The sequence below is a fragment of the Blastococcus sp. KM273128 genome (assembly GCF_021698975.1).
Taxonomy (GTDB): Bacteria; Actinomycetota; Actinomycetes; order Mycobacteriales; family Geodermatophilaceae; genus Blastococcus.
The window spans coordinates 111,404-156,680 of sequence record NZ_SSXA01000001.1 but is presented as its reverse complement, the minus strand read 5'-3'; the positions used below and the strand labels follow the sequence as shown (position 1 = coordinate 156,680).

At 75.3% G+C, this 45,277-nt stretch carries 43 protein-coding genes and 1 tRNA gene (1 of these 44 only partly in view); 25 read left to right on the top strand and 19 right to left on the bottom strand.

The window, feature by feature from the left end; genetic code table 11:
* Positions 1-732, top strand: a 732-nt coding sequence (locus E9529_RS00810; RefSeq protein ID WP_236829229.1) for a DUF4349 domain-containing protein, incomplete at its 5' end; no start/stop codon positions are given.
* 7 nt (positions 733-739) lie between these two features.
* Here the strand turns inward: E9529_RS00810 and helR are convergent.
* On the bottom strand, positions 740-2,884 hold the full coding sequence (gene helR, locus E9529_RS00805; protein ID WP_236829228.1) for an RNA polymerase recycling motor ATPase HelR: 2,145 nt from the start codon (positions 2,882-2,884) through the stop codon (positions 740-742).
* A gap of 341 nt (positions 2,885-3,225) precedes the next feature.
* On the opposite strand from helR, the gene E9529_RS00800 reads away from it, so the two are divergent.
* The 3 genes from E9529_RS00800 to E9529_RS00790 all read left to right on the top strand — a co-directional run bounded on the left by E9529_RS00800 (position 3,226) and on the right by E9529_RS00790 (position 8,004).
* Positions 3,226-4,773 (top strand): MFS transporter, encoded by a 1,548-nt coding sequence (locus E9529_RS00800; protein WP_236829227.1) that lies wholly within the window; start codon positions 3,226-3,228, stop codon positions 4,771-4,773.
* Positions 4,774-4,828: 55 nt separating this feature from the next.
* Positions 4,829-6,478 (top strand): helix-turn-helix transcriptional regulator, encoded by a 1,650-nt coding sequence (locus E9529_RS00795; protein ID WP_236829226.1) that lies wholly within the window; start codon positions 4,829-4,831, stop codon positions 6,476-6,478.
* Between the two features lie 119 nt (positions 6,479-6,597).
* Complete coding sequence (locus tag E9529_RS00790; RefSeq protein ID WP_236829225.1) at positions 6,598-8,004, top strand: NAD(P)/FAD-dependent oxidoreductase; 1,407 nt, start codon at positions 6,598-6,600, stop codon at positions 8,002-8,004.
* Between the two features lie 22 nt (positions 8,005-8,026).
* Here the strand turns inward: E9529_RS00790 and E9529_RS00785 are convergent, their stop codons facing one another.
* From E9529_RS00785 to E9529_RS00770, 4 genes are all read right to left on the bottom strand, one after another.
* Positions 8,027-8,392, bottom strand: coding sequence for a hypothetical protein (locus E9529_RS00785; RefSeq protein WP_236829224.1), 366 nt, complete (start codon positions 8,390-8,392; stop codon positions 8,027-8,029).
* A 76-nt stretch (positions 8,393-8,468) separates the two neighbouring features.
* Positions 8,469-9,449, bottom strand: a complete 981-nt coding sequence (locus tag E9529_RS00780; RefSeq protein ID WP_236829223.1) for a sigma-70 family RNA polymerase sigma factor — start codon at positions 9,447-9,449, stop codon at positions 8,469-8,471.
* A 134-nt stretch (positions 9,450-9,583) separates the two neighbouring features.
* Positions 9,584-11,371, bottom strand: coding sequence for a bifunctional UDP-sugar hydrolase/5'-nucleotidase (locus E9529_RS00775; protein WP_236829222.1), 1,788 nt, complete (start codon positions 11,369-11,371; stop codon positions 9,584-9,586).
* Positions 11,372-11,481: 110 nt separating this feature from the next.
* Positions 11,482-13,197, bottom strand: a complete 1,716-nt coding sequence (locus tag E9529_RS00770; protein ID WP_236829221.1) for a hypothetical protein — start codon at positions 13,195-13,197, stop codon at positions 11,482-11,484.
* Between the two features lie 238 nt (positions 13,198-13,435).
* Between E9529_RS00770 and E9529_RS00765 the strand changes: the two genes are divergently transcribed.
* The 3 genes from E9529_RS00765 to E9529_RS00755 all read left to right on the top strand — a co-directional run bounded on the left by E9529_RS00765 (position 13,436) and on the right by E9529_RS00755 (position 16,701).
* Complete coding sequence (locus tag E9529_RS00765; RefSeq protein WP_236829220.1) at positions 13,436-14,743, top strand: sensor domain-containing protein; 1,308 nt, start codon at positions 13,436-13,438, stop codon at positions 14,741-14,743.
* Positions 14,734-15,378 carry a response regulator transcription factor gene (locus E9529_RS00760; protein WP_236829219.1) on the top strand — a complete coding sequence of 215 codons (645 nt, stop codon included), beginning with the start codon at positions 14,734-14,736 and terminating at the stop codon, positions 15,376-15,378. Before E9529_RS00765 ends, E9529_RS00760 begins: the two co-directional genes overlap by 10 nt.
* 81 nt (positions 15,379-15,459) lie before the next feature.
* Positions 15,460-16,701, top strand: a complete 1,242-nt coding sequence (locus E9529_RS00755; protein WP_236829218.1) for a GNAT family N-acetyltransferase — start codon at positions 15,460-15,462, stop codon at positions 16,699-16,701.
* Positions 16,702-16,931: 230 nt separating this feature from the next.
* Here the strand turns inward: E9529_RS00755 and argG are convergent, their stop codons facing one another.
* On the bottom strand, positions 16,932-18,383 hold the full coding sequence (gene argG, locus E9529_RS00750) for an argininosuccinate synthase (protein ID WP_236825199.1): 1,452 nt from the start codon (positions 18,381-18,383) through the stop codon (positions 16,932-16,934).
* Between the two features lie 90 nt (positions 18,384-18,473).
* On the bottom strand, positions 18,474-18,965 hold the full coding sequence (locus E9529_RS00745) for a ribose-5-phosphate isomerase (protein WP_236829217.1): 492 nt from the start codon (positions 18,963-18,965) through the stop codon (positions 18,474-18,476).
* A 27-nt stretch (positions 18,966-18,992) separates the two neighbouring features.
* Between E9529_RS00745 and E9529_RS00740 the strand changes: the two genes are divergently transcribed.
* Both E9529_RS00740 and E9529_RS00735 read left to right on the top strand, forming a co-directional pair.
* Entirely contained in the window at positions 18,993-19,148 is a 156-nt protein-coding gene (locus E9529_RS00740; RefSeq protein ID WP_236829216.1) for a hypothetical protein, read from the top strand.
* Positions 19,145-19,915: an MBL fold metallo-hydrolase gene (locus E9529_RS00735; RefSeq protein WP_236829215.1), complete on the top strand. Its 771-nt coding sequence runs from the start codon at positions 19,145-19,147 to the stop codon at positions 19,913-19,915. Before E9529_RS00740 ends, E9529_RS00735 begins: the two co-directional genes overlap by 4 nt.
* On the opposite strand, the gene E9529_RS00730 is transcribed toward E9529_RS00735, so the two are convergent.
* Positions 19,902-20,663, bottom strand: a complete 762-nt coding sequence (locus E9529_RS00730; RefSeq protein WP_236829214.1) for an SDR family oxidoreductase — start codon at positions 20,661-20,663, stop codon at positions 19,902-19,904. The genes E9529_RS00735 and E9529_RS00730 overlap by 14 nt on opposite strands.
* 181 nt (positions 20,664-20,844) lie before the next feature.
* Between E9529_RS00730 and E9529_RS00725 the strand changes: the two genes are divergently transcribed.
* Positions 20,845-21,051: a hypothetical protein gene (locus E9529_RS00725; protein WP_236829213.1), complete on the top strand. Its 207-nt coding sequence runs from the start codon at positions 20,845-20,847 to the stop codon at positions 21,049-21,051.
* A 9-nt stretch (positions 21,052-21,060) separates the two neighbouring features.
* On the opposite strand, the gene E9529_RS00720 is transcribed toward E9529_RS00725, so the two are convergent.
* Positions 21,061-22,209: a hypothetical protein gene (locus E9529_RS00720; protein WP_236829212.1), complete on the bottom strand. Its 1,149-nt coding sequence runs from the start codon at positions 22,207-22,209 to the stop codon at positions 21,061-21,063.
* A gap of 256 nt (positions 22,210-22,465) precedes the next feature.
* Positions 22,466-23,128: a DsbA family protein gene (locus E9529_RS00715; protein WP_236829211.1), complete on the bottom strand. Its 663-nt coding sequence runs from the start codon at positions 23,126-23,128 to the stop codon at positions 22,466-22,468.
* A gap of 131 nt (positions 23,129-23,259) precedes the next feature.
* On the opposite strand from E9529_RS00715, the gene pepN reads away from it, so the two are divergent.
* On the top strand, positions 23,260-25,809 hold the full coding sequence (gene pepN, locus E9529_RS00710) for an aminopeptidase N (RefSeq protein ID WP_236829210.1): 2,550 nt from the start codon (positions 23,260-23,262) through the stop codon (positions 25,807-25,809).
* A 261-nt stretch (positions 25,810-26,070) separates the two neighbouring features.
* On the opposite strand, the gene E9529_RS00705 is transcribed toward pepN, so the two are convergent.
* Genes E9529_RS00705 through E9529_RS00695 form a run of 3 tightly spaced genes read right to left on the bottom strand, consistent with a single transcriptional unit; the run spans position 26,071 to position 28,453 of the window.
* Complete coding sequence (locus E9529_RS00705; RefSeq protein ID WP_236829209.1) at positions 26,071-26,535, bottom strand: DUF5130 family protein; 465 nt, start codon at positions 26,533-26,535, stop codon at positions 26,071-26,073.
* Positions 26,536-26,587: 52 nt separating this feature from the next.
* The gene (locus tag E9529_RS00700; RefSeq protein ID WP_236829208.1) at positions 26,588-26,989 is read right to left on the bottom strand and encodes a hypothetical protein; all 402 of its coding nucleotides are present in this window, start codon (positions 26,987-26,989) and stop codon (positions 26,588-26,590) included.
* 30 nt (positions 26,990-27,019) lie between these two features.
* Positions 27,020-28,453: an amidase gene (locus E9529_RS00695; RefSeq protein ID WP_236829207.1), complete on the bottom strand. Its 1,434-nt coding sequence runs from the start codon at positions 28,451-28,453 to the stop codon at positions 27,020-27,022.
* Positions 28,454-28,525: 72 nt separating this feature from the next.
* On the opposite strand from E9529_RS00695, the gene kynU reads away from it, so the two are divergent.
* A complete protein-coding gene (kynU, locus tag E9529_RS00690) occupies positions 28,526-29,791 on the top strand; it encodes a kynureninase (RefSeq protein WP_236829206.1) in 1,266 nt (421 codons plus the stop codon).
* On the opposite strand, the gene E9529_RS00685 is transcribed toward kynU, so the two are convergent.
* On the bottom strand, positions 29,784-30,728 hold the full coding sequence (locus E9529_RS00685) for a hypothetical protein (RefSeq protein WP_236829205.1): 945 nt from the start codon (positions 30,726-30,728) through the stop codon (positions 29,784-29,786). The genes kynU and E9529_RS00685 overlap by 8 nt on opposite strands.
* A gap of 21 nt (positions 30,729-30,749) precedes the next feature.
* On the bottom strand, positions 30,750-31,277 hold the full coding sequence (locus E9529_RS00680; protein ID WP_236825210.1) for an HNH endonuclease: 528 nt from the start codon (positions 31,275-31,277) through the stop codon (positions 30,750-30,752).
* A 220-nt stretch (positions 31,278-31,497) separates the two neighbouring features.
* On the opposite strand from E9529_RS00680, the gene E9529_RS00675 reads away from it, so the two are divergent.
* The 8 genes from E9529_RS00675 (at position 31,498) to E9529_RS00640 (ending at position 39,723) form a co-directional block, all read left to right on the top strand.
* Positions 31,498-33,567: a prolyl oligopeptidase family protein gene (locus E9529_RS00675; RefSeq protein ID WP_236829204.1), complete on the top strand. Its 2,070-nt coding sequence runs from the start codon at positions 31,498-31,500 to the stop codon at positions 33,565-33,567.
* A 141-nt stretch (positions 33,568-33,708) separates the two neighbouring features.
* On the top strand, positions 33,709-35,019 hold the full coding sequence (locus E9529_RS00670) for an MFS transporter (RefSeq protein WP_236829203.1): 1,311 nt from the start codon (positions 33,709-33,711) through the stop codon (positions 35,017-35,019).
* Positions 35,016-35,414, top strand: coding sequence for a globin (locus E9529_RS00665; RefSeq protein ID WP_236829202.1), 399 nt, complete (start codon positions 35,016-35,018; stop codon positions 35,412-35,414). Before E9529_RS00670 ends, E9529_RS00665 begins: the two co-directional genes overlap by 4 nt.
* 123 nt (positions 35,415-35,537) lie before the next feature.
* The gene (locus E9529_RS00660; RefSeq protein WP_236829201.1) at positions 35,538-37,124 is read left to right on the top strand and encodes a glycoside hydrolase family 13 protein; all 1,587 of its coding nucleotides are present in this window, start codon (positions 35,538-35,540) and stop codon (positions 37,122-37,124) included.
* Between the two features lie 102 nt (positions 37,125-37,226).
* Positions 37,227-37,790 carry a biotin transporter BioY gene (locus tag E9529_RS00655; protein ID WP_236829200.1) on the top strand — a complete coding sequence of 188 codons (564 nt, stop codon included), beginning with the start codon at positions 37,227-37,229 and terminating at the stop codon, positions 37,788-37,790.
* A complete protein-coding gene (locus E9529_RS00650) occupies positions 37,787-38,521 on the top strand; it encodes an energy-coupling factor ABC transporter ATP-binding protein (RefSeq protein WP_236829199.1) in 735 nt (244 codons plus the stop codon). The genes E9529_RS00655 and E9529_RS00650 overlap by 4 nt, the downstream gene beginning before the upstream one ends.
* Positions 38,518-39,171, top strand: coding sequence for an energy-coupling factor transporter transmembrane protein EcfT (locus E9529_RS00645; RefSeq protein WP_236829198.1), 654 nt, complete (start codon positions 38,518-38,520; stop codon positions 39,169-39,171). Before E9529_RS00650 ends, E9529_RS00645 begins: the two co-directional genes overlap by 4 nt.
* A gap of 15 nt (positions 39,172-39,186) precedes the next feature.
* The gene (locus E9529_RS00640) at positions 39,187-39,723 is read left to right on the top strand and encodes an MOSC domain-containing protein (protein WP_236829197.1); all 537 of its coding nucleotides are present in this window, start codon (positions 39,187-39,189) and stop codon (positions 39,721-39,723) included.
* 56 nt (positions 39,724-39,779) lie between these two features.
* On the opposite strand, the gene E9529_RS00635 is transcribed toward E9529_RS00640, so the two are convergent.
* Positions 39,780-40,208, bottom strand: a complete 429-nt coding sequence (locus tag E9529_RS00635) for a thioesterase family protein (RefSeq protein ID WP_236829196.1) — start codon at positions 40,206-40,208, stop codon at positions 39,780-39,782.
* A gap of 96 nt (positions 40,209-40,304) precedes the next feature.
* On the opposite strand from E9529_RS00635, the gene E9529_RS00630 reads away from it, so the two are divergent.
* A complete protein-coding gene (locus E9529_RS00630; protein ID WP_236829195.1) occupies positions 40,305-40,721 on the top strand; it encodes a protein-tyrosine phosphatase family protein in 417 nt (138 codons plus the stop codon).
* Between the two features lie 152 nt (positions 40,722-40,873).
* Here the strand turns inward: E9529_RS00630 and ettA are convergent, their stop codons facing one another.
* The gene (ettA, locus tag E9529_RS00625) at positions 40,874-42,544 is read right to left on the bottom strand and encodes an energy-dependent translational throttle protein EttA (RefSeq protein ID WP_236829194.1); all 1,671 of its coding nucleotides are present in this window, start codon (positions 42,542-42,544) and stop codon (positions 40,874-40,876) included.
* Positions 42,545-42,644: 100 nt separating this feature from the next.
* Positions 42,645-43,163: a single-stranded DNA-binding protein gene (locus tag E9529_RS00620; RefSeq protein WP_236829193.1), complete on the bottom strand. Its 519-nt coding sequence runs from the start codon at positions 43,161-43,163 to the stop codon at positions 42,645-42,647.
* Between the two features lie 188 nt (positions 43,164-43,351).
* Between E9529_RS00620 and E9529_RS00615 the strand changes: the two genes are divergently transcribed.
* The 4 genes from E9529_RS00615 (at position 43,352) to E9529_RS00600 (ending at position 44,731) form a co-directional block, all read left to right on the top strand.
* A tRNA-Arg gene (locus E9529_RS00615) sits at positions 43,352-43,424 on the top strand.
* Positions 43,425-43,562: 138 nt separating this feature from the next.
* Positions 43,563-43,838 (top strand): hypothetical protein, encoded by a 276-nt coding sequence (locus E9529_RS00610; RefSeq protein WP_236829192.1) that lies wholly within the window; start codon positions 43,563-43,565, stop codon positions 43,836-43,838.
* 64 nt (positions 43,839-43,902) lie between these two features.
* Positions 43,903-44,103, top strand: a complete 201-nt coding sequence (locus tag E9529_RS00605) for a hypothetical protein (RefSeq protein WP_236829191.1) — start codon at positions 43,903-43,905, stop codon at positions 44,101-44,103.
* A gap of 106 nt (positions 44,104-44,209) precedes the next feature.
* Positions 44,210-44,731 carry a DinB family protein gene (locus E9529_RS00600; protein WP_236829190.1) on the top strand — a complete coding sequence of 174 codons (522 nt, stop codon included), beginning with the start codon at positions 44,210-44,212 and terminating at the stop codon, positions 44,729-44,731.
* Between the two features lie 78 nt (positions 44,732-44,809).
* On the opposite strand, the gene E9529_RS00595 is transcribed toward E9529_RS00600, so the two are convergent.
* On the bottom strand, positions 44,810-45,277 hold the 3' portion of the coding sequence (locus tag E9529_RS00595; RefSeq protein WP_308195238.1) for an NUDIX domain-containing protein. It continues 237 nt past the right edge of the window; only the last 468 of its 705 coding nucleotides appear in the window; its start codon lies off the right edge, out of view — the gene reads right to left on this strand; the stop codon is at positions 44,810-44,812.

Genomic DNA, 45,277 nt, shown 5'->3' with positions numbered 1-45,277 from the left:
CTCCCCGGCAGCGAGGAGGCCGCCCCCGACCGGCAGGTGGTCACCACCGCCGGCACCTCCCTCGCCGTCGCCGACCCGGCCGCCGGTGCGCAGCAGGTGAGCGAGCTCGTGGAGGCCGCCGGTGGACGCGTCGACGAGCGCGCGGTGCAGTCCACCTCCGTCGCGGACGGCGTCGAGGGCGTCGTCGCGGATCTCGTCGTGCGGGTGCCGGCGGACGCGCTGACCGGCCTCCTGGCCGACCTCGGGGAGCTCGGCGACGTCGAGGACGTGTCGGTGTCCCGCTCCGACGTGACCGCGACCGTCGTCGACCTGGATGCCCGCATCTCCGCGCTGCAGGCCTCGGTGGCGCGGCTGCTCGCCCTGATGGCGGACGCCGCCACCACCGAGGCGCTGCTGGACGCGGAGCAGGCGCTCTCCCAGCGGCAGCAGGAGCTCGAGTCGCTGCAGTCGCGGCGGGCCGCGCTCGCCGACCAGGTGGAGCTCTCGACGCTGCGGGTGCACCTGGAGCCGTTCGGCGTCGCCCCGGCCGGCGGGCCGGACGGCTTCCTCGACGGGCTGGCCACCGGGTGGCGGTCCCTGGTCGCGGTCGCGGGCGGGGCCGTCGTCGTGCTCGGCGTCGTCCTGCCGTGGCTGGTGCTCACCGCGCTGGTCGCCGTCGCGGTGCTGGTGCCGCTGCGCCGGTCGCGGCGACGGGCCGCCACCCCGCCCCCGGCGGCGGCCACCGAGGCTTGAGCCCACCTCACCGGCTCGTGAGGACGACGAGCCGCTGCGTCGCCCGGGTCATCGCGACGTAGCGGTCCACCGCTCCCCCGACGCCCGCACCGAACGCCTCCGGGTCGACGAGGACGACGAGGTCGAACTCCAGCCCCTTCGCCAGCGCCGGGGCCAGCGACCGCACCCGGGGCCGCTCGGGGAACGAGGGCGCCCCGATCACGCAGACGGTGCCCTCGACGTGCTCCGCCAGCCAGCCGTCCACGACCGCGTCCAGCTCCGACACCGGCCCGTGCCCCACCGGCACCCCGGTGCTGCGGACCGACGTCGGCACGTTGGCGTCCGGCAGCACCGCGCGGATCACCGGCTCGGCCTCTGTCATGACCTCCGCCGGCGTCCGGTAGTTGACGGTCAGCGACATCTGCCGCACCTCGGTGAGCCCGACCCGGTGCAGCCGCTCGGCCCAGGTCTCGGGGAAGCCGCGCCGGGCCTGCGCCCGGTCGCCGACCACGGTGAAGCTCCGCGACGGGCAGCGGCGCAGCAGCACCTGCCACTCGGCGTCGGTGAGCTCCTGGGCCTCGTCGACGACGACGTGCGCGAACGCCCCGGCCAGCGGGTCGGCGTCCACCGCGGGCACGGCGTCCCGGTCGACCAGGGCGTCGCGCAGGTCGCCGTGCCGCAGGCTCGTCATCAGCAGCAGCTCGGAGTCGTCGGCCGCGACCAGCTCGTCGATCACCGCCGACATGCGCTCGCGCTCCCGGGCCACGACCGCCTCCTCGCGCTGCCTGCGCCGCACCGCCCCCGCGTCACCGAGCCGCACCCGGGCCGCGTCCAGCAGCGGCAGGTCGGCCGTCGTCCACGCCCGGGGGTCGCTGCGCTGCAGCCGCGCCACCTCGTCGGGCGCGAGCCCCGGCGCGCACCGCCGCAGGTAGGCCGGCACCGACCACAGGTCCCCGACGACGTCGGCCGGGTCCAGCAGCGGCCAGGCCCGGTCCAGCGCCGCCCGCAGCTGCCGGTCCTGGCGCACCGCGGCGCGGACCAGCTCGGGGTCGACGTCGCCGTCGTGCGCGTCGACCACGATCGCGACCAGCGCGTCCCACACCTGCTCGCGCGCCTCGTCGTGCGGCGTGCCGGCCTCCACCGCGTCGAACGCCTCGGCCCAGTCCTCCGGGGTCAGCCGGACGTCGTCCCACGGCGTGGTGACCGTGGTCCCCCGGGCCGGTGGCTCCTCGTAGAACCGGACGGCCGCCTCGATCGCCGCCACCATCCCCACCGACGACTTCAGCCGGGCCACCTCCGGGTCGGCCTCGTCGAGGGCGCCGGCACCCTCGGGCACCAGGTCGCGCAGCGTGCACGTGCGCACCCCCTCCTCCCCGAGGCCGGGCAGGACGTCGGCGACGTAGGCGAGGTAGGGGTGGTGCGGGCCGACGAACAGCACGCGGCCCCCGCGGTGGCCCAGGCGCGGGTCGGCGTAGAGCAGGTAGGCCGCGCGGTGCAGGGCGACGACGGTCTTGCCCGTGCCCGGGCCGCCGTCCACGACGAGGGCGCCGCGCGAGCCGGCGCGGACGATCGCGTCCTGGTCGGCCTGGATCGTGCCGAGCACGTCGCGCATCCGGGCCGACCGGGTGCCGCCGAGGCTGGCCAGGAAGGCCGACTGGTCGTCGAGGGCGGCGTGCCCCTCCAGGCCGTCGGCGGTGAAGACCTCGTCCCAGTAGTCGGTGATCCGGCCGCGGGTCCAGCGGTAGCGGCGGCGGCTGGCCAGCCCCATCGGTGCGGCGTGGGTGGCGGCGAAGAACGGCTCCGCCGCCGGGGAGCGCCAGTCGACGAGCAGCCGGCGACCCGCGCCGTCGGTGAGCCCGAGCCGCCCCACGTAGACGGGCTCGCCGCCATCGGCCGGGACGACCCGCCCCAGGCACAGGTCCAGGCCGAACCGGCGCAGCGTGCGCAGCCGGGTGGCCAGCCGGTGCACCTCCAGGTCGCGGTCCAGCGCCGCCTGGCCGGCGCCGCCCGGGGCGGCGCGCTCGGCGGCCAGCCGTTCGGCGAGCTCGGCGATCGACCGCGCGAGGCTGTCGGCGATCAGGGTGAAGTGCCGCTCGTCGGCGGCGACCAGCGCGGGGTCGGCCTTGGCGGCGAGGTGGTCGGGGAGGTCGAAGGCACGGGTGGACACGGTCACGGCAGCGGCTCCGATCCGGGGCCTCCGCCGCGCCCGTCCGCGCGCGGTCAGCCGGCCCCGGCGGACGAGTGTGCGAGCCCCCCGGGGTCTTGCCGCAAGCCCCGGGGTGCGCTATACGTTCGAGTGGGCCGAGAAGACGTCGCTGCTGCGCGGCCGGCGCCGCCCGACTCGAACTTTCCGGTCGTCGACGCGGCAGCGACCCGGGCAGTCCTGGTCGCGGCGACCACCGCACGGCCCTCCACCCGCCGTCGGCCGGCCCGCGGAATCCCCCGCTCCCCCAGGCGTTGCACAGCGGCGGGCGACGCGCCGATCCGGACGGCAGCCGGCGGAGGAGGACGCACATGACCGCACCACCTCCGGTCGGCGCGGGCCTGCGGATGGGCACCGCGCAGGGGCGCTGGGTGCTGCTCGCGACGGTGCTCGGCTCGGGCGTGGCCATGCTGGACGCCACGGTCGTCAACGTCGCCCTGGAGCGGATCGGGTCCGACCTCGGTGCCGACTTCGCCGGGCTGCAGTGGACGGTGAACGCCTACACGCTCACCCTCGCCGCGCTCATCCTGCTGGGCGGCTCGCTCAGCGACCGCTACGGGCGCCGGCGGATCTTCGTCATCGGCGTGTGCTGGTTCGCCCTCGCCTCGCTGCTGTGCGGACTGGCCCCGAACACCGGCACGCTCGTGGCCGCCCGCGCGCTGCAGGGCATCGGCGGGGCGCTGCTGACCCCCGGGAGCCTCGCGATCATCTCGGCGTCCTTCTCCGGCCCCGACCGGGCCGCCGCGGTCGGTGCCTGGTCCGGGCTCTCCGGCGTCGCCGCCGCCGTCGGCCCGTTCGTCGGGGGCTGGCTGGTCGAGTGGAGCTGGCGGGCGGTCTTCCTGGTCAACCTGCCGCTGGCGGCCCTGGTCGTCCTGGTCACGCTGCGGCACGTGCCCGAGTCGCGCGACCCGGCCGCCGCGCCGCGGCTGGACTGGGCCGGGACGGCGCTGGTCGCCCTCGGGCTCGGCGCGCTGACCTACGCGCTCACCGCGGCCGGGGAGGATGGCCTGGACGCGGCCATCTGGACCTGGCTCGCGGCGGGGGTCGTGGGGCTGGCCGCGTTCGTGTCGGTCGAGCGTCGCTCGCCCCACCCGCTGGTGCCGCCGTCGCTGTTCGCGGTGCGGCAGTTCACCGCCGCGAACGCCGTCACCCTCTTCGTCTACGCCGCGCTCGGGGCGCTGTTCGTGCTGCTGGTCCTGCAGCTGCAGGTGGTCTCCGGCTTCAGCCCGCTGCTGGCCGGCACCGCGCTGCTGCCGGTCACCGTCCTGATGCTGCTGTTCTCGGCACGGGTGGGGGCGCTGGCCCAGCGGATCGGGCCGCGCCCGCTGCTCGCCGCCGGACCGCTGGTGGCCGCCGCCGGCGTGCTGCTGATGCTCCGCATCGGCCCGGAGGCCTCCTACCTGCTCGACGTCCTACCCGGGGCGCTGCTCTTCGGCGCCGGGCTCACCCTGCTGGTCGCCCCGCTCACGGCCACCGTGCTGGACTCCGCCCCCGACCGGTACGCCGGGGTCGCCTCGGGGGTCAACAACGCCGTCGCCCGGGCGGCCGGGCTGCTCGCGGTCGCGGTGGTCCCGGTCGCCGCGGGGATCGGCGGGACCGACTACACCGACCCCGATGCCTTCGCCGACGGCTTCCGCGCGGCGATGCTCATCCTGGCCGGGCTCCTCGCCGCCGGGGCGCTGCTGGCGATCCTGTACGTGCGCCGCCCGCTCGGGGACGCCGCCCCGGAGGACCGGGTGCCGCCACCCGGTGCCCGGCGGGTCCGCATCGAGGAGTGCCACCAGTGCCCGGTCGCCGGCCCGGCGGTGCTCCCGCGGGACGACGCCCCGGCCCCCGGGGGCCGTCCCGCCGCGTCCTGACCCGTCCGCGCGGCCGGCCCTGGTCGAACGAGCCGCCGGGGTGTAGCCAGGAGGCATGGACCCCCTACGACTGGGGCGCGACGCCGCGGACCGCCGCGCGTGGGAGGACGCCTGCACCCAGCTGGGCGCGGCCGACGACCAGGGCCGGCTCCACGACGCGGAGGACCTGCTGCGGTTCGGGCTCAGCGCCCAGCTGACCCGCAGGGACGCCGTCGCCGAGGACGCGTGGGAGAGGGCGTACGAGGCCTTCCTCCAGCGGGGCGACGCCCTCGCCGCGGCGCGGTGCGCCTTCTGGCTCGGCCTGGTGCTGGTATCCGTGCACGGGGCCGAGGCACGTGGCAGCGGCTGGATCGCCCGGGCGCAGCGGGTCCTGGAGGAGGGCGCACCGCGGGACTGCGCCGAGTGGGGGTACCTGCTGCTCCCCGCCGGCCTGGGCGAGCTGGAGCGCGGGGACCCGGCGGCCGCGCACCGCGCCTTCGCCCGCGCCACGGCGACCGGCCGGCGCTGCGGGGACGTCGACCTGGCGACCCTCGGCTGCCTCGGCCAGGGCCAGGCGCTGATCCGGAGCGGCGCGGCCGCGCGCGGGATGGCGCACCTCGACGAGGCGATGGTGGCCGTGCGTGCCGGGCACGTGTCACCGATCGCGGCGGGGATCGTCTACTGCGCCGTCGTCCTCGCGTGCCACCAGGTCCTCGACCTGCGCCGGGCCCAGGAGTGGACGGCGGACCTGGCCGGCTGGTGCGATGCCCAGCCCGGCCTCGTCCCGTTCCGCGGCCAGTGCCTGGTGCACCGCGCCGAGCTGGCCCAGTGGCGCGGCGACTGGGCGGAGGCGCTCCGGGAGGCCGACCGCGCCTGCCGCTGGCTCTGCGACCCACCCGACCCCGCCGCCGGGATGGCGCACTACAGGCTGGCCGAGCTGCACCGGGTGCGGGGCGACGAGGCTGCCGCCGAGGCCGCCTTCGAGCAGGCCGTCGCCCTGGGTCACGACCCCCACCCCGGGCTGGCGCTGCTGCGCCTGGCCCAGGGGCGCACCGGGGCCGCGGTGGCGGCGATCCGCTGCGCCCTCGACCGGCCCTCCCTCGGCGGTGACGGCGTGGTGGACGAGGTGCGCGCTCCCCGACCGCGGACCGAGCTGCTGGCCGCCGGCGTGGAGATCCTGCTGGACGCCGGCGACGTCGCGGCGGCCGGGACGGCGTCCGTCGAGCTGGGCGGGATCGCCGACGCCGTCGGCACCAGCGCCCTGCGGGCCACCGCCGCGCGCGCCCGGGGCGCGGTCGCGCTCGCCGAGCGCCGGTACGCGCCCGCGCTGGACCACCTGTCGGCGGCGCTGGCCCGCTGGTCGGCGCTGGGGGCTCCCTACGAGGCCGCGCGGACCCGTGTGCTCGTCGGCCGGGCGCTGCGCGGCCTCGGCGACGAGGACACCGCGGCGATGGAGGTGGGCACGGCGCGGGGCGTCTTCCAGGCGGTCGGGGCGGCGCCGGACCTGGAGCGCCTCTGCGCCCGGCCCCGGACCGCCGGGCTGACCGAGCGGGAGGTCGACGTCATCCGCCTCGTGGCTCAGGGGTGCACCAACCGCGAGATCGCCGCCCGGCTGGTCATCAGCGACAAGACCGTGGCCCGGCACCTGCACAACGTCTTCACCAAGCTGGCGCTGCCCAACCGGTCCGCCGCGACGGCCTGGGCCTACGAGCACCACCTGGTGTGACCGGCGTGCACCGGACGGTGCAGTGCCGCGGCGGCAGGATGCACCGTTCGGTCGATGCCGGCCAGCCCCCCGGTTCCTAGCGTGAGCTGACGTCGCAGTCGCTGCCGTTGGAGGAGACCGTGCCCCGTCTCGGAGAACACGCCGTCGTGCTCGGTGCCGGCATCGCCGGGCTCGTGCACGCCGTACCGCTGGCCCGCCGTTTCCAGCGCGTCACGCTGGTCGACCGGGACCTGCTGCCCGACCGCCGGGAGGACCGGCGAGGCGTGCCCCAGGGGCAGCACATCCACCTGCTGGTACCGGGCGGGCTGGCCCGGCTGGAGGACCTGCTCCCGGGGATCGTCGACGACCTGGCGGCCGCCGGTGCCCACGTCATCCGGTCACCCGAGTGGCGGTTCCACATGGGCGGCGGCCGGCTCGACCTGACCGGCACGGACTTCCGCATCACAGGGGCGACCCGGGCGCTGATCGAGGGGGTCGTCCGCGACCGGATCCGTGCCCTCGACGGCGTCGAGGTGCTCGACGGGTGGGCCGCCCGCGAGCTGACGACGGACGCGGCCCGCAGCCGCATCACGGGTGTGCGGCTCCGGTCCGAGGTACCGCCGCACGAGGAGCGGACCCTCGATGCCGACCTGGTGGTCGACGCCACGGGGCGCGGATCACCGTCACCCCGCTGGCTCGCCGGACTGGGGTACCCGCCCCCTGCCGAGGAGCGCCTCAAGGTGGACGTGCACTACACGACGCGCCTGTTCCGCCGCGATCCGGCGGTGCTCGGCGGCGGGCGCAACGTGCTGGTCGACGTGCCTCCCGGCGAACGCAGGGGCGCCGCCGCACTGGCCGTCGAGGACGGGCGCTGGATCGTCACCCTCATCGGCATGCTCGGCGAGCGACCGCCGGCCGACCTGGCCGGGTTCTCCGACTACGCCACCAGCCTCTGGAACGGGGACCTCGCCGAGATCGTCGTCGGCGGGGAGCCGATCGGGGACGCCGCCCGGGCCGCCTTCCCCTCGTTCTCGCGGCACCGGTACGACCAGGTGCAGCGCCTGCCCGAACGGTTCCTGGTCGCCGGTGACGCGGTCTGCTCCTTCGACCCCCGCTTCGGGCAGGGCATGACCGTGGCGATCGTCGAGGCGGTGGAACTGGGGCGGGCGCTGGACGCGGGTGGGGTGGACGGCGTCGGCGCCCGGACGCTCGCGGCGGCGCGGTGGGCCGTGCAGGACGCGTGGGACCTGGCCACGGGCTCCGACCTCGCCCACCCGGACGTGGAGGGTCCCCGGCCGGCGGCGTGGCGGCTCACCACCGCCTACCTGGAGCGCCTGCTGCCGGTGGCGCACCGGGACCCGGTCGTGGCCGCCGCCTTCATCCGCGTCGTCGGGATGCTCGCCCGCCCGTCGGAGCTGATGCACCCGCGGGTGCTCACCCGGGTCCTGCTCGGCTCCCGTCGGCGGGCCGGCAGCGGCGGGACCGGCGTTCCCGCGGGAACGCGCGCACGACCCCGTGGCGACCGGCCCCCCGTCCGGCCGGGGTGAGCGCGCCGCCGCACGGCGGAACCTACCGCGGCCGGCGCGCGGCCTTCCGCACCGCCCAGCCGCCGGCGGCGTCGGCCGCCCGGCGCCACAGCGGCGTGCGCTCCCGCTCCAGCCGCGCCAGCCGGGTCTCCAGCTCGGCCACCCGGGTGGCGTCCGGGGCGAGCACCCGCGGGCGGGCGGCGAGGGCGCCGAGCCCGTCGGTCAGCCCGGCGACCAGCTGCGCGACGTCCTCGGGCGCCAGCCGCGCCGTGCCGACGCACGTCTCCCCGCGCCAGAGGCTGAGGTTGAGCAGCCCCGCCTCGACGTGCGTCGAGACCCGGACCGCCCGGCCCTCGCCGCGCGCGTCCCACGCCCACCGCCCGTGCACGGGCATCACCAGTGCCGTCATCCGCACAGGCTGGCGTGGTGCGCCGGCCCGGTCAAGCGGGTGCGAACCGCGCCCACCCCGCCCCGGAGCGCTGGGATCACAGCTCCGTCGGCAGCCCCAGGGCGGCGAACAGCTCGCAGTCGAGGTTCAGGAAGCTGGAGATGTGGGCGATCCGGCCGTCCTCGATCTCCAGCACGTGCAGCCCCCACGGCACGTGACCACCCCCCTCGGCGGGCCGGTACTGGGCGAACGCCGGCGTCCCGTTGGCGGACGTCTCGATCACCCGCGATCCCCGGCACCCGGCGCCGGGGCCGAGCATCCAGGTGCCGATGTCCTCCCGCCCGCGCAGCCACATCTCGAATGGCGGCATGTGCTGGGTCGCGTCCTCGTGCAGCAGCTGCACGAAGGCGTCGATGTCGTAGCGCTCGAAGGCGTCGAGGTAGCGGGCCAGCAGGGCGCGGGCGTCGTCGTCGAGGGTGCGCGGCGCGGGGCGGCCGCCGGCGTCGGCGAGCGTGGCCCGGGCCCGCTGCAGGGCGCTGTTGACGGAGGCGACGGTGGTGTCGAGCAGCTCGGCGACCTCGTCGGCCTTCCAGCGCAGCACCTCGCGCAGGATCAGCACCGCCCGCTGCTTGGGCGGCAGGTGCTGCAGGGCGGCGACGAACGCCAGCCGCACCGACTCCTTGGCCACCGCCTGGTCGGCCGGGTCGCCGTCCTCGGGCAGGACCTGGCGGTCGAGCACCGGCTCGATCCACGCCGTCGCCGGCCGGCGCCCGCTCAGCGACGCCGGGACCGGCGGGTACGGGGAGCCGGCGAGGTCCATCGGCAGCGCGCGGCGCTGCCGGCCGGCGAGCTGGTCCAGGCAGACGTTCGTCGCGATGCGGTAGAGCCACGACCGCAGCGCCGACCTGCCCTCGAAGTCCGACAGGCCGCGCCAGGCACGCACCAGGGTCTCCTGCACCGCGTCCTCGGCGTCGAAGATCGAGCCCAGCATGCGGTAGCAGTAGCCGGTGAGCTCGCGGCGGTGCTCGAGCAGCCGCGGGTCGAGCTGTTCCGCGGGACCGATGACGGCACTGGTCACAGGAGTCCACCCCTCGAGATCGATGTGGCGGTCAGCACACCACAGGCCACCGACAGAACGGGAGCCCCCGGGGCGTCGCGGCTCCGGGGGCTCCAGCTCGTTCCCACCCGGCCGGGTGGGTCGGTGTCAGCGCGTCACGGGAGCAGCGGCTGGTCGCCGCGCACCAGCTGCCAGTTCTCCACGAAGAACTCCGCCGGGTCGATCACGCCGTCCGCCTGGGCCCGCTCGATGAGCAGCTGGCGGATCTCCAGCTGCTCGTTGTAGACCACCGGCGCGGTGCTGATGTGCGGGAAACCGCCACCACCGCTGCGCCGGTAGTTGTTCACGGCCACGACGAACCGGTCGTCGTCGGCGACCGGCTGCCCCTCGTAGGAGAGCCCGACGATGCGCGAGCCCACCGGCTGGGACACGTCGATCCCGTACTCGACACCGGAGAGGATGTCGAAGTTGTAGTCCGGTGTCCCGGTCGGCGCCTCGGTGGTCGGGGCGTTGGTGATCGCCTCGACGTCGACGTCCCCGGTGGCCGGGACCTGCTGGAAGTACCGGGCGGAGAACTCCAGGTACTCCTCCAGCTGGGCGCCGGTGAGCTCCACGGCCTCGAGGGTGTTGTCGTAGATGTAGAGCCCGGCGATGTCGCGGATCGTCACGTCCCCGGCCGGGAACACCGCCTCCCGGCTGAACGGCGCCGCGATCGAGAGCACCGGCAGGTCGGCCCGGTCGGTGCCCTCCAGGGCGGCGGCGACGGTGTCGGTCTGCACGTCCTGGATGAAGTCCAGGATCGCGGTGTCCTCGTACCGGCTGGTGACCGCCGAGAGCTCCTGCGCCGACTGCGCCACCACCTGGTTGACGTACTCGACGGTGGTCGCGTGCGCCTCGGCCGTGGCGTCGAGCACCTCCCGCGACTCCGCGACGCCGGCGGTGCTCAGCGCCCTGGCGCTGGTGCCGACGACGTCCCACCTCCCGCGGACCTGCTGCAGGTCGATGTCGACCTGCGAGACGGTGGCGCCCCAGCGGTAGGGCTGGGTGAGCAGCACCTCCTCACCGGTGACCTCGTTGGTGACGACGTGAGAGGGCGCGTTCCGGTGGGTGTGGCCGACGACCATCGCGTCGATGCCGGGCACCGTGCGGGCGATGACGTCCGTCGGGTTCTCCGTGGGCACCTCGGGGCCGTAGGAGGAGGTCCCGCCGACCCCCGCGTGCGAGAGGACGACGACGACGTCGGCCTTCCGGTCGACGACCGGGACCCACTTCTCCGCGGCCTCGACCATGTCCTGGAAGGTGACCCGGCCCTCGACGTTGCCCTTGTCCCAGATCGCCGAGCCCGGCGTGGTCAGGCCCAGGATGCCCACCTTGACCGGCCGGTGGCCGGGCACGCGCATCGTCTCGATCGTGTACGGCTTCAGGTAGGGGCGCGGGGTGCCCTCGCGCAGCACGTTGGCGCCGAGCACCGGGTGGTCGACGTCCTTCTCGTAGGCCCGCAGCAGGTCGAGCCCGTAGTTGAACTCGTGGTTGCCGACGACCTGCGCGTCGTAGCCGATGGCGTCGTACGCCGCCGCCATCGGGTGCTCGACGCGGGTCTCGGTGACCGGCTCCTGCTTGGCGTAGTAGTAGGTCAGCGGCGTCCCCTGCAGGAAGTCGCCGTTGTCGACCACGAGGACGCTCTCCTCGCCCCGCTCCGCGCGGACGGAGTCGACGACCGTGGCCACCTTCGCCAGGCCGGTCTCGTAGCCGGCCCGCTCCGAGTAGGGGCGGTCGGCGAAGTAGTCCCAGTTCTGCACGCGGCCGTGCAGGTCGGTCGTGGCCAGCATGGTCAGCGTCAGGTCGTCCGACGCCTGCTGCGGCGCGGCCGCAGCCGGGCTCAGGGGCGCCATGGTGAGCGCCGCTGCCGCGGCCGCCACGGACAGCGTGGTCCGCCGTCTCATCCGGTTCGTTCCTCTCGGTCGATCGGTCCCCGTGACGGTGCGCAGGGGATCCGCGAGCGAGAGTAGGTGGGTCGGGGTGACGGCGCGGACGACGATGTGTGACGGGAGAGCTACTGGTAGGTGACCAGCTCCGGCAGGGGGTCGACCTGCTCGATGGTCTGCCCCGGCGTCAGCATCGGGATGTCCTCGTCGTAGAAGTTCTTCCAGCCCCAGAACAGCCCTTCCGGTGCGTTCCGGTGCAGCACCTGCCAGGTGGACTGCTTGGCGCCCTGACCACCCTGGCCGTCGGCGTGGACCATGATCGCCAGCTCGTCGCGGGAGGTGTCCAGCCGGTCCAGGCCCGGGAGCATGTCGACCCGGAACTGGTGCAGCACCAGCAGCTTCTGCGGCAGCTCGTTCACCCGTGTCAGGTCGGCCAGCCAGGTGACCACCCGGTTGACCTCCTCGATCTCCACCGAGCCGATCTGGACGAGGTGCACCTCGTTCGGGCCCAGCCGCCACTCGGGGTCCAGCGCCAGCCCCACGTAGGGCAGCTCCAGCAGCGGCCGGTACAGCTCCGCCTGGGTGACGAAGTCGGTGCGGCCCGGCTGCAGGTCGAGGATGACGTACAGCCCGGCCTCCCCGGCCGCCTCGACCCAGGGCCGCAGCATCTCCACGTCGCCCTCGGCGGAGTAGTTGCCGTCCGGCCCGGCGGAGGCGGACGCGACGGTCGCGATGATCTCGAAGGTCGGGACGACGGTCGTGTCGACCAGCGGCTCGTAGGCGGCGGCGTGCTCGCGGGCCCGCTGGATGGCGGCCTCGACCGGCTGCTCCCCCAGCACGCCGAGCGCGGCGGTCTCCGGGTGGCCGTAGAGCGCCACCATCATCCGGCCCGGGAAGAGGACCTGCCCGCCGCCGGGCAGCTGGGTCCCGGTGGCGGCGGTCGCCAGCTTCCAGTCCAGCCCCTCCTCTGCACCGAACCCGGCGCCGAGGGCCACCACGTGCTCGGCGTCCTCCTCCGCGAGGGTGCTGACCAGCTCCTCGGAGGCCCGCGGGTCGGTGGTGCCGCCGGTGACCAGCACCCGGGCGCCGGCCGCGCGCGCGGTGGCCGCGGCGGCCAGCGCGTCGGGCGTCCCGGTGGTGAGCACCAGCGTGCCCTCGAGCGGCTCGGCGTCCTCGATCTCGGGCAGCGAGCCCTCGGCGTCCGCCTCCCCGGCCTCTGTCGAGGACTCCGCGGCGTCGCCGCCCTCCGGCCGCAGCGCGACCGGCTCCGCCGGGTCCAGCGCCGCCACGGCGGCGACCTCGCCACCCTCGGCGACCGGCTCCGCCTCGGCGAGCTCCTCGTCCAGCAGGGCCGCCACGGCGGCCGGGTCGGCGGGCACCCCGATGACCTCGGCGTCGGTCTCCGCCGGGGTCGCCGAGGCGGACGACGACGCGGACGACGACGCGCCGGCGGGTGCCGGAGCCGCGTCGCCCACGGCGAGCACCGTGGTGGTGCCCAGCCGCTCCAGTTCCGCCAGGACCGGATCGTCGACCCCCGACCCGTCGGCCCCGACCAGCAGCGGGACGCCGAGCGCGACAGCGGCGGAGGCGCCGAGGAGCATGCCCTCGGCATCGCCCTCCGCCGCGAGCACGACCACGCCCGCCTCCTCGAAGAAGGTGCGGCTGGCGCTCGCGGCCATGGCGACGGGGTCCTCGTCCGCGACCAGGGTCAACCGCTCCCCGGGCGCCGCGGTGACGACCTGCGCCGCCTGCTCCTCGGGATCCTGGTCCTCGTCCGGGGAGCTGGTGCAGGCCCCGGTGAAGAGCACGGCGGTCAGGGCGATCGGCAGCGCACGAGAGCGCACGGGCAGTCTCCGTCCACCGGGCACGCCCGTCCTGCAGGGGGCACGACGACGTCGGCGCGGCCAGCGGCTGCCCACGATAGCCGGGGCGGACGCGCCAGCGGAGTACTGGACAGCGACCGCTGCCGGGCGGAACGATCCCGGGCGAGATGATCACCGCCGCACGGTCGGGCCGTCCCGACCACGAACCGGCCAGCCAGCGGGATGGGTCCGGGCACCCGTCCGCAGCAGGCTCGGGTCCATGACCGCAGACACCCTCGTGCTCCCGACCGCGAGCGGACCGCTCCCCTCCCGCCGGCCGGACCGGCTGCGCCAGCTGGGGGTGGACACCGGCTACGCGCTCGCCGGGTTCCCCGCCGGCGTGGCCGCCTTCGTCGTCGTCGTCACCGGGCTGGCGGCCGGCGCCGGCCTGCTGGTCGTCTGGGTGGGGGTGGCGGTGCTGGCCGCCACCCTGCTGGCCGCCCGCGGCTTCGCCACCGCCGAGCGGGCGTGGCTGCCCGCGGTGCTCGGTGAGGCCGTGCCCCGGCCCGTGTACCGCCGGGCCGAGGGGCGCCCGGTCCGCCGCCTGGTGACGCCGCTGCGCGACCCGCAGAGCTGGCTGGACGCGCTGCACGCCGTGCTGCGGCTGCCGTTCGTGATCCTGTCGTTCACGGTGACCGTCACGTTCTGGGCGGTCGCCCTCGGCGGTCTCACCTACTGGGCGTGGGACTGGGCGCTGCCCGACGCCTCCGTCGACCCGCAGAACACCGACCTGCTCGAGCTGCTGGGCTTCGAGAGCACCGCGTTCCGGAGGATCGCGCTCTACGCGCTGATCGGCCTGGTCTTCGCCCTGCTCCTGCCCTTCGCCGTCCGCGCGGTGGCGCTGCTGCAGGCGGGCTTCGGCCGGGTGCTGCTCACCTCCCGGGCGGCGACGCAGGCCGAGATCGGCCGGCTCGCCGGCGGCCGGGACGCGGCGGTCGCCGCGGAGGCGGTGGCGCTGCGCCGGCTGGAGCGCGACATCCACGACGGTCCGCAGCAGCGGCTGGTGCGGCTGGGCATGGACCTCGCCCGCGCCCAGCGGCAGCTCGACCGCGACCCGGGCGCCGCGCGGGAGACCCTCGGCGAGGCCGCCGGGCTGGCCCGGGAGACGCTGGAGGAGCTGCGGGCGCTGTCCCGCGGCATCGCCCCGCCGGTGCTGGCCGACCGCGGTCTCGCCGCTGCGCTGGCCGCCCTCGCCGCCCGCTCCCCCGTGCCGGTCGACCTCGCCGTCGACCTGCCCACCGAGCGGCTGGCGCCGGTCACCGAGAACACCGCCTACTTCGTGGTCAGCGAGGCCCTGGCCAACGTGGCCAAGCACAGCGGCGCGACGGCGTGCCGGGTGGAGGTCACCTGCACCGGCACGCGCCTGCTCGTCGTCGTCGAGGACGACGGCAGCGGCGGTGCGGTCACGGCCCCCGGCCACGGCCTCGCCGGGCTGGCCGACCGGCTGCAGGCCGTCGACGGCGTGCTGGTCGTCGACAGCCCCCGTGGCGGGCCGACCCGGCTGACCGGGGACCTGCCGTGCGCGTAGTGCTCGCCGAGGACTCGGTGCTGCTGCGCGAGGGGCTGGTCCGGCTGCTGGAGGAGGCCGACACGGAGGTCGTGGCCGCGGTGGCCGACGGGCCCGCCCTGGTGCGGGCGGTCACCGAGCACCGGCCCGACGTCGCCGTCGTCGACGTCCGCATGCCCCCGACGCACACCGACGAGGGCCTGCGGGCCGCCGTCGAGGCGCGGGCCGCCGCACCGGGCACCGCCGTCCTGGTGCTCTCCCAGTACGTGGAGGTCGCCTACGCCGACGAGCTGCTGGCCGACGGCGCCGGGGGCGTGGGTTACCTGCTCAAGGACCGGGTGGCCGACGTCGACACGTTCCTCACCGCGCTGGAGGACGTCCGGGGCGGGGGCACCGTCCTGGACCCGCAGGTGGTGGCCCAGCTGTTCGCGCGCCGCCGGGCCGACGACCCGGTGCGCCGGCTCACCCCGCGGGAGCGCGAGGTGCTCGGGCTGATCGCGGAAGGGCGGTCGAACACCGCGATCGCCCGGGCGCTGGTGGTCACGCCCGGGGCGGTGGAGAAGCACACCCAGCACATCTTCGCCAAGCTCGGGCTCGGTCAGGACGAGGACCAGCACCGCCGGGTGCTGGCGACGCTCGCCTACCTGCGCAGCTGACGCGGGGCAGGTCGCCGAACTCGTCGGCCGGCGCCCGAACTCGTTGGCGGAGCGTCGGACCCGACCGGTAGACACGTCGGCGTGATCGATGTCGACGCCCGCCTGCGCCCGGTGACCCTCGACGAGTGGCCGGCCTTCGCCCACGCCATGCACGACGTGTTCGCGGAGGAGGCGCCGGCGTCCTTCGCGGAGCGGCCCTCGTCGGTGGCGGAGCTGGACCGGTCGCTGTCGATGTGGGAGGGCGACCGCGTCGTCGCCACCGCCGGCATCTACAGCCGCACCCTCGCCGTCCCGGGTGCGGTGGTGCCCTGCGCCGGCGTCACGTGGGTGACCGTGGCCCCGACCCACCGCCGGCGCGGGGTGCTCACCGCGATCATGCGCCGCCAGCTGACCGAGCTGCACGAGCAGCAGCGGGAGCCCGTGGCGGGGCTGTGGGCCGCCGAGTACCCGATCTACGGCCGCTTCGGCTACGCGCCGGCGACCCGGGAGGCCCGCTTCACCGGCCGCACCGAGCGACTCCGGCTGCGGCCCGACGTCGACCTCGGCACCGGCCGGGTCGAGCAGGTGACCGCCGAGGAGTACCGCCCGGCCGCCGTGGCCGTGCACCGGGCGGTGCACCGGTGGGTGCCCGGCAACATGGTCCGCGACGACCGCTGGTGGGACCGGCAGCTGCGCGACGACCCCTCCGGCCGCGAGGGCGCCTCGGCCCAGCGGTACCTGCTGCACCGGGAGGCCGACGGCACGGTCTCCGGGTACGCCGCCTACCGGGTGAAGGGCGCGTGGACCGACACCGGCGAGCCCGACGGAACCGTGATCGTCCAGGAGGTGCGGGCGACCGGCACCCCCGCCTACGCCGCGCTGTGGCAGGTGCTGCTGTCGGTCGACCTGGTGCGCACGCTGAAGTACCCCGCCGCCTCGACGGAGGACCCGCTGCGCTGGCTGGTCACCGACGCCCGCGCCCTGCACAGCACGCCGGTCGACGGGCTGTGGGTGCGGCTGGTCGACGTCGACCGCGCCCTGGCAGCCCGCCGCTACCCGGCCCCGATCGACCTGGTGCTGGAGGTGCGCGACCCGTTCTGCCCGTGGAACGAGGGGCGCTGGCGGCTCTCCGGGCACCCGGCCGGCGGCTACTGCGCGCGCACCGACCGCGACCCCGACATCGTGCTGGGCATCGAGGAGCTGTCCGCGGCCTACCTGGGCGGCGTCCCGCTGGCCGCGCTGCAGGCCGCCGGGCGGGTGACCGAGGTGAGCCCGGGGGCGGTCACCCTGGCGTCGACGGCGTTCAGCTGGCCGGTCACCCCCTGGTGTCCCGACAGCTTCTGAGGACGGCGCACGGGCGTGGCGAGGTGCTGGAACGGCCTCCCTGCAGGGACCCGCGCCGAGCCCGGTGACGTGCTGGAACGGCCTCCCTGCAGGGACCCGCGCCGAGCCCGGTGACGTGCTGGAACGGCCTCCCTGCAGGGACCCGCGCCGAGCTTGCGAGGTGCGGGGGGCAGGCCCCCTGCAGGGGCCCGCCGCGAGCCTGCGAGTGGTGGGGGGCAGGGGGTGTTTTCTCAGTCCGTGCCGGCCTCCATCGCCGCCCGGTCCAGCAGCTCCTCGTCGGCCGGGACCTGGCCGCGGGAGGCGATCGCCTCGGCGCCGCCCTCCTCGGTGACGTCGATCAGCCCGGTGGCCGCGGCCTGTGCCGCCCCGATGGCCGCGTGCGACGGGGCGCCGCCGACCATCCCGAGCCGCGCGTACTGCTCGAGCTTGGCCCGGGAGTCGGCGATGTCGAGGTTGCGCATGGTCAGCTGGCCGATGCGGTCGACCGGGCCGAACGCCGAGTCCTGCGTGCGCTCCATCGACAGCTTGTCCGGGTGGTAGCTGAACGCGGGGCCGGCGGTGTCGAGCACCGAGTAGTCCTCGCCGCGCCGCAGCCGCAGGGTGACCTCGCCGGTGACGGCCATGCCGACCCAGCGCTGCAGCGACTCCCGCAGCATCAGCGCCTGGGGGTCCAGCCAGCGGCCCTCGTACATGAGCCGGCCCAGCCGCCGCCCCTCGGAGTGGTAGGTGGCCAGGGTGTCCTCGTTGTGGATGGCGTTGACCAGCCGCTCGTAGGCGATGTGCAGCAGCGCCATGCCCGGTGCCTCGTAGATGCCGCGGCTCTTGGCCTCGATGATGCGGTTCTCGATCTGGTCGGACATGCCCAGGCCGTGCCGCCCGCCGATCGCGTTCGCCGCCAGCACCAGGTCGACGGCGGAGCCGAACTCCTCGCCGTTGATCGTCACCGGCCGGCCCTGGGCGAAGCCGATGGTCACGTCCTCGGGAGCGATCTCGACCGCCGGGTCCCAGAACCGCACGCCCATGATCGGCTCGACGGTCTCGATGCCGGTGTCGAGGTGCTCGAGGGTCTTCGCCTCGTGCGTCGCACCCCAGATGTTGGCGTCGGTGGAGTAGGCCTTCTCGGCGCTGTCCCGGTAGGGCAGGCCGTGCGCGACCAGCCACTCCGACATCTCCGTGCGGCCGCCGAGCTCGGTGACGAAGTCGGCGTCCAGCCACGGCTTGTAGACCCGCAGCCCCGGGTTGGCCAGCAGCCCGTACCGGTAGAAGCGCTCGATGTCGTTGCCCTTGAAGGTGGAGCCGTCGCCCCAGATCTGGACGTCGTCCTCGAGCATCGCCCGCACCAGCAGCGTGCCGGTGACCGCGCGACCGAGCGGCGTGGTGTTGAAGTAGCTGCGACCGCCGGAGCGGATGTGGAACGCCCCGCAGGTCAGCGCCGCCAGCCCCTCCTCGACCAGGGCGGCCTTGCCGTCGACCAGCCGGGCGATCTCCGCGCCGTAGGCGGTGGCCCGGCCCGGGACCGAGGCGATGTCCGGCTCGTCGTACTGACCGATGTCGGCCGTGTACGTGCAGGGCACCGCACCCTTGTCGCGCATCCACGCGACCGCTACGGAGGTGTCGAGACCACCGGAGAAGGCGATGCCGACGCGTTCGCCGACGGGCAGGGAGGTGAGCACCTTGGACACGAGAACGATTATGCATGCCCGTGCATGATCATGCGTGGGCGGGTGCGTGCCTCTCGCGCCCTACGGCGGAGGACGACCTCACGCGGCGGCTCAGGGGTGCTGCGTGCGGGTGGGCAGCCCGCCCGCGGGGCGGTGCCGGTCGCGCTCGTAGTCGCTGATCAGGCCGATCCGCCGGACGTGCCGCTCGTCGCCGCTGAACGGCGTCCCGAGGAACTCCAGCACGAGGGCCGTGGCCTCCTCGTCGCTGTGCTGGCGGGCGCCGACGGCGACCACGTTGGCGTCGTTGTGCTGGCGCGCCAGCTGCGCGGTCGCGGTGTTCCAGACCAGCGCGGCGCGGACGCCGGGCACCTTGTTCGCGGCCATCTGCTCGCCGTTGCCCGAGCCGCCGATGACCACGCCGAGGGTGCCCGGCTCGGCGACCGTCCGCTCCCCCACCTCGAAGCAGAACGGCGGGTAGTCGTCCTGGGCGTCGTACTCGAAGGCCCCGCAGTCGACCGGCTCGTGACCGGCCTCGGCCAGCGCCTGCTTGAGGTGCTCCTTGAACTCGAGGCCCGCGTGGTCGGTGCCGATGAAGACGCGCATGCCGGGGAGTCTGACAGGCTGCCCGGCGTGGCGGTGCTGGGGTTGGATGGCCGGCGCGGGGCCTGGGCCGGGGCCCCGCTCGACGACGGCTCGGTGACCCTCCTGTCCCTGCCCGACGCGGCGACGGCGCTCGCCGTTGCCGGGGTGGCCGCCCGCGGCCGGCCGATGCGGATCAGCTGGTGAGCACCGGCTGGCAGGAGGTGGCCGACGGCGTCCTGGTGCGCCGGCACCGCTCGCTGGACCTCAACTGCGGCCTCGTGCTCGGCGAGGGCGCCTGCCTCGTCGTCGACACCCGGTCGCACCTCGGCGAGGCGGCGGACCTGGTGGCGGCGGTCCGCGCCGTCACGCCGCACCCGTGGACCGTCGTGAACACCCACGCCCACTACGACCACTGCTTCGGCAACGCGGCCTTCCGCCCGGCGCCGGTCTGGGGGTCGCGCGGCTGCCCGGCGGCCCTGCGCACCGACGGCGAGGCGCAGCGGGCCGCCGTCGTCGCCACGCTGGCCGGCGAGGACGCCGCGCTCCTGCGGGCCACCCCGATCGACCCGCCGGACCACCTCGTCGACGACGTCGCCGTGCTGGACGTCGGCGGCCGCGAGGTGGTGCTGCGGCACCTCGGGCGCGGCCACACCGACCACGACCTCGTCGTCGAGGTGGAGACCGCCGGCGACGCGACCGTGCTCTTCGCCGGGGACCTGGTCGAGCAGGGGGCGCCGCCGGACTTCGGGGACGCCTGGCCGGCGGACTGGCCGGCCACGCTCGGCCGGCTGCACGCGCTGGCCCGCGGCCCGGTGGTGCCCGGCCACGGCACGGTGGTCGACGCGGACTTCGTCGGCGCCCAGCGGGAGGAGCTGCTCGCCGTCCTGGCCGCGCTGCGCGAGGGCGGGCCGGGGCCCTACCCGGCCGCGACGATGGCCGTCGCCGCCGGGCGGCCGCTCACGAGCCGGTGAGGCGGCGGACGACCGAGAGCGGCAGCACGCGCAGCAGCGCCGCCACCGGCCGCCACGGCCACTCCGGCACGTAACCGCGCACCGGCTCGCGCTCGACGACGTCGACCAGCGCGTTGACGCCCTTGTCCAGGCCGACGGTGAGCGGGCCGCGGCGGCCGACGTTGATGTCGGTCTCGATGAAGCCGGGCAGGATCGCGGAGACGGTGATGCCCGAGCCGTACACGTCCGAGCGGATGCCCTCCGCCAGCGCGTTCAGCGCCGCCTTGCTCGCCCCGTAGGCGGTGCGGCTGCCGGGCATGCCCCGCACCGAGGCGACCGAGGAGATCAGCACCAGGTGCCCCATGCCCTGGCGACGGAACAGCTCCATCGCCGCCTCGCACTGGGCGTGCGACCCGAGCACGTTGGTGTGCAGGACGGCGCGGTTGCCGGCCGCCCCGCCGGCCCCCACGGACCTCCCCGCGCCGATGCCCGCGTTGACGACCACGCGGTCGAAGCCGCCGAGCCGGTCCGCGAGGTCGGTGAAGGCGGCGGCCACCGACGCCGGGTCGTCGACGTCCATCGCGGCGACCTCGACCCGGATGCCGGGGTGCGCCGCCCGCAGCTCGGCCTGCAGCGCCTCGAGCCGGTCGACCCGGCGGGCGCAGAGGGCGAGGTCGCGGCCCATCGCGGCGAACCGGCGGGCCATGCCCTCGCCGAGGCCGGAGCTGGCGCCGGAGATGAAGATGCGCTGGCGGGTGGGGTGCGGCATCCCGACAGGATGCCGCACCCACCTCTCGGCGTTTTGTACACATAGCGCCATGCCCCCTCTTTGATGTCGGTGTGATAACTCGGGACCGCGCCCGCCCTACGGCCCGTCTCACGGTCAGCCATTCGAGTGGTGGCCGCCGGTCCGGTTGCTGACCAGCGGCGACGCGGACGAGCATGCCCTCATGCAGCGTCCGCAGAGCCCTGCGGCCTGGGTAGTCCTGGCCGCGTTCCCAGTAGTACTGGCGGCTTGCGTGCTGCTGGTGATCTCTGCGGTCTCCGACGGCAATCCCGTCCTGGGGCTGTTCCTGCTGGCGGTCGGCTCGCTCATGTCGGCCGCTGCGCTCTTCCGGTTGCAGACCCGGAACGAAGCACGCCGGCCTCGTCGCTGACCGCGCCAGTCAGCGCCGCAGCGACGCGACGGCACGGCGGGCGCGGTCGGTGCGCGGCCCCGCGCCGGTGTCCTTGCCGGCGCGCTGAGGCGGCAGGACGCCGCCATTCGCGTCGAGGTGCTGGCGCACCAGGCTGTGGTAGCGGGATTGCAGATCGACACCGTTGAGGTGCAGCCGGATCAGGCCGAGAGCGAGGTTGGTGCGGCGCTTGTTGCGAAGCACGAAGCTGCGCGAGTCGAGGAAGTCCCGCACCGTGCCCAGCGCGGTGTCCAGCGCTGCGGTGGAGTGGTGGGCCGGTAGCAGGTGCCGGAGGGCGACCTGGACGCCCACGTCCCCGATGCCAGCGAGCCACGTCTGCGTGCTGGCGAACCCGGCGGCCTTCTCGTGCAGCTCGTCCCAGCCCTCGGTGCGCAGGAACGCGGTGTCCAGGCGGCGGCGCAGCCAGTGCGCCCAGCCGCCGATGCCGTCGCCCTCCATCGCCTCCACGCCGTTGACGTGCAGGTGGTGCTCGCAGCGGGCGACGAACGGCACTGGCAGGGACGGGCCGGGTTGCGCCGGCCAGACGGCGCGCACGGCGTTGCCGATGGCGGCGTTGCCGTCGGTGATGACCAGCTTCGGCGGGTCGCTGACATCGAGCGTGCGCAGGAACGCCTCCCAGTTCGCCTGCGTGGCCTGGTGGCTGGCGGACAGCGCCCACACCCGGCCGCGTCGTGCGCCGGCCGGGTAGCCGTAGGCCCCGAGGACATGGAAGGCGAGCGTCTGCCGGTGTGTCCGACGGTTCTCCACCATGAACCAGGTGTTGTCCAGCACCAGCGTCTCCGGCCAGGCCCGCTCGGCGTGGGCGTCGAGCACCACGGGGGCGAGCAGATCCAGCCACTCGGCCACCAGCGCGCCGCCCTGCTCCCCGCCCAGCTGCGGACGGCCCACCGCGACCCGGGCGCGGTCAGCGGCGCGGGCGTAGGAGGCACCGGTGCCGACCGCGACGAAGGCGGCCGCCACCTCCCGCACCGGGAAGGCATAGGTCCGGGAGCTGACCGGCCCGGTGTGCGCGTGCAGGGGGCTGTCGCAGACATCGCAGGACCCACCGGCAGACATGAGTCGGGGCAGCCGAGGCGTGAACCGGTGGAACCGGCGCACCTCGCCGGTCTTTTCGTTCACCACCGGCCCGATACAGCGAAACCGCTGCCGAGGGGGTGACCCGTAGGGCCCGTCCTTCACCACCGGCCGGTCCTCGTGCCCGTCCCGGGTGCACTTCGGCAGGTCCTTCGCAGGACCCCCTGGCAGCCTCGTCAACCGCGTCCCTTCCGACGACCTACATGGTCAGTCGGCAAGGGTGCTGGTGACCTTGAGTTATCACACTCACATCAAAGAGGGGGGCGCCATGGCGCTTTGTGCACAAAACGCCCCGGGGGCGTCAGGGGCGGGTGAGCTCCAGGGCGTCGGCGGGGACCGAGCTCATGTCCGGGTCCGAGGTCCGGGTGCGCTTGAGCTCCCAGAAGTCGGGCAGGTTGGCCAGCAGCACGGCGCCGTCGAAGGCCTTGCCGGCGTCCTCACCGGTGGGCACCCTGCTGATGACCGGGCCGAAGAACGCGACGCCGTCGATGTGCATGACCGGCGTGCCGACGTCCTCGCCGACGGGGTCCATGCCCTCGTGGTGGCTCTTCTCCAGCGCGACGTCGTACTCCGTCGAACCGGCGGCCTCGGCGAGCGACGCCGGGAGCCCGACGCGCTCCAGGGCCGGGGCGATGAGGTCCTCGAGCTCCACGCCCTCGTGGTGCCGCAGCGTGCCCATCGCGGTGTAGAGGTCGCCGAGGACCTCGTCGCCGTGCTGCTGCGCGGCCGCGATCGCGACCCGCACCGGGCCCCACGCCTTGGCCATCATCTCCTGGTACTCCTCGGGCAGGTCCCGGCCGCGGTTGAGCACCGCGAGCGACATGACGTGCCAGTGCAGGTCGATGTCGCGCACCTTGGCGGCCTCGAGCACCCAGCGGCTGGTGAGCCAGGCCCACGGGCACAGCGGGTCGAACCAGAAGTCGACACGGGCCTTCACCGGCGCGCTCTGCACTGCCTCGGTCATCGTTGCTCCTCGCTCCGGTGGCCCGGGTCGCCGTGTGCCCGGGCCGTCTGCGGTCAGCCAAGTCCCCGGGCCGGGGGGTTGTTCCCGTGGACGGCGGGCGGGCCGTCGGCACCGCCTGACAAACTGCCGGGGTGGCCGTACCCAACCTGACCCGCACCGACGCCGCCGCCCGCGCCGAGCTCCTGGCCGTCCGCAGCTACGACATCTCCCTGGACGTCACCGACGGCGCCGGGCACCCCGGCGAGCGCACCTTCCGGTCGACGACGACCGTCGAGTTCACCTGCCGCCGCCCCGGCGAGGGCACCTTCATCGACCTCGTCGCCGAGACGGTGCACTCCGCCACGCTGAACGGCACCGAGCTCGACGTCAGCTCCTACACGGAGGAGGGCGGGCTGCCGCTGCCCGACCTCGCCGAGACGAACACGCTGGTGGTGACGGCGGACTGCCGCTACTCCAACACCGGCGAGGGGCTGCACCGCTTCCTCGACCCCGAGGACGGGCAGGTCTACCTCTACACGCAGTTCGAGCCGGCCGACGCCAAGCGGATGTTCACCTGCTTCGACCAGCCCGACCTCAAGGCCACCTTCACGGTGCACGTGACGGCGCCCTTCGACTGGCAGGTCGTCTCCAACACCGGCGACCGCACCATCGAGGCCGGCGAGGGCGGCTCGCAGCTGGTGCACTTCGCGCCCACCAAGCGCATCTCGACCTACCTGGTGGCGCTGATCGCCGGGCCGTACGCGAAGGTCACCGACCTGCACGAGGGGATCCCGCTCGGGCTGTACTGCCGCGCCTCGCTGGCCCAGCACCTGGACCCCGACGAACTGTTCCGGGTGACCAAGCAGGGCTTCGACTTCTACCACCGGGTCTTCGACTACCCGTACCCGTTCGACAAGTACGACCAGCTGTTCGTGCCCGAGTTCAACGCCGGCGCCATGGAGAACGCCGGCGCGGTCACCTTCCTGGAGGACTACGTCTTCCGGTCCAAGGTGAGCCGGGCCCGCTACGAGCGCCGCGCCGAGACGATCCTGCACGAGCTCGGGCACATGTGGTTCGGCGACCTGGTGACCATGCGCTGGTGGGACGACCTCTGGCTCAACGAGTCCTTCGCCACCTACATCAGCACGCTGTGCCAGGCCGAGGCGACCGAGTACACGACGGCGTGGACCACCTTCGCCAACACCGAGAAGGCCTGGGCCTACGCGCAGGACCAGCTGCCCTCGACCCACCCGATCGCCGCCGACATCCCCGACGTCGCCGCGGTGGAGGTCAACTTCGACGGCATCACCTACGCCAAGGGCGCCTCGGTGCTCAAGCAGCTGGTGGCCTACGTCGGGCGGGACGAGTTCCTCGCCGGTGTCCAGCGCTACTTCCGCCGGCACGAGTACGGCAACACCACGCTGGCCGACCTGCTGGGCCCGCTGTCGGAGAGCTCCGGCCGCGACCTCTCGGAGTGGGCCGACCAGTGGCTGCGCACCAGCCAGGTCAACACGCTGCGGCCGGTGTTCGAGCTCAGCGACGACGGCCGCTACCGCTCCTTCGCCATCGAGCAGACGGCGGTGGCCGAGCACCCGGTGCTGCGCAACCACCGGCTGGCCGTGGGCCTCTACAGCGAGGGCCCCGACGGGCTGACCCGCAGCCACCGGGTGGAGATCGACGTCGCCGGGGCGCGCACCGAGGTGGCCGAGCTGGTCGGCCACCCGGCCGCGGACCTGGTGCTGGTCAACGACGACGACCTCACCTACGCCAAGATCCGGCTCGACGAGAAGTCGCTGGCCACGCTGCGCTCGCGCATCGGCGACATCCCCGACCCGCTGCCCCGCGCGCTCTGCTGGTCGGCGGCCTGGGACATGACCCGCGACGCCGAGCTGCCGGCCCGCGAGTGGGTGCAGCTGGTGCTCAGCGGGATCGGCGCCGAGACCGAGAGCAGCGTCATCCAGTCGCTGCTGGCCCGGGTGCAGAGCGCGCTCTCCTCCTTCGCCGACCCGGCGTGGGCACCGACCGGCTGGGCGCTGCTGGCCGACCATGCGCTGGCCGCGCTCGAGGCCGCCCCGGCCGGGAGCGACCAGCAGCTGCTGTGGTCGCGCACCCTGGCCAGCGCGGCCCGCACCGAGGAGCACGCGGCGGCGCTCCGCGGCCTGCTCGACGGCTCACGCACCCACGAGGGGCTCGAGGTCGACGCCGACGCGCGGTGGGCCTTCCTGCACGGGCTGGTCGCGATCGGCGCGGCCGGGGACGCCGAGATCGACGCGGAGGCCGAGCGCGACGCCACCGCGACCGGCATCCGCCGGGCGGCCACGGCGCGGGCGCTGCGGCCGACCGCGGAGTCGAAGGAGGAGACCTGGCAGCAGGCCTTCTCCGACGAGTCGATCCCGAACGCCGTGCACGAGGCGGTCCTGCAGGGGTTCTGGCACCCCGCCCAGCGGGAGCTCACCGCCGGGTACGTGGAGCGCTACTTCGCCGACATCCGCCCGGTCTGGGACCGCCGGCCCGGCGAGATCGCCAAGAACGCGGTGCAGTACCTGTTCCCGCCGGTCGTGGAGCCGCGCACGATCGCGGCCGCCGACGCCTGGCTCGCCGACGCCGAGCAGCCGCCCGCGCTGCGCCGGCTGGTGTTCGAGGGCCGGGACGGCATCGCCCGCGCGCTCCGCGCCCGGGAGCGGGACGCCGCGGCGGAGTAACGCCCGGCCGCAGCACGGCAGAGGCGCCGCACCCCGAGCGGGGTGCGGCGCCTCTCGCACGTCACCGTGCCGCCGGTGAGCCGCGCGGACGGGCTCGACTGACTGCCCTCGTCGCCGTCCTCCCTCACCGTGGAGCGTCCTCCCCCACCGTGCGCGCTGAGGGAGGACGCTCCAGGATCAGGTCCCCTGATCCCGGCCGAGGGCCTGGGGGAACACGACGGCGCCGCACCCCACGAGGGAGTGCGGCGCCGTCGGCGTCGCTCAGTGGGGGCGCAGCCCCGCGGGGTGGCCCGCCTGGTCGGAGAGCTGGCGCAGGCCGTTGACGATGCCGCCGACCAGGTCGCCGTTGGCGAAGGCGCTGGTCATGGAGAGCACCGCGAGGGCGCAGGCGCGGTCGGGCAGCCGGCGCGCGGCCCCGGCGCCGGTGACCACCTCGACCACCCGCTGGCCGGGCGACACGGCGATCAGCACGGCGTCGGTGGGGTGGTCCCCGGAACGCGCGTGCAGCTGCTCGGCGGTGGCGCGCGTCGGCGTCGCCAGCTCGCCCACGTACAGCGTGAAGCGCAGCCCGGTCTCGCGGGAGGACATGGTCAGCGCCTCGTCGAGGCGGGCCAGCTCCCGGAAGCTGAAGACCTCGTCGAGCTTGCCCTCCGCGGTGCGCGGGTGGAGCGTGTCGCCGACGTCGGTGCCGGTGCGGGGGGAGTTGAGCTCAGGCGCGCGGGTCATCGCCGGCCTCCGGGGTGGTCGTCGGAACGGGGGAAGCGGTCACCGGGGCCCGTCACCAGGTCCCACGAGCGCCGCCCAGCGGGCCTGCGGCCTGCGGGGAGCGGGCGGCCGTCGCGCCGCCGTGGTGCGAGTCCTGCGTGCCGAGCGCCACCTGGGGCCCGGCCCCGGCGTTCGCGTCCAGCGCCCGCTCCCCCGGCTGCTCCGGGTACATCGACGACCCGAGGGCCGCGGTGCCGCTGCCCGGGACGGCCGCCGGGCCGTGGCTGGGAGCCGGGCCGTGGCCACCGACGGTCGCCGGGTGCGGCTCGTACCAGACCGGGGCGTGGTTCCACGGCTGGCCGGGCTTGTACCGGGGACGCCGGTCGGCACCGGGCCGCAGCGTCAGCAGCGCCAGCACGAGGACGAAGGCCAGCGGGATGCCGGCGTAGACGAGGAGGGTCTCGGCGACGGTCACGCCCGACAACTTACCGGGACACCGCCGTCCTCATCGGCTGTCGGTCCAGACGGCGGGGCGCCGGTGCGCCCAGGGCCGCGCCGCCTCCAACTGCGCCGAGAGGGAGACCAGGGTCGCCTCGTCGGCGGGGCGGCCCACCAGCATGGTCCCGACCGGAAGACCGGCGGCGGTCCAGTGCAGCGGGACGCTCACCGCGGGCTGGCCGGTGACGTTGAACAGCGCCGTGAAGGCGGCGTAGCTCTTCTGCCGCTCGAAGTCCGCCGCGCCCTCGCCGTCCTCGGCGAACCAGCCGAGCGGCCGAGGCGTCATGGTGAGCACCGGGGCGAGCAGGACGTCGTAGCCGGCGGTGGCGCGCAGGAACTGCCGGGAGAAGACACGCAGGGCGAACATGGCCTGCATCGCGTCCCGCGCCGACAGCGCCAGGCCCCGCTGCTGCATCCAGCGGGTCAGCGGCTTGAGCAGCTCCTCGCTCCCGGGCGGCACCGGCAGCGTGGTCGCCCCCAGGGCCCAGACCGTCTCGAAGGAGGGCAGCACCGCGGGGTCGAGCAGCCCGGTCGGCACGTCCTCGACCACGTGACCCAGGCTCTCGAGCAGCCGCCCGGCGTCCTCGAACGCCGCGGCCACCTCGGGCTCCAGCTCCACGCCCGGCATCGCCGACTCGGTGTACCGCCCGATGCGGAGCCGTCCGGGCTCCCGGTCGGCCCAGCCGAGGAACGTCTCCCCCGGCGGCAGCGGCGGCGCCCAGAACGGGTCGCCGATCTCCGCGCCGGCCATCGCGTCGAGCATCGCCGCGGCGTCCCGCACGGTCCGGGCCAGCGGGCCGCTGGTGCCGAGGCCGGTGACCTCGCTGCCGTAGGGCGCGTTGCTGATCCGGCCACGGGTCGGCTTGATGCCGAACAGGCCGTTGACGCTGGCCGGGATGCGGATCGAGCCCCCGCCGTCGCTGCCCTGCGCGAACGGCACGAACCCGGCGGCGACGGCGACGGCCGCTCCCCCGCTGGAGCCACCGGCGAGCAGCGAGGTGTCCCACGGGCAGCGGGCCGGGCCGGCGAGGTCGTTGTCGGTGTAGCAGGGGAAGCCGAACTCGGGCGTGTTCGTCTTGCCCACGCTGATCGTCCCCGCGTCGGCGAGCCGGGTGACGACGGCGTCGTCGACGGCGGGCACGAAGTCGGCGAACGCGGCGGAGCCGAACGTCGTCCGCACGCCGGCGGTGTTGTTCAGGTCCTTGATCGCGGTGGGGACGCCGAGCAGCGGCGGCAGCTCACCGCCCTCGCGGACCCGCGCCTCGGCCCGGGCGGCCTGGGCCAGCGCCCGCTCCGGCGTGACGGTGAGGAACGCCCCGAGGCCGGCGTCGTGCGCGTCGATGCGCGCCAGCGCGTGCTCCACCAGCTCGGTGGCGCTCACCTCCTTCGCGCGGACGGCGGCGGCCTGCTCGAGGGCGGTCAGGTCGTGCAGCGCGGTCACGGCAGCGACGCTAGCCCCTGGACCGACGGTGCGGTGCCGGCCGGCCGGGTGGCCGTTGGGCAGAGTGGGGCCGTGGAACCGACCCGGGCGCACGCCGAGCAGCTCGACGCCGCCGATCCGCTGGCGCCCTTCCGCAGCCGCTTCGCCGGCACCGACGAGGAGGGCCCCGACCGGCTGCTCTACCTCGACGGCAACTCCCTGGGCCGGATGCCGCTGGCGACGCCGGCGGCGGTGACCCGCGTGGTGGAGCAGGGGTGGGCGCGCGGCCTGGTCGGCTCGTGGTCGCGGTGGATCGGTGCGGCGACGCGGCTCGGCGACCAGCTCGGGGCCGGCGTCCTCGGGGCCGCCCCGGGCCAGGTGCTGGTCGGCGACTCGACCACGGTGAACCTCTACCGGCTGCTGGTCGCCGGTGCGGCGGCGCGGCCGGGCCGCGACGTGCTGGTGTGCACCGCCGACGACTTCCCCACCGACCGCTACGTGGTCGCGGGCGTCGCGCGGGACCGGGGCATGGTGGTCCGCGAGATCGAGGCCGACGTCGACGAGGGGCTCGACCCGGCGGTGCTCGCGGCCGCCCTCGACGAGCGGGTCGCCGTCGTCGTCCTGTCGCTGGTCGCCTACCGCTCCGGGGCGCTGGCCGACCTCGCGGCGGTGACCCGGGCGGTGCACGACGCCGGCGCCCTGGTGCTCTGGGACCTCTCGCACGCCGTCGGCGCCGTCCCGGCCGACCTGGACGCCGCGGGCGCGGACCTGGCCGTCGGCTGCACGTACAAGTACCTCAACGGCGGCCCCGGGTCGCCGGCCTTCCTCTACGTGCGCCGCGACCTCCAGGCGGAGCTGCGCTCACCGATCCAGGGCTGGTTCGGGCAGCGCGACCAGTTCGAGATGGGGCCGGAGTACGTGCCGGCCGACGGCGTCGAGCGCTTCGGCGCGGGGACGCCGCCGGTGCTGGGCATGGCCGCGGTCGAGGTGGGGGCGGCGCTGGTCGCGGAGGCCGGCGTCGACCGCCTGGCCGCCAAGGCCCGGGCGATGACCGACCTGGTGGTGGCGCTCGGCGACGCCTGGCTGGCCCCGCACGGGGTGGCGCTGGCGTCGCCGCGGGACGCCACCCGGCGGGGCGCGCACGTCACCTTCGCCCACCCGCGGGCCTGGCAGCTCACCCAGGCGCTGGTCGACCGCGGTGTGGTGCCCGACTTCCGCACCCCCGACCGGGTGCGCCTGGGGCCGGCGCCGCTGTACACGCGGTTCGTCGACGTGTGGGACGCGATGGCCCGGTTCCGCGACGTCCTCGAGGACCGCTCGTACGAGGCCTACCCGACCGAGCGCGCCCGCGTCACCTGACCGGGTCCGGGACGCCGATCGGGTTGCCGGCCGGCCAGTCCCCCGCCGCGACCACCGCGGCGCGCACCGGGGCCAGCAGCGCGGCCAGCCGCTCGCAGCCGTCGTCCCCCAGCGCCCGCCACGGGCCGGCCGCCAGCCGGTCGGTGTCGGCCTCGACGCCGGCGACCACCGCCCGGCCCTCCGCGGTGAGCGCTGCACCGGCCAGCCAGCCGCGGTCGGCCAGGGCCGCGGCCGCGGCCTCCCAGGCCGCGTCGTCCCAGCCGCGCGCCTTCTGCAGCCACGCCCGGTCCGAGCGCCCTGCCGCGGCGGCCAGCACGTGCGCCTGCACGCCGTCGATCCCCCGCTGCACGAGAGCGGCGGTGTGCCCGTCACCGCGGTGCTCGCGCAGCGTGGTGAGCGCCTGCCAGAGCGCCAGGTGCGGCTCGGCGGGCGGTTCGATCGCCGAGTTCGCGGCGGCGAGCGGGCGGCCCGGCAGGTCGACGGCGGCCGCCGCGGTGGCGGCGAGGTGCATCGCCTCGACCGCCTCGTCGGAGCCGGTCCAGCGCTCGCCCAGCACCCGTTGCACGGCGGCGTCCACGCCGGCCAGGCGGGCCGCGAGCGCCGCGGCAGGGTTCACCTCGGCCCACACCGCCGGCACGCGGCGGGCCACGAACGCCGGGGCGAAGTTCACGAAGACCGCCGTCACCACCTCCGGGCCGACGGCGCCCAGCGGGGCGGCGCGGCCGGCGAAGTAGCTGGACCAGAAGCCCGTCAGCCCCGCACCGGCGAAGGCGGCGCGGGCCTCGTCGGCGAAGTAGGTGAGCGCGTGGAACGGCTCGGCGAGCGCCCAGAGCCGCCGAGCCGAGGCGGCCCCCGTGCAGGGGCCCGCCGCGAGCCTGCGAGTGGCCTGAGGCCCCATGCGGAGGCTCACCGCGAGCTGGCGAGTGGTGAGGGGCATGGGGTCCTTCCTGGGGGTCCTTCAGGCGCTGACGCTCTCCGGGACGCCCAGCCACTCGCGCCAGCGGGGGTCGACGGTGCGGTGCCCGAGCAGCCGCCAGGCCGCGCCGCTGGGGGTGCTGGGCGGGCGCGGCAGCTTCCAGCCGAGCTCGGCCAGCGAGCGGTCGGCCTTGGTGTGGTTGCACCGGCGGCAGGCCGCCACCACGTTGTCCCAGGTGTGCGTGCCGCCGCGGCTGCGCGGCACCACGTGGTCGATGCTCGTCGCCGACCCGCCGCAGTACACGCAGGTCTGCCCGTCGCGGGTGAACACCGCCCGGCGGGACAGCGGCACCGACGCCGGGTAGGGCACGCGGACGTAGCGGGTGAGCCGCACGACGACGGGCACGGGCAGGCTCACCGTCTCGGCGTGGCAGACGTCGGCGGTGACGTCGACCGACTCCGCCTTCTCGGCCAGCACCAGCACGATCGCCCGCCGGCTGGAGACGACGCACAGCGGTTCGTAGGTGGCGTTGAGCAGCAGGGTGGCGCCCGTGGTCGTGGGCGAGGGCACGGGGACGAGCGGCGGGACGGGGTCGCGCCGCGAGCCTGGGTGACCCGCCGGCGTCGACCCGGGCGCGGAACGCGGCACGGATCACCTCCGGAGGCCCCGGACCGCCGGGTGCTGCACGACCCGCGGGCTCCCCCATTCTGACCCGAGAACCCCCGGTCGGCGCACCGGAAATCCCCGCCGTCCCCCGGGCGGCCCCGCCGCGACGACTAGCGTGCCGGTCATGCGCTACCCGGACGCCCCCCGGCTGGACCTCGTCGAGGAGCTCCACGGCCACCACGTCGCCGACCCCTACCGCTGGCTGGAGGACCCCGCCGACCCGCGCACGCGGGAGTGGTCGGCGGCCCAGGACCGCCTCGCGGCCGAGGTGCTCGGCGCGCTGCCGGCCCGCGACCGGTTCGCCGCGCGGCTCGGTGAGCTGGTGCGGGCCGGCGCCGTCGGGGTGCCCGTGTGGCGCGGCGGCCGGGCCTTCTCCACCCGCCGCGACCCGGGCCAGGAGCACGCCGTCCTGCGGGTGCGCGAGGCGGACGGGACGGTGCGGGTGCTCGTCGACCCGATGGCGCTCGACCCGGAGGGGACGACGACGCTGGACGCTTGGTCGCCGTCGTGGGAGGGCGACCGGCTGGCCTACCAGGTGAGCACCGGCGGTGACGAGGAGTCGGAGCTCTACGTGCTGGACGTCGCCACCGGGAAGCTGCTCGACGGGCCGGTCGACCGGTGCCGCTACTCCCCCGTCGGCTGGCTGCCCGGCGGGGAGGATCTGTTCTACGTGCGCCGGCTCGGCCCCGGCCAGGTGCCCGCCGGCGAGGAGCAGTTCCACCGCCGGGTGTGGCGTCACCGGGTCGGCGGCCCGGCGGACGACGACGTGCTCGTCCACGGTGAGGGGCTGGACCCCACCAACTACTACGGCGTCCGCACCAGCGCCGACGGCCGGTGGCTGGTCGTCTCGGCGTCGGCCGGCACCGCCCCGCGCGACGACGTCTGGCTGGCCGACCTCTCCGGCGACGGCGTCCTGCGGGAGCTGCAGCGCGGCGTCGACGCCCAGACCGCCGCGTGGGTCGCCCGCGACGGCCGGCTGTGGCTGATGAGCGACCGGGACGCCCCGCGGTGGCGGCTCGCCGTCGCCGACCCCGAGGACCCGGCCACCTGGGCGCCCGGGGCCTGGACCGACGTCGTCCCGGAGCAGGACGGCGCCGTGCTCTCCGACATCGCCCTGGTCGACGCGCCGGACGGCGCGCTGCAGGTGCTCGCGGTGCACGCCGTGGACGCCACCGACCGGCTCTCGCTCTGGTCAGGGGACGGCGGCGGCCGGATCACCGAGGTGGCGCCCCCCGGCCCGGGCAGCATCTCCGGGGTGAGCGCCCCGCCCGAGGGCGGCACCGCCGGCTGGGTGGGCTACACCGACTACGCGACGCCGCCCTCGGTGCTGCGCTGGGACGCTTCGGCGCCGGAGGTCCTGGCGCCGTGGGAGTCCGCCGACGTCGCCGGGGACGTGCCCGCGCTGACCGTCGTGGAGACCCACGCGACCAGCCGGGACGGCACGCCGGTGCACCTGTTCGTCCTCTCCGCCGCCGGCGCGCCCGACCGGCCCCGCCCGGCGGTGCTCTACGGCTACGGCGGCTTCAACGTCTCGCTCACCCCCGCCTACACGGCGCAGGCGCTGGCGTGGGTGGAGGCCGGCGGCGTCTGGGTGGTGGCCAACCTGCGCGGCGGCTCGGAGCACGGCGAGAAGTGGCACCGCGCCGGCATGCGCGAGCGCAAGCAGAACGTCTTCGACGACTTCGCCGCCGCCGGGGAGCACCTGGTCGGCCAGGGCTGGACGACGCACGGGCAGCTCGCGGTCATGGGCGGGTCGAACGGCGGCCTCCTGGTCGGCGCCACGCTCACGCAGCGCCCCGACCTCGCGGCCGCCGTCGTCTGCAGCGCGCCGCTGCTGGACATGGTCCGCTACGAGCGCTTCGGCCTGGGCCGCACCTGGAACGACGAGTACGGCACCGCCGAGGACCCGGTGGAGCTGGGCTGGCTGCTGGGCTACTCGCCGTACCACGCCGTGCACGAGGGGACGGCGTACCCGGCGGTGCTGGTCACCACGTTCGAGTCCGACACCCGCGTCGACCCGCTGCACGGGCGGAAGCTCGCGGCCGCGCTGCAGCACGCGACCTCGGCCGCGGCGCCGGTCGTGCTGCGCCGGGAGACCTCGGTCGGGCACGGCGCCCGCGCGGTCAGCCGCACCGTCGGTCTCGCGGCCGACCAGCTGGCCTTCCTGGCGGCGCACACCGGCCTGACCGGCTGACCGCCCGCGGTAACGGGATGGACACGCCCAGTCCGCGGTGCGCACTCCGCGGGTCGCGGCTGGGATGATTCCGGTAATGACCGGACCAGCGCGCGCCGCCGCGGCCGAGGCGGGCGTCGACCGCGCCGGTCCGGGGCCCCGGTGACCGCCGCCGCCCCGGACGGCCCGGCCGACGGCGCCGCCGTCCGGCAGGCGACCTTCCGCGAGGTCTTCGCCGTCGGCGAGTTCCGTCCGCTGTTCGGCACCTACCTGCTGTCCGCGGCCGGCGACGAGCTGGCCCGCGTGGCGCTGACCGTCCTGGTCTACGACCGCACCTCCTCGCCGCTGCTCGCGGCGCTCACCTTCGCCATCAGCCACCTGCCGTGGCTGCTGGGCGGGCCGCTGCTGTCGGCGTTCGCCGACCGGCTGCCCCGCCACCGGGTGCTGATCGCCACCGACGCGGCGCGGGCCGTGCTCGTGGCGCTCATGGCGATCCCCGGCATGCCGCTGCCGGTCCTGCTGGGCCTGCTGTTCGTGGTCGGCCTGTGCGCCCCACCGTTCGAGTCCGCCCGGTCGGCGTTGATGGCCGACGTGCTCGACGGCGACCGCTACGCCGTGGCCACCTCGCTCACCGGCATCACCCTGCAGCTGGCGCAGGTGGCCGGGTTCCTGGCCGGTGGCGCGCTCGTCGCCGTCCTCAACCCGTCCGCGGCCCTGCTCGTCGACTCGGCCACCTTCGTCGTCTCCGCCGTCTGGCTGTGGGCCCGGCTGCGGCCGCGTCCGGCGCCGGTCACCGAGGGCGGCGGGGAACCCGGCTCGCTCTGGCGGGACACCGCCGCGGGGCTGCGCTTCATCCGGCGCAGCCCCCGGCTCCTGGCGATCGTCGCCGTCCTGTGGGTGACGACCGGGTTCGTCTACGCCTCCGAGGGCATCGCCGCGCCGCTGGTCGACTCGCTGGGTCAGGGGGCGACGGCGGTCGGCGTGCTGCTGGCGGCCAACCCGCTGGGCGTCACGATCGGCGGGCTGGTGATCGCCCGCCTCGTCGCCCCGGCGCGGCGGGAGCGGCTCGTCGTCCCGCTGGTGCTGGTCTCACTCGCGCCGGTGCTCGTCGGCGGCCTCGTCGCGGCGGTCGCCGGGCCGGGCGCGGTGCCGTTCTGGGTGCTGGTCGGCATGCTGTTCCTCTCCGGGCTCGGCGCGGCCTGGACGATCCCGCTCAACGTGGCCTTCGTGCAGGCCGTCCCCAGCGCCTACCGCGGGCGGGCCTTCGGCGTCGCGGCCAGCGGGCTGGCCGGCGTGCAGGGGCTGGGCGCGCTCGCCGCCGGGCTGGCGGCGGAGGGCCTGTCGCCCGCCGTGGTGGTCGCCCTGTCGGGCGCCGTCGGAATGATCGCGGTCGCCCCGGCGCTGAGTGCCTATCGGCGGACGCGGAACCGGGCGGACGCCGTGGTCGAGGCCGAGGAGGCACCCGGGGCATGAGCGAGTCGAGGCGGTCCCTGCCGTCGGCGCGGACCTTCTACGACGAGGTCGGCGGCGAGGAGACCTTCCGCCGGCTGGTGCAGCGCTTCTACGCCGCCGTCCGCACCGACCCCGTGCTCCAGCCGATGTACCCCCAGGACGACTGGGAGGGCGCCGAGACGCGGCTACGCGGCTTCCTCGAGCAGTACTGGGGCGGGCCCACCACATACTCCGAGCAGCGCGGGCACCCGCGGCTGCGCATGCGGCACGCGCCCTTCGCCATCGGCCCCGTCGAGCGCGACGCCTGGCTCACGCACATGCGCGACGCCGTCGACTCCCTCGGGCTGCCGCCGGAGCAGGACGCCACCCTCTGGGGCTACCTGGAGATGGCGGCGCGGAGCATGCAGAACCGCTGAGGACGTCGCCGTACGCTCGGAGCCGGCCCTCGGAGCGACGACGCACGAACCGGCCCACCCCGCGCCGCCCCGTCCCGGGTCCGGGCGCGCCCACTCCCGCACGTACCGATCCAGAGGAGCCCGGTGAGCCTCCAGCCGCCCCCCTTCCGCACGTCCGGCGCCGACTGGTGGCGCGACGCGGTCTTCTACCAGGTCTACATCCGGAGCTTCGCCGACGGGAACGGCGACGGCGTCGGCGACCTGGCCGGCATCCGGTCGCGGCTGCCGTACCTGCGCGACCTCGGCGTCGACGCCCTGTGGATCACGCCGTTCTACCCCTCGCCCATGGCCGACCACGGCTACGACGTCGCCGACCCGCGGGACGTCGAGCCGGTGTTCGGCGACCTCGCGCAGTTCGACGCGATGCTGGCCGAGGCGCACGCGCTCGGCATCCGCGTGACCGTGGACCTGGTCCCCAACCACAGCTCGCACGACCACGAGTGGTTCCAGGCGGCGCTGGCCGCCGGGCCGGGCTCGCCGGAGCGGGCGCGCTACCTGTTCCGCGACGGGCGCGGCCCCGACGGCAGCGAGCCGCCGAACAACTGGCCGTCGGTGTTCGGCGGCCCGGCGTGGACCCGGGTGCCCGACGGGCAGTGGTACCTGCACATCTTCGCCCCCGAGCAGCCGGACCTGAACTTCGGCAACCCCGAGGTCGTCGCCGACCTCGAGGAGACGATGCGGTTCTGGCTCGACCGCGGGGTGGACGGCTTCCGCATCGACGTCGCGCACGGCATGGCCAAGCCCGACGGGCTGCCGGACATGGTGCCGATGGACGACACCGGCCTGCTGGACGACCACGGCCCCGGTGACCACCGGTTCGACCAGGACGGCGTGCACGTGGTGCACCGCCGGATCCGGGCGGTGCTGGACCAGTACCCCGGCACGATGGCGGTCGGGGAGGTCTGGGTCTCCGACGACGACCGGCTCGCCCAGTACCTCCGGGAGGACGAGCTCCAGCTCGCCTTCAACTTCAAGCTGCTCACCGCCGACTGGACGGCCGAAGGTCTGCGCGACGCGGTGACCCACTCCCTCGCCGCGGTGGACGGGACCCCGGCGCCGGCCTGCTGGGTGCTGTCCAACCACGACCGGCCCCGCCACGTCACGCGCTACGGCGACGGCGAGCTCGGAACCCGGCGCGCCCGCGCGGCCGCGCTGCTGCAGCTGGCGCTGCCCGGTGCGGCGTACGTGTACAACGGCGACGAGCTCGGCATGCCCGACGTCGACCTGCCCGACGCGGTGCTGCAGGACCCGATCTGGTTCCGCTCGGGCGGCACCGAGCGCGGGCGCGACGCCTGCCGCGTCCCGGTGCCGTGGTCGGGCAGCGAGCCCTCGTACGGCTTCTCGTCGGGCGCGGAGAGCTGGCTGCCCATGCCGGAGGGGTGGGAACTGCTCACCGCCGAGGCGCAGGCGGCCGACGACGGTTCGATGCTGTCGCTGTACCGAGCTGCGCTGGCGCTGCGGGCGTCGTCCCCGCTGTTCCGGGGCGAGGACCTGCAGTGGTTGCAGTCACCCGACCGTTGCGTCGCCTTCCGCCGTTCCGGCGGGCTGACCTGCTTCGTCAACCTGTCGGGGGCGCCGGTGCCGCTGCCCGAGGGCCGCGTCCTGCTGAGCAGCGCACCGGTCGACGACGGGAAGCTGCCCGACGACGCGGCGGTGTGGCTGCAGGCCTGATCTCCTCGGCCGGTACCCGGGCGCCCCTCGGCGCTCGGGTACCTTGCCGCAGGTGACGCCGGGCCGGCGGCGCCTGACCACCGGTGCACCGCAGGAGCTGACATGAAGACCCGGGACCTCGCCTACGTCGCCCTCTTCGCGGCGGTCATCGCCGTCCTCGGCACCTTGCCGGCGGTGAACATCGGCCCGGTGCCGATCACCGCCCAGACCCTCGGCGTGATGCTGGCCGGCAGCGTCCTGGGCGCCCGGCGCGGCTTCCTGGCCGTGCTGCTGTTCCTGGTCCTGGTCGCCATCGGCCTGCCGCTGCTGGCCAGCGGCACGGGCGGCCTCGCCGTGTTCGCCGGCCCGACCGCCGGCTACCTGTTCAGCTGGCCGCTGGCCGCGTTCGTCACCGGCTGGCTGACCGAGCGGTTCTGGGCCCGGTACAACGTCGCCTGGGGGACGCTCTTCAACATCATCGGCGGGATGGTCGTCGTCTACCTGATCGGTGTCCCCGTGCTCGCCGCCGTCGCCGGCCTGTCGCTGGGCGAGGCGATCGTCTCCGGCGCCCTGCCGTTCCTGCCGGGCGACGCCGCCAAGGCCTTCATCGCCGCGGCGATCGCCGCCCAGGTGCGCCGCAGCTACCCGGTCATCGAGCGACCGCAGCGGGAGGTCGCCGCCCGGTGAGGTTCCGCCGGCCGGAGCCCCGGCCCGAGGCCGTCGCCGATCCCACCCGCGGCTTCGAGCTGCGCGGGGTCTCGCACCGCTACGGTGACCGGCCCGTGCTGGCCGACGTCGACCTGCACCTGACCGAGGCACGCATCGGCGTCGTGGGGGCGAACGGCTCGGGGAAGAGCACGCTCGCCCGGCTGCTGAACGGGCTCGTGGTCCCCACGGCCGGGCAGGTGCTGGTCGACGGCCTGGACACCCGGACCGCCGTGCGCGAGGTGCGCCGCCGCGTGGGCTTCGTGTTCCAGGACCCCGATGCGCAGATCGTGCACCCGACCGTCGCCGAGGACGCCGCCTACGGGCTGGAGAACCAGGGGGTGCCGGCGGCCGAGCGGGCCGAGCGGGTGGCCGAGGTGCTGGCGCGCTACGGGCTCGCCGGGCACGCCGACCACCCCGCGCACCTGCTCTCCGGCGGCCAGAAGCAGCTGCTGGCGATCGCCGGGGTCCTGGTCATGCGGCCCGCCCGCGTCGTGTTCGACGAGCCGACGACGCTGCTCGACCTGGTCAACGCACGGCGGGTCGCCCGGGTCATCGACGGGCTCGAGCAGCAGGTCGTCGTGGTCACCCACCAGCTCGACCTGCTCGACGGTTTCGACCGCGTGCTCGTCGTCGACGGCGGCCGGGTCGTCGAGGACGCCGCCCCCCGACCGGCGATCGCCGCCTACCGCGCGCTGATGGAGCGGCGATGACCCTCGCGCTCTACGTGCCGCGGCGCAGCCCGGTGCACCGCGTCCCGGCCGGCGGCAAGCTGCTGGCCCTCGCGGCGCTGGCGGTGCTGCTCTTCGCCGTGCCCACCGTCCCCGTGGCCGGCGGTGCGCTGGTCGGGGTGCTGACCGTGGGCCTGCTCGCCGCGCGGGTGCCCGTGGCGACGCTGGCCCGGCAGGCGCGGACGGTCCGGTGGTGGCTGGCGGGCCTCTTCGTGTTCCACGCGCTGTTCACCGACGTGCCGACGGCGGCGCTGACGGTGCTGCGCCTGCTCGCGCTCGTGCTGGCCGCCGCCGTCGTCACGGCGACGACGCGGGTGACGGAGATGGTCGCCGTCATCGAGCGGCTGTGCGCGCCGCTGCGCGTGCTGGGCGTCCGGCCGGCGCGGATCGGGCTGGTGGTCTCGATGGCGCTGCGGTTCATCCCGGTGCTGGCCGAGCGGGCCGAGCGCATCCGGGAGGCGCAGGCCGCGCGCGGGGGTTCGGCCCGCGGGATCCGCGGCATCCGGACGACGGTGACCCCGCTGCTCGTGCAGCTGCTGCAGATGGCGCACACGGTCAGCGAGGCGCTCGACGCCCGCGGTGCCGACGACGTCCCGCCCGCCCGGGGGCACCGCTCCCCCGCCGGCGCCTGAGCCCGGAGGTCCGCGATGGATGCTGGTTCGCTGCTGGAGATCTGGTCGACGCACGAGGCGGCGGCCCCGCTGCGCCGGTTGCCGTCGGCACGCCTGCTCCCGGGGGTGGGGCTCGAGGGCGACCGCTACGCGCTCGGCGGCGGGACGTGGGCGCGGTACCCGGACCTGGAGAAGCAGCTGACCCTGATCGACCGGGACGACGTCGCCGCGGTCGCCGCCGAGGCGGGTGGCAGCTTCTCGACCGCGGACACCCGGCGCAACCTGGTCACCACCGGCGTCGACCTGCCCTCGCTGGTGGGCCGCTGGTTCGCGGTGGGCGACGCGCTGCTGTTCGGGATGAAGCGCTGCCCACCCTGCACGCACCTGGAGCGGCTGACCGGGCTGAAGCTGGTCAAGGCGATGGTGCACCGCGGCGGCATCAACGCCGCGGTCTTCGGCGGCGCGGTGATCGCCGAGGGCGCCGTCGTCCGGCCGGTGACCGAGGAGGAGGCGGCTCGGCGGGGCGCGCCGACCGGAGCCGACCGGCCGGTCCCGCGCCACGTCGCCGGCTGACCCAATCACCCGGTCCGGCTACGCTCGCGCTCTGCCCCGTCCCGGTGGGCAGAGCGCTACCGCCCGCCGGGACCCTCGGCCGGCTCGTCGGCCCAGCGGGCGAGGAACTCCTTCTCGTCCGCGGTGAGCCGGCGCGGCCGGTTCAGGGCGAAGTCGAACGGCACGAGCAGGGTGCTGCCGGTGACGGCGAGCTGCCCGTGGTCGAACAGCTCGTAGTGGCAGGTGAAGGCGGCCGCCCGGACGCCGGAGGCCCACACCTGCACCTCCAGGGGGTCCCGGTCGTAGACGACCGACCGCTTGTAGGCGATCTCGTGGGAGGCGACGACGAGCCCGCGCCGCAGGCCGGTCCGCTCGTCGTGGGTGGGCTGCTCGAAGAACAGGTTGACGCGGGCCATCTCGAAGTAGCCGAGGAAGGCGACGTTGTTGATGTGCTGGTAGGCGTCCATGTCCGACCAGCGCATGGGGACGTGCACGGTGTGCCTCACGGCGCCCACCCTGCCGCATGCCCGGAGCGCACCGGTGCGGTACCCGTTCCCGAGGGCGGGCGGACGGCCTACGGTGCCGGTGTGGAGCCCTGGGCCGTGACCGAACCGGGTGTGCTGGAGCTGCCGTCGGGGCGCCGGGTGCGCGGGCGTGGGCTGCGCCGGCCGGTGCCCGACGGCCCGGACCCCCAGTTCGGCGTGTACCTGCTCGGCCGGGCGCCCTGCCCGGTGCCGTGGGAGACGCGGTGGGTGCGCTGGCCGGACTTCCGGCTGCCCTCCAGCCCCACCGATCTGCGCGACGCCCTGCGCGAGGTGCTGGAGCGGGCGGGGGCCGAGCGGGTGGAGGTGGCGTGCGCCGGCGGGTTGGGGCGCACCGGGACGGCGCTGGCCTGCCTGGCGGTCCTCGACGGCCTGCCGCCCGCGCGGGCCGTGGCCTACGTGCGCAGCCACTACCGGCCGCACGCGATCGAGACCCGCGGCCAGGCCCGCTTCGTCACCCGCTTCGCCGGGAGCTGAGCGCCGGACGCCGACGGCCGGCCCGGAGCAGACGCTCCGAACCGGCCGTCGGTGAGGTACTGGAACCGGCCCCTGGCGAGCGCCTGGAACGGCCCCCTCGCAGGGCCCCGGCACGAGCTCGCGAGTGCTGGGGGGCGAGGGGGTCCTTCGTTTCAGTCGCGGGTGAGCTTGCGGTAGGTGGCGCGGTGCGGGCGGGCGGCGTCGGGGCCGAGCCGCTCCACCTTGTTCTTCTCGTAGTCGGCGAAGTTGCCCTCGAACCAGAACCACTTGGAGTCGCCCTCGTAGGCGAGGATGTGCGTCGCCACCCGGTCGAGGAACCACCGGTCGTGGCTGACGACGACCGCGCAGCCGGGGAACTCCAGCAGCGCGCCCTCGAGGCTGGTGAGCGTCTCAGTGTCGAGGTCGTTGGTGGGCTCGTCGAGCAGCAGCAGGTTGCCGCCCTGCTTGAGGGTCAGCGCCAGGTTCAGCCGGTTGCGCTCACCGCCGGAGAGCACGCCGGCCGGCTTCTGCTGGTCCGGGCCCTTGAACCCGAAGGCGGCGACGTAGGCGCGCGAGGGCATCTCGACGTTGCCGACCTTGATGTGGTCGAGGCCGTCGGAGACGACCTCCCACAGCGTCTTCTTCGGGTCGATGCCGCCGCGGCTCTGCTCCACGTAGGAGAGCTGCACGGTCTCGCCGACCTTGATCTCGCCGTCGTCCGGCTTCTCCTCGCCGACCAGCATCTTGAACAGCGTGGTCTTGCCGACCCCGTTGGGGCCGACCACGCCGACGATGCCGTTGCGCGGCAGGGTGAAGGACAGGTCGTCGATGAGCACCCGGTCGCCGAAGCCCTTGGTCAGGTTCTTCGTCTCGACGACGACGCTGCCCAGGCGCGGGCCCGGCGGGATCTGGATCTCCTCGAAGTCCAGCTTGCGGAACTTCTCGGCCTCGGCGGCCATCTCCTCGTAGCGGGCGAGGCGCGCCTTGCTCTTGGCCTGGCGGGCCTTGGCGCCGGAGCGGACCCACTCCAGCTCCTCCTTGAGGCGCTTCTGGCGCTTGGCGTCCTTGGCGCCTTCGACCTGCAGGCGGGCGGCCTTGGTCTCGAGGTAGGTGGAGTAGTTGCCCTCGTAGGGGTAGGCCCGGCCGCGGTCGAGCTCGAGGATCCACTGGGCCACGTTGTCCAGGAAGTACCGGTCGTGGGTGACCGCGACGACGGTGCCGGCGTACTTCTCCAGGTGCTGCTCCAGCCACGCGACGCTCTCGGCGTCCAGGTGGTTGGTGGGCTCGTCGAGCAGCAGCAGGTCCGGCGCCTCGAGCAGCAGCTTGCACAGCGCGACGCGGCGGCGCTCACCACCGGAGAGCACGGTGACGTCGGCGTCGCCGGGCGGGCAGCGCAGCGCGTCCATGGCCTGCTCGATGCGGGCGTCGAGCTCCCAGCCGTCGGCGTTCTCGATGACCTCCATGAGCTCGCCCTGCTCGGCGAGGAGGGCGTCGAAATCGGCGTCGGGCTCGCCCATCGCCGCGCTGACCTCGTAGAACCGGGTCAGCGCGTCGCGCAGCGGCTTCACCGCCTCCTCGACGTTGCCGCGGACGTCGAGCTCCTCGTTGAGCGGCGGCTCCTGCAGGAGGATGCCGACCGTCGCCTCGGGCGCGAGCGTCGCGTCACCGTTGGAGGGCTGCTGCAGACCGGCCATGATCTGCAGCACCGTCGACTTGCCGGCGCCGTTGGGGCCGACGACGCCGATCTTCGCACCGGGCAGGAACGACAGGGTGACGTTGTCGAGGATCACCTTGTCGCCGTGCGCCTTGCGCGCGCGGACCATCGTGTAGATGTACTGAGCCACTGGCTTTTCGAGCCTTCCGTCGTCTCGCGAGCGGGGGCGGGGCCGCGGGTCGCGACCCCACCCCGTACGTTCTCGCCTCCGATCCTCCCAGCCCGGGCAACTAGGCGTGCGCGGGCTCCTGCGGCAGATCGGGGCCGTCCACGGGGGACAACGTCGCACCATCCCCGTGGTAGTCCCACCCGGGGTCGGTCACCTCGGCGCCGGGGCGGGCGTCCGGCACCGCGGCGAGCTCCTGGCCGGCCGCGGGGTCGGGCGCGCGACCGGACCGGTCCCGCTTGAACACCGCCATGCCCTTCGTGAGGTTCGGGCCGACGGCGGAGGCCCGGAGCTGCGGCTTGCGGCGCGGCCCGTTGTCCGACTCCCACTCGTGCGTGGTCAGCGTGCCCTGGACGATCACCGGGTCGCCCTTGCTGACCGACCCGGCGACGTTGCTGCTGAGGCCGTTCCAGCACTCCACGTCGATCCAGAAGGTGCCGGAGTCGACGTACTGCCCGCTGCCGGAGTCGTAGCGGCGGGCGGTGGAGGCCATGCGGAAGTTGGTCACCGCGCCCTTCTCCGTGACCTTGCGGCGCGGGTCGTCGGCGACGTTGCCGACGACGGTGATGTAGGTGTCGTTCACGGTGCTCCTCGGGGGTGCTGCGCCAGAGGGCGCGACCGGCAGGGTGCCGGTGTGCCGTCGACCCTCGCCGCGCCGCCCGGCGGCCGGGAGGCCGTCGCGGGAACTGTGGACGAGCCTCCCCCCTGTGGACGACGCGGCGGACCGGCCGGCGCCGCCACCTCACCGGGCGGTGCGATGATCGCCCCCGAGCGCCCGTAGCTCAGCGGATAGAGCAGGTGCCTTCTAAGCACTTGGTCGCAGGTTCGATCCCTGCCGGGCGCGCCTCCTCGGCTGCGCCGCCCACCGTCGTGGCGCACCGTCCGGTCGGGCCCTGGACGGGCCGGTGGGCCCGGCGCCGGTGTCCCCCGGCCGGGCGATGCCCTGGCCGTCCCGCGTCCGTGCCGGGCGATGATCACGTCCATGTGGAGGCTGCTCGCGGTGCTGGTCGTCGTCGCCGTCGCCGTCGAGATCGTCAAGACGCTGATCGTCGCCCTCACCGTCCTGGGCGCCGTGGTCGTCGTCGGCTACGTGCTCGTCCGCCTGTCCGATCGCACGCCGGTGGCGTCGGCCCCGGCCGCCGAGCTGGTGCCCTGCTGCGACTACCGCGACCACCAGGGCGAGGCCGCCGTCTGCGGGTGCACCGGCCACCCCCGCAGCCACATCCACCCGTTCGGCCTGGGGCCCCTGCCCGCGTGACCCGCGAGCCCGCCGGTCCAGCGCGCGTTTGCCCTCGGCCGGGGACGTGACCTACGAAGGGCGCGTGAGCCGCCCCGCCAGAAGCCCCAGACCGACGCTGTACCTCGTCCTCGGGGCGATGTGGGCGGTCCTCGCGGCCGGCGGGTGGGGCCTGTCGGGCGAGACCGCCCTCAGGGTGCTGTTCGCCCTCCTGGCCGCCGTGAACCTCGGCATGGGCGCCTGGCTCCTCCGGAAGCAGCGGCAGGCCGGCGCGGCCGGACGGTGACCGCACGCACCGGGGCGGCGGTCGCCACCCCGGATGTCGGATCCGTGCCGCAGGATGCGCGCCGACGGCGCCGACCGGCGCGCCCCGACCCGTGGGAGCAGTCCCGATGACCCCTGCCGACCACCGCACCGAGCCCCCGCTGACCGGGGACGAGGCGACGCTGCTGACCGCGTTCCTCGAGTACCACCGGCAGACGCTGGAGTGGAAGTGCGCGGAGCTGACGGCCCGGCAGCTGGCCACCCGGGCGATCCCGACCTCCGAGCTCACGCTGCTGGGCGTGGTGCGCCACCTCGCGGCGGTGGAGACCGGCTGGCTGGTCGGCTTCGGCGGGCTGCCCGTCGACCTGTGGCCCGACGTCGTCCGCGACCGCGACGAGCAGTTCCGCGTCGACCCGGGGACAGTCACCGCGGACGACGTGGAGCAGGCCTGGGCGACCTGGCGGGCGGTGGCCGACGCGGTGGGCGAGGTGGCCCGGCGGCTGCCGCTGGACACCGAGGACCGGCCGTGGGGCCGGGACGACACCTTCTCGCTGCGCTGGATCCTGCTCCACCTGGTCGAGGAGTACGCCCGGCACAACGGCCACGCCGACCTGCTCCGCGAGGCGCTGGACGGGGCCACCGGCGAATGACCACCGCGGCCCGGAGCGGGCCCGTCCCGGCCGGCTGGCCGCGCCGTCGGCGTCAGCGACCCCGCCTGACCCGGCGGCTCAGCGCGCCGCCGGGGGCTTGAGCACGGCGAACGGGTCGGTGACCTCGAGGCTCGCCGTCGCGAAGCGGTAGAGCGCGGCGGGCCGCCCGCCGGCGCGGCCGGACGCCGCCGTCTCGCCCGTCGGCTCCAGCACGCCGCGCCGCAGCAGCACCCGCTGCAGGTTGGTGGCGGTGACCTCGTAGCCGAGCGCCGCGACGTAGACCTCGCGCAGCTCGGCGATGGAGAACGTCGGCGGGGCCAGCGCGAAGGCGACGTTGGTGTAGGACAGCTTCGCCCGCAGCCGCTCCAGCCCCGACCCGACGATCGAGCCGTGGTCGAACGCCGTCTCCGGCAGCGCATCGACCGGGTGCCAGGCGGTGTCCGCGGGCAGCACCGGGTCGAGGTTGCCGGGGAGCAGCCCCAGGTAGGCGGTGGCCACGGTGCGGCTGCGCGGATCGCGGTGCGGGTCGCTGCGGGTCTCCAGCTG

What these genes read in the sequence shown, in the direction of transcription:
- E9529_RS00655 (WP_236829200.1), top strand. Translation starts at nt 37,227, where the DNA reads ATGAAGACCCGGGACCTCGCCTACGTCGCCCTCTTCGCGGCGGTCATC.
- E9529_RS00800 (WP_236829227.1), top strand. Translation starts at nt 3,226, where the DNA reads ATGACCGCACCACCTCCGGTCGGCGCGGGCCTGCGGATGGGCACCGCG.
- E9529_RS00675 (WP_236829204.1), top strand. Translation starts at nt 31,498, where the DNA reads ATGCGCTACCCGGACGCCCCCCGGCTGGACCTCGTCGAGGAGCTCCAC.
- E9529_RS00775 (WP_236829222.1), bottom strand. Translation starts at nt 11,371, where the DNA reads ATGAGACGGCGGACCACGCTGTCCGTGGCGGCCGCGGCAGCGGCGCTC.
- E9529_RS00715 (WP_236829211.1), bottom strand. Translation starts at nt 23,128, where the DNA reads ATGACCGAGGCAGTGCAGAGCGCGCCGGTGAAGGCCCGTGTCGACTTC.
- E9529_RS00640 (WP_236829197.1), top strand. Translation starts at nt 39,187, where the DNA reads ATGGATGCTGGTTCGCTGCTGGAGATCTGGTCGACGCACGAGGCGGCG.
- E9529_RS00730 (WP_236829214.1), bottom strand. Translation starts at nt 20,663, where the DNA reads ATGCCGCACCCCACCCGCCAGCGCATCTTCATCTCCGGCGCCAGCTCC.
- E9529_RS00685 (WP_236829205.1), bottom strand. Translation starts at nt 30,728, where the DNA reads ATGCCCCTCACCACTCGCCAGCTCGCGGTGAGCCTCCGCATGGGGCCT.
- E9529_RS00610 (WP_236829192.1), top strand. Translation starts at nt 43,563, where the DNA reads ATGTGGAGGCTGCTCGCGGTGCTGGTCGTCGTCGCCGTCGCCGTCGAG.
- E9529_RS00600 (WP_236829190.1), top strand. Translation starts at nt 44,210, where the DNA reads ATGACCCCTGCCGACCACCGCACCGAGCCCCCGCTGACCGGGGACGAG.
- E9529_RS00795 (WP_236829226.1), top strand. Translation starts at nt 4,829, where the DNA reads ATGGACCCCCTACGACTGGGGCGCGACGCCGCGGACCGCCGCGCGTGG.
- E9529_RS00645 (WP_236829198.1), top strand. Translation starts at nt 38,518, where the DNA reads ATGACCCTCGCGCTCTACGTGCCGCGGCGCAGCCCGGTGCACCGCGTC.
- E9529_RS00725 (WP_236829213.1), top strand. Translation starts at nt 20,845, where the DNA reads ATGCAGCGTCCGCAGAGCCCTGCGGCCTGGGTAGTCCTGGCCGCGTTC.
- E9529_RS00765 (WP_236829220.1), top strand. Translation starts at nt 13,436, where the DNA reads ATGACCGCAGACACCCTCGTGCTCCCGACCGCGAGCGGACCGCTCCCC.
- E9529_RS00745 (WP_236829217.1), bottom strand. Translation starts at nt 18,965, where the DNA reads ATGCGCGTCTTCATCGGCACCGACCACGCGGGCCTCGAGTTCAAGGAG.
- E9529_RS00785 (WP_236829224.1), bottom strand. Translation starts at nt 8,392, where the DNA reads ATGACGGCACTGGTGATGCCCGTGCACGGGCGGTGGGCGTGGGACGCG.
- E9529_RS00665 (WP_236829202.1), top strand. Translation starts at nt 35,016, where the DNA reads ATGAGCGAGTCGAGGCGGTCCCTGCCGTCGGCGCGGACCTTCTACGAC.
- E9529_RS00705 (WP_236829209.1), bottom strand. Translation starts at nt 26,535, where the DNA reads ATGACCCGCGCGCCTGAGCTCAACTCCCCCCGCACCGGCACCGACGTC.